At 52.0% G+C, this 56,836-nt stretch carries 54 protein-coding genes (1 of these 54 cut by a window edge); 25 read left to right on the forward strand and 29 right to left on the reverse strand.

Annotated features, from left to right (window positions below):
- Positions 1 to 73: 73 nt before the first annotated feature.
- Together mobB and mobA are read right to left on the reverse strand one after the other, a co-directional pair.
- The gene (mobB, locus tag SGR01S_RS21690) at positions 74 to 592 is read right to left on the reverse strand and encodes a molybdopterin-guanine dinucleotide biosynthesis protein MobB (protein ID WP_061808569.1); all 519 of its coding nucleotides are present in this window, start codon (positions 590 to 592) and stop codon (positions 74 to 76) included.
- Positions 585 to 1,178, reverse strand: a complete 594-nt coding sequence (mobA, locus tag SGR01S_RS21695) for a molybdenum cofactor guanylyltransferase MobA (protein WP_061808570.1) — start codon at positions 1,176 to 1,178, stop codon at positions 585 to 587. The genes mobB and mobA overlap by 8 nt, the downstream gene beginning before the upstream one ends.
- A gap of 152 nt (positions 1,179 to 1,330) precedes the next feature.
- Between mobA and SGR01S_RS21700 the strand changes: the two genes are divergently transcribed.
- The 3 genes from SGR01S_RS21700 (at position 1,331) to dsbA (ending at position 3,344) form a co-directional block, all read left to right on the forward strand.
- Positions 1,331 to 1,600: a YihD family protein gene (locus SGR01S_RS21700; RefSeq protein WP_037421852.1), complete on the forward strand. Its 270-nt coding sequence runs from the start codon at positions 1,331 to 1,333 to the stop codon at positions 1,598 to 1,600.
- A gap of 104 nt (positions 1,601 to 1,704) precedes the next feature.
- Positions 1,705 to 2,691, forward strand: a complete 987-nt coding sequence (locus SGR01S_RS21705; protein ID WP_061808571.1) for a serine/threonine protein kinase — start codon at positions 1,705 to 1,707, stop codon at positions 2,689 to 2,691.
- Between the two features lie 29 nt (positions 2,692 to 2,720).
- Positions 2,721 to 3,344: a thiol:disulfide interchange protein DsbA gene (gene dsbA, locus SGR01S_RS21710; protein WP_037421819.1), complete on the forward strand. Its 624-nt coding sequence runs from the start codon at positions 2,721 to 2,723 to the stop codon at positions 3,342 to 3,344.
- 46 nt (positions 3,345 to 3,390) lie between these two features.
- Here the strand turns inward: dsbA and yihG are convergent, their stop codons facing one another.
- A complete protein-coding gene (yihG, locus tag SGR01S_RS21715; protein ID WP_037421816.1) occupies positions 3,391 to 4,281 on the reverse strand; it encodes a 1-acylglycerol-3-phosphate O-acyltransferase, YihG family in 891 nt (296 codons plus the stop codon).
- Between the two features lie 504 nt (positions 4,282 to 4,785).
- Here yihG and polA point away from each other — a divergent pair.
- Positions 4,786 to 7,590 carry a DNA polymerase I gene (polA, locus tag SGR01S_RS21720; RefSeq protein WP_061808572.1) on the forward strand — a complete coding sequence of 935 codons (2,805 nt, stop codon included), beginning with the start codon at positions 4,786 to 4,788 and terminating at the stop codon, positions 7,588 to 7,590.
- Between the two features lie 207 nt (positions 7,591 to 7,797).
- A complete protein-coding gene (spfP, locus tag SGR01S_RS24685; RefSeq protein WP_071892919.1) occupies positions 7,798 to 7,845 on the forward strand; it encodes a small protein SpfP in 48 nt (15 codons plus the stop codon).
- A gap of 278 nt (positions 7,846 to 8,123) precedes the next feature.
- On the opposite strand, the gene yihA is transcribed toward spfP, so the two are convergent.
- Entirely contained in the window at positions 8,124 to 8,774 is a 651-nt protein-coding gene (gene yihA / locus SGR01S_RS21725) for a ribosome biogenesis GTP-binding protein YihA/YsxC (protein WP_013815052.1), read from the reverse strand.
- A gap of 748 nt (positions 8,775 to 9,522) precedes the next feature.
- On the opposite strand from yihA, the gene yihI reads away from it, so the two are divergent.
- Together yihI and hemN are read left to right on the forward strand one after the other, a co-directional pair.
- Positions 9,523 to 10,074 carry a Der GTPase-activating protein YihI gene (gene yihI, locus SGR01S_RS21735; protein WP_061808573.1) on the forward strand — a complete coding sequence of 184 codons (552 nt, stop codon included), beginning with the start codon at positions 9,523 to 9,525 and terminating at the stop codon, positions 10,072 to 10,074.
- Between the two features lie 182 nt (positions 10,075 to 10,256).
- A complete protein-coding gene (gene hemN / locus SGR01S_RS21740; protein WP_061808574.1) occupies positions 10,257 to 11,630 on the forward strand; it encodes an oxygen-independent coproporphyrinogen III oxidase in 1,374 nt (457 codons plus the stop codon).
- A gap of 47 nt (positions 11,631 to 11,677) precedes the next feature.
- On the opposite strand, the gene SGR01S_RS24285 is transcribed toward hemN, so the two are convergent.
- The 4 genes from SGR01S_RS24285 to glnA all read right to left on the reverse strand — a co-directional run bounded on the left by SGR01S_RS24285 (position 11,678) and on the right by glnA (position 16,102).
- Positions 11,678 to 11,800, reverse strand: a complete 123-nt coding sequence (locus SGR01S_RS24285) for a YshB family small membrane protein (RefSeq protein WP_147284280.1) — start codon at positions 11,798 to 11,800, stop codon at positions 11,678 to 11,680.
- Between the two features lie 113 nt (positions 11,801 to 11,913).
- Positions 11,914 to 13,326 carry a nitrogen regulation protein NR(I) gene (gene glnG / locus SGR01S_RS21745; protein ID WP_037421800.1) on the reverse strand — a complete coding sequence of 471 codons (1,413 nt, stop codon included), beginning with the start codon at positions 13,324 to 13,326 and terminating at the stop codon, positions 11,914 to 11,916.
- Positions 13,327 to 13,334: 8 nt separating this feature from the next.
- Entirely contained in the window at positions 13,335 to 14,384 is a 1,050-nt protein-coding gene (gene glnL / locus SGR01S_RS21750) for a nitrogen regulation protein NR(II) (protein ID WP_037421796.1), read from the reverse strand.
- A gap of 308 nt (positions 14,385 to 14,692) precedes the next feature.
- The gene (gene glnA / locus SGR01S_RS21755) at positions 14,693 to 16,102 is read right to left on the reverse strand and encodes a glutamate--ammonia ligase (protein WP_037421793.1); all 1,410 of its coding nucleotides are present in this window, start codon (positions 16,100 to 16,102) and stop codon (positions 14,693 to 14,695) included.
- Between the two features lie 370 nt (positions 16,103 to 16,472).
- Here glnA and typA point away from each other — a divergent pair, with 370 nt between their 5' ends.
- The 5 genes from typA (at position 16,473) to fabY (ending at position 21,396) form a co-directional block, all read left to right on the forward strand.
- Positions 16,473 to 18,296 (forward strand): ribosome-dependent GTPase TypA, encoded by a 1,824-nt coding sequence (gene typA, locus SGR01S_RS21760; protein ID WP_061808575.1) that lies wholly within the window; start codon positions 16,473 to 16,475, stop codon positions 18,294 to 18,296.
- A gap of 164 nt (positions 18,297 to 18,460) precedes the next feature.
- A complete protein-coding gene (yihX, locus tag SGR01S_RS21765) occupies positions 18,461 to 19,051 on the forward strand; it encodes a glucose-1-phosphatase (protein ID WP_061808576.1) in 591 nt (196 codons plus the stop codon).
- 49 nt (positions 19,052 to 19,100) lie between these two features.
- Positions 19,101 to 19,991, forward strand: a complete 891-nt coding sequence (locus SGR01S_RS21770; protein ID WP_037421786.1) for a virulence factor BrkB family protein — start codon at positions 19,101 to 19,103, stop codon at positions 19,989 to 19,991.
- Positions 19,988 to 20,425, forward strand: a complete 438-nt coding sequence (dtd, locus tag SGR01S_RS21775) for a D-aminoacyl-tRNA deacylase (protein WP_037421783.1) — start codon at positions 19,988 to 19,990, stop codon at positions 20,423 to 20,425. The genes SGR01S_RS21770 and dtd overlap by 4 nt, the downstream gene beginning before the upstream one ends.
- A gap of 23 nt (positions 20,426 to 20,448) precedes the next feature.
- Positions 20,449 to 21,396 carry a fatty acid biosynthesis protein FabY gene (gene fabY, locus SGR01S_RS21780; RefSeq protein ID WP_037421780.1) on the forward strand — a complete coding sequence of 316 codons (948 nt, stop codon included), beginning with the start codon at positions 20,449 to 20,451 and terminating at the stop codon, positions 21,394 to 21,396.
- A 44-nt stretch (positions 21,397 to 21,440) separates the two neighbouring features.
- Here fabY and SGR01S_RS21785 read toward each other — a convergent pair whose 3' ends face one another.
- Positions 21,441 to 23,102 (reverse strand): AsmA family protein, encoded by a 1,662-nt coding sequence (locus SGR01S_RS21785; protein ID WP_061808577.1) that lies wholly within the window; start codon positions 23,100 to 23,102, stop codon positions 21,441 to 21,443.
- A gap of 128 nt (positions 23,103 to 23,230) precedes the next feature.
- Positions 23,231 to 24,631, reverse strand: a complete 1,401-nt coding sequence (locus tag SGR01S_RS21790) for a nucleobase:cation symporter-2 family protein (RefSeq protein WP_061808578.1) — start codon at positions 24,629 to 24,631, stop codon at positions 23,231 to 23,233.
- Between the two features lie 242 nt (positions 24,632 to 24,873).
- Between SGR01S_RS21790 and gltS the strand changes: the two genes are divergently transcribed.
- Entirely contained in the window at positions 24,874 to 26,085 is a 1,212-nt protein-coding gene (gltS, locus tag SGR01S_RS21795; protein WP_037421771.1) for a sodium/glutamate symporter, read from the forward strand.
- A 58-nt stretch (positions 26,086 to 26,143) separates the two neighbouring features.
- Here gltS and recG read toward each other — a convergent pair whose 3' ends face one another.
- From recG to gmk, 5 genes are read right to left on the reverse strand one after another with little or no spacing between them, the layout of a single operon-like run.
- A complete protein-coding gene (recG, locus tag SGR01S_RS21800) occupies positions 26,144 to 28,225 on the reverse strand; it encodes an ATP-dependent DNA helicase RecG (RefSeq protein ID WP_061808579.1) in 2,082 nt (693 codons plus the stop codon).
- Positions 28,222 to 28,917: a tRNA (guanosine(18)-2'-O)-methyltransferase TrmH gene (gene trmH, locus SGR01S_RS21805; RefSeq protein ID WP_073963493.1), complete on the reverse strand. Its 696-nt coding sequence runs from the start codon at positions 28,915 to 28,917 to the stop codon at positions 28,222 to 28,224. Before trmH ends, recG begins: the two co-directional genes overlap by 4 nt.
- 5 nt (positions 28,918 to 28,922) lie before the next feature.
- Entirely contained in the window at positions 28,923 to 31,034 is a 2,112-nt protein-coding gene (gene spoT / locus SGR01S_RS21810; RefSeq protein ID WP_037421765.1) for a bifunctional GTP diphosphokinase/guanosine-3',5'-bis pyrophosphate 3'-pyrophosphohydrolase, read from the reverse strand.
- 19 nt (positions 31,035 to 31,053) lie between these two features.
- Positions 31,054 to 31,329 (reverse strand): DNA-directed RNA polymerase subunit omega, encoded by a 276-nt coding sequence (gene rpoZ / locus SGR01S_RS21815; protein WP_004953385.1) that lies wholly within the window; start codon positions 31,327 to 31,329, stop codon positions 31,054 to 31,056.
- Positions 31,330 to 31,383: 54 nt separating this feature from the next.
- On the reverse strand, positions 31,384 to 32,007 hold the full coding sequence (gmk, locus tag SGR01S_RS21820) for a guanylate kinase (RefSeq protein ID WP_037421762.1): 624 nt from the start codon (positions 32,005 to 32,007) through the stop codon (positions 31,384 to 31,386).
- 284 nt (positions 32,008 to 32,291) lie between these two features.
- Here gmk and ligB point away from each other — a divergent pair, with 284 nt between their 5' ends.
- Complete coding sequence (gene ligB, locus SGR01S_RS21825) at positions 32,292 to 33,995, forward strand: NAD-dependent DNA ligase LigB (protein ID WP_061808581.1); 1,704 nt, start codon at positions 32,292 to 32,294, stop codon at positions 33,993 to 33,995.
- Positions 33,996 to 34,002: 7 nt separating this feature from the next.
- Here ligB and SGR01S_RS21830 read toward each other — a convergent pair whose 3' ends face one another.
- On the reverse strand, positions 34,003 to 35,562 hold the full coding sequence (locus SGR01S_RS21830) for an MFS transporter (protein WP_061808582.1): 1,560 nt from the start codon (positions 35,560 to 35,562) through the stop codon (positions 34,003 to 34,005).
- A 117-nt stretch (positions 35,563 to 35,679) separates the two neighbouring features.
- Here SGR01S_RS21830 and SGR01S_RS21835 point away from each other — a divergent pair, with 117 nt between their 5' ends.
- The gene (locus tag SGR01S_RS21835; RefSeq protein ID WP_061808583.1) at positions 35,680 to 36,573 is read left to right on the forward strand and encodes a LysR family transcriptional regulator; all 894 of its coding nucleotides are present in this window, start codon (positions 35,680 to 35,682) and stop codon (positions 36,571 to 36,573) included.
- A gap of 6 nt (positions 36,574 to 36,579) precedes the next feature.
- On the opposite strand, the gene SGR01S_RS21840 is transcribed toward SGR01S_RS21835, so the two are convergent.
- Positions 36,580 to 37,197 carry a trimeric intracellular cation channel family protein gene (locus SGR01S_RS21840; RefSeq protein WP_061808584.1) on the reverse strand — a complete coding sequence of 206 codons (618 nt, stop codon included), beginning with the start codon at positions 37,195 to 37,197 and terminating at the stop codon, positions 36,580 to 36,582.
- A 287-nt stretch (positions 37,198 to 37,484) separates the two neighbouring features.
- On the opposite strand from SGR01S_RS21840, the gene SGR01S_RS21845 reads away from it, so the two are divergent.
- Positions 37,485 to 37,919, forward strand: a complete 435-nt coding sequence (locus SGR01S_RS21845; protein WP_061808619.1) for a DUF3574 domain-containing protein — start codon at positions 37,485 to 37,487, stop codon at positions 37,917 to 37,919.
- Positions 37,920 to 37,951: 32 nt separating this feature from the next.
- Here the strand turns inward: SGR01S_RS21845 and SGR01S_RS21850 are convergent, their stop codons facing one another.
- Entirely contained in the window at positions 37,952 to 39,136 is a 1,185-nt protein-coding gene (locus tag SGR01S_RS21850) for a NupC/NupG family nucleoside CNT transporter (RefSeq protein ID WP_044554880.1), read from the reverse strand.
- A 317-nt stretch (positions 39,137 to 39,453) separates the two neighbouring features.
- On the reverse strand, positions 39,454 to 40,317 hold the full coding sequence (locus SGR01S_RS21855) for a YicC/YloC family endoribonuclease (RefSeq protein ID WP_037421751.1): 864 nt from the start codon (positions 40,315 to 40,317) through the stop codon (positions 39,454 to 39,456).
- A gap of 126 nt (positions 40,318 to 40,443) precedes the next feature.
- On the opposite strand from SGR01S_RS21855, the gene rph reads away from it, so the two are divergent.
- Together rph and pyrE are read left to right on the forward strand one after the other, a co-directional pair.
- Positions 40,444 to 41,160 (forward strand): ribonuclease PH, encoded by a 717-nt coding sequence (gene rph, locus SGR01S_RS21860; RefSeq protein ID WP_061808585.1) that lies wholly within the window; start codon positions 40,444 to 40,446, stop codon positions 41,158 to 41,160.
- Positions 41,161 to 41,252: 92 nt separating this feature from the next.
- Complete coding sequence (gene pyrE, locus SGR01S_RS21865) at positions 41,253 to 41,894, forward strand: orotate phosphoribosyltransferase (RefSeq protein ID WP_037421748.1); 642 nt, start codon at positions 41,253 to 41,255, stop codon at positions 41,892 to 41,894.
- A gap of 47 nt (positions 41,895 to 41,941) precedes the next feature.
- On the opposite strand, the gene slmA is transcribed toward pyrE, so the two are convergent.
- The 3 genes from slmA to coaBC form a co-directional block, all read right to left on the reverse strand.
- Complete coding sequence (gene slmA, locus SGR01S_RS21870; RefSeq protein WP_037421744.1) at positions 41,942 to 42,538, reverse strand: nucleoid occlusion factor SlmA; 597 nt, start codon at positions 42,536 to 42,538, stop codon at positions 41,942 to 41,944.
- Positions 42,539 to 42,798: 260 nt separating this feature from the next.
- Positions 42,799 to 43,257, reverse strand: a complete 459-nt coding sequence (gene dut / locus SGR01S_RS21875; protein ID WP_037421741.1) for a dUTP diphosphatase — start codon at positions 43,255 to 43,257, stop codon at positions 42,799 to 42,801.
- Complete coding sequence (gene coaBC / locus SGR01S_RS21880; RefSeq protein ID WP_061808586.1) at positions 43,235 to 44,452, reverse strand: bifunctional phosphopantothenoylcysteine decarboxylase/phosphopantothenate--cysteine ligase CoaBC; 1,218 nt, start codon at positions 44,450 to 44,452, stop codon at positions 43,235 to 43,237. Before coaBC ends, dut begins: the two co-directional genes overlap by 23 nt.
- Before the next feature lie 179 nt (positions 44,453 to 44,631).
- On the opposite strand from coaBC, the gene radC reads away from it, so the two are divergent.
- From radC to mutM, 4 genes are all read left to right on the forward strand, one after another.
- Positions 44,632 to 45,315 carry a RadC family protein gene (radC, locus tag SGR01S_RS21885; protein ID WP_037421736.1) on the forward strand — a complete coding sequence of 228 codons (684 nt, stop codon included), beginning with the start codon at positions 44,632 to 44,634 and terminating at the stop codon, positions 45,313 to 45,315.
- 263 nt (positions 45,316 to 45,578) lie between these two features.
- Entirely contained in the window at positions 45,579 to 45,815 is a 237-nt protein-coding gene (gene rpmB / locus SGR01S_RS21890; protein ID WP_004931195.1) for a 50S ribosomal protein L28, read from the forward strand.
- An 11-nt stretch (positions 45,816 to 45,826) separates the two neighbouring features.
- Entirely contained in the window at positions 45,827 to 45,994 is a 168-nt protein-coding gene (gene rpmG / locus SGR01S_RS21895; protein WP_004392084.1) for a 50S ribosomal protein L33, read from the forward strand.
- Positions 45,995 to 46,153: 159 nt separating this feature from the next.
- Positions 46,154 to 46,963 carry a bifunctional DNA-formamidopyrimidine glycosylase/DNA-(apurinic or apyrimidinic site) lyase gene (gene mutM, locus SGR01S_RS21900; RefSeq protein ID WP_061808587.1) on the forward strand — a complete coding sequence of 270 codons (810 nt, stop codon included), beginning with the start codon at positions 46,154 to 46,156 and terminating at the stop codon, positions 46,961 to 46,963.
- Here mutM and coaD read toward each other — a convergent pair whose 3' ends face one another.
- The 3 genes from coaD to waaA are packed head-to-tail and all read right to left on the reverse strand — an operon-like array spanning position 46,964 to position 49,504.
- Positions 46,964 to 47,449 carry a pantetheine-phosphate adenylyltransferase gene (gene coaD / locus SGR01S_RS21905; RefSeq protein ID WP_037421730.1) on the reverse strand — a complete coding sequence of 162 codons (486 nt, stop codon included), beginning with the start codon at positions 47,447 to 47,449 and terminating at the stop codon, positions 46,964 to 46,966.
- Between the two features lie 3 nt (positions 47,450 to 47,452).
- Complete coding sequence (locus tag SGR01S_RS21910; protein ID WP_061808588.1) at positions 47,453 to 48,226, reverse strand: glycosyltransferase family 2 protein; 774 nt, start codon at positions 48,224 to 48,226, stop codon at positions 47,453 to 47,455.
- Positions 48,227 to 49,504, reverse strand: a complete 1,278-nt coding sequence (gene waaA, locus SGR01S_RS21915) for a lipid IV(A) 3-deoxy-D-manno-octulosonic acid transferase (RefSeq protein WP_037421725.1) — start codon at positions 49,502 to 49,504, stop codon at positions 48,227 to 48,229.
- A gap of 125 nt (positions 49,505 to 49,629) precedes the next feature.
- On the opposite strand from waaA, the gene SGR01S_RS21920 reads away from it, so the two are divergent.
- Positions 49,630 to 50,643 (forward strand): glycosyltransferase family 9 protein, encoded by a 1,014-nt coding sequence (locus SGR01S_RS21920; protein WP_061808589.1) that lies wholly within the window; start codon positions 49,630 to 49,632, stop codon positions 50,641 to 50,643.
- A gap of 32 nt (positions 50,644 to 50,675) precedes the next feature.
- Here SGR01S_RS21920 and SGR01S_RS21925 read toward each other — a convergent pair whose 3' ends face one another.
- The 3 genes from SGR01S_RS21925 to rfaQ are packed head-to-tail and all read right to left on the reverse strand — an operon-like array spanning position 50,676 to position 53,982.
- The gene (locus SGR01S_RS21925) at positions 50,676 to 51,773 is read right to left on the reverse strand and encodes a glycosyltransferase (protein ID WP_061808590.1); all 1,098 of its coding nucleotides are present in this window, start codon (positions 51,771 to 51,773) and stop codon (positions 50,676 to 50,678) included.
- A 2-nt stretch (positions 51,774 to 51,775) separates the two neighbouring features.
- Positions 51,776 to 52,903 (reverse strand): glycosyltransferase family 4 protein, encoded by a 1,128-nt coding sequence (locus SGR01S_RS21930; protein ID WP_061808591.1) that lies wholly within the window; start codon positions 52,901 to 52,903, stop codon positions 51,776 to 51,778.
- Positions 52,900 to 53,982, reverse strand: a complete 1,083-nt coding sequence (gene rfaQ, locus SGR01S_RS21935) for a putative lipopolysaccharide heptosyltransferase III (RefSeq protein ID WP_061808592.1) — start codon at positions 53,980 to 53,982, stop codon at positions 52,900 to 52,902. Before rfaQ ends, SGR01S_RS21930 begins: the two co-directional genes overlap by 4 nt.
- A gap of 333 nt (positions 53,983 to 54,315) precedes the next feature.
- Between rfaQ and SGR01S_RS21940 the strand changes: the two genes are divergently transcribed.
- Positions 54,316 to 55,272 carry a polysaccharide deacetylase family protein gene (locus SGR01S_RS21940; RefSeq protein ID WP_061808593.1) on the forward strand — a complete coding sequence of 319 codons (957 nt, stop codon included), beginning with the start codon at positions 54,316 to 54,318 and terminating at the stop codon, positions 55,270 to 55,272.
- Between the two features lies 1 nt (position 55,273).
- On the forward strand, positions 55,274 to 56,377 hold the full coding sequence (locus tag SGR01S_RS21945) for a glycosyltransferase family 9 protein (RefSeq protein WP_061808594.1): 1,104 nt from the start codon (positions 55,274 to 55,276) through the stop codon (positions 56,375 to 56,377).
- On the opposite strand, the gene SGR01S_RS21950 is transcribed toward SGR01S_RS21945, so the two are convergent.
- Positions 56,374 to 56,836 carry the 3' end of a glycosyltransferase gene (locus SGR01S_RS21950; protein ID WP_061808595.1) on the reverse strand. 521 nt of this gene lie beyond the right edge of the window, so only the last 463 of its 984 coding nucleotides appear in the window; the start codon falls outside the window, past its right edge; it ends in the stop codon at positions 56,374 to 56,376. The genes SGR01S_RS21945 and SGR01S_RS21950 overlap by 4 nt on opposite strands.

Genomic DNA, 56,836 nt, shown 5'->3' on the forward strand with positions numbered 1-56,836 from the left:
AGGCATCAATTAAGCCAAGAGGCCATCCGCAAGGATGGCCTTTTTGCTATGTGCGAAAGGAAAAACAGCGCAGCTACGCTGCGCCTTTCAACCATTCAGCAATGAAAGCAGCGATGTTTTCGGGCTGATTGAGATCTAACAACCTTATCTTCATGGTTAAAGGTTGATCGCTGGCAACGGCGATAACAAACTCATCCAACATATCCTCAAGTGGCCTACCAATATCTTCACGATAGAGAATGATTTTGCTGATAGGTTCATGTTTAAACCCCTCAACTAGAATGACATCCACCTTGGTACGATCAAAACGACTGGCCAGATACTGAAGATCCAAAGGCTGTTGTTCTGGTGTTTCGGTCATTAATGCCCAACGACGATCGCTGGCGACTAATGTTTGATCTGCACCGGCTTTGCGCAATTCATAACTGTCTTTTCCAGGCGTATCCACATCCATATCATGATGCGTATGCTTTATCAGCCCGACACGGATTTCCTGCTGCTTTAATAAAGGAATTAATTGCTTGAGCAGCGTGGTTTTACCTGTCCCGCTGTAAGCGGCAATGGCCAGTAGCGGGGGAAAAGCATTATTCATTGATAGGTCCTTTTGCTTGTAACCAACGCTGGCAGTCTTCCCGGGTATTAAGATTATGGAATGCCGTTTGCTGGCCTTCGAAGGTTATCTGTTGTGCGCCCACTGTATCCAGGAACAACATCAATTTACGTTCCCCACGAGCCAGATAGGCTGTTAATTGAGGTGCCAGACTGTTGTGCAGCAGCGCCAGGGTTGGATGTGCCCGCTCTCCATCGTGGGCGTAGGCGGCCAGTGCTTGGCCTTTTTGTTGCCAAAGCTGTTCAACCAATGTAGTAGGAAAGTCGGGGACGTCGCAGGGTACAAAAGCGATCCATTCTGTGGTGGCGTGCTTAAGCCCAGCTAACATGCCAGCGAGTGGCCCGGAAAAGTCAGCGATCAGATCACTGATTACAGGCAGGCCGCTTTCCTGATAGCGGGTCTGATTGCGATTGGCGCTAATGGCTATTTGCCCGACCTGCGATCGTAACCGAGACAGTACGTATTGATATAGCGGTACGCTGGCAACCTGAACCAGACCTTTATCTTCCCCACCCATTCGTGTTGCGCGTCCACCGGCTAAAATAATGCCGGTAATATCCTCGTGCATAATTATTATTCCGAATTTATGGCTAACGCCCTGATTGTAGCGCTAAAGCTGGTGTGGCATCAGGATTTACCTTTATTGACAAGCTGGTTCTTTCACTGTGTTGGTAAGCCTGCTACTTTGTGTGTTTATTCATTCTAATGGACGATATTGCGATGAAAACGCACCGCGTAAACGAGCTGATTGAACTGTTGCAGCCAGCCTGGCAGGAAGATCCGGATCTTAGCCTGATTCAGTTTTTGCAAAAATTGGCACAAGAGGCTGGTTTTCAGGGCAATCTGACCGAACTGAGTGATGATATCTTGATCTACCATCTGAAAATGCGTGGCAGCGCCGGTACTGAGCAGATCCCCGGTTTGAAGAAGGACTACGAAGAAGACTTTAAAACGGCATTACTGCGCGCCCGTGGCGTGATAAAGGATTAGCATTCGTGCGGTATGGTGAACCAGTTGCTCGTGAAGGCTGTCATTAATGCTACTATTTCTCATTCCCGGCACAGTGATGTCACCAAACGAAACCGAATGTTGTTATGAACAACTCAGCTTTTAATTTTCAGACCCTGTCGCCCGACCTGATAATGGACGCGCTGGAAGGGATTGGCCTGCGTGTAGATTCCGGGCTAACAGCGCTTAATAGCTATGAGAACCGCGTCTATCAGTTCATGGATGAAGATCGTAAGCGTTATGTGGTGAAGTTTTATCGCCCTGAACGCTGGAGCGCCAAGCAAATTGGTGAAGAACACCAGTTTTCACAAGATCTTGCTCTGGCGGAGATCCCAGCTGTTGCCCCTTTATGCCTGCAAGGGCAAACGTTGCATACGCACAGTGGTTTCTTCTTCACTGTCTTTCCCAGCGTTGGTGGGCGGCAGTATGAGATTGATAATCTCGCTCAGCTGGAGTGGGTAGGTCGTTTCCTTGGGCGTATTCATCAGGTGGGCAGTGAAAGCCTGTTTGTTGAGCGCCCGACAATGGGTATTGAAGAGTACCTTACTGCGCCACGTCAGGTATTGGCTAGCTGTGAACTGTTACCGAAGGCACAGCGCGAAAGCTTCCTGAAAGCGACCGATACGCTGATTGAAGCGATTAAACAGTGTTGGCATTTGAACTGGCAGCCGCGTCGTTTGCACGGTGATTGCCACCCGGGCAATATTCTGTGGCGTGATGGCCCGCTATTTGTTGATCTTGATGATGCGCGGAACGGTCCGGCAATACAGGATTTGTGGATGCTGTTGCACGGCGAACGTCGCGATCGCTTGATGCAGTTAGATGTGTTGCTGGAGGCTTACTCAGAGTTTGCCGAGTTTGATCAAAGTGAGTTGGCGTTGATCGAACCACTGCGTGCGATGCGTATGGTGTACTACCTCGCATGGGTCGCTCGCCGCTGGCAAGATCCCGCGTTCCCTAAAAGTTTTCCGTGGATGGCGGAGTCTGATTTCTGGTTATCTCAGACGGCGGCATTCACCGAGCAGGTTAAGCTGTTGCAGGAACCCCCTCTGCAGCTGATGCCAATGTATTGAAGCTTTAACACAATGGAGAGTTTAGTCTTATGAAGAAAATATGGTTGGCACTCGTTGGCATGGTAATGGCATTCAGTGCCTCGGCTGCGCAGTTTAGCGATGGTACTCAGTATGTAACCCTGGATAAGCCCGTGACCGGTGAACCTCAGGTGCTGGAGTTCTTTTCCTTCTATTGCCCACACTGCTATCAGTTTGAGCAGGTTTATCACGTTTCCGAAAATGTGAAAAAAGCGCTGCCTGCGGGCACCAAAATGACCAAATACCACGTTGAGTTCTTGGGGCCTCTGGGCAAACAGCTGACTCAGGCATGGGCCGTTGCAATGGCGCTGGGTGTGGAAGATAAAGTCAGCCCGTTAATGTTTGAAGCTGTGCAGAAAACCCAGACTGTGCAAACCCCGGATGATATCCGCAATGTGTTTGTGAAAGCGGGTGTGAGTGCAGCGGATTATGACGGGGCATTGAACAGCTTCGTGGTTAAATCCCTGGTTGTTCAACAGGAGAAAGCCGCAGAAGATCTGCAACTGCGTGGCGTTCCGGCTGTATTTGTTAACGGTAAATACATGGTTAAAAATGACGGTCTGGACACCAGTTCGATGGATGCTTACGTGAAGCAATTCGCCGACGTGGTTAAATACCTCAGCCAGCAGAAGTAACCGAGATTTAATGTTAAAAAAGCCGGCTTAGCCGGCTTTTTTTCTGCTATTGCTGCTTCAGTTTATCCAACAGTCGATCTTTGTCTTGCCACAGTGTATTCAGCCAGAGTTGGAAACGTCGCTTAAACTGCTTGTCGTTAAAGTAATCCCCATGCATGGTTTCATCGATTGGCAACAACTCAATTCTCACCACAACACGTTTCAATCGACCGCATAGCATATCCATAAACGGGCGCTCAGTATTATCCGGATAAAGCAGGGTGACGTTTAACACTTTATCGAACTGCTTACCTAATGCACTGAGTGTAAAAGCAATACCGGCGGCTTTAGGGGCCAATAAATTGCGATAGGGGGAATTGCTTTTAATTTTCTTGGCTTCAGTAAAACGTGATCCCTCCACAAAATTGACGATAGTGGTCGGACGTTTTCGAAACTTCTCGCAGGAACGGCGCGTAGTTTCGATGTCATTACCGCGCTTGTCAGGATGTTTGAGTAAATAGCCGCGCGAGTAGCGTTTCATGAATGGCATATCCAGCGCCCAACAGGCCAGGCCAACAAAGGGTACCCAGGCTAGCTGTTGTTTAAGAAAGTATTTATTCATGGGAATATGGTTACGGAACAACACGCAGAGCACCACAATATCCGACCAGCTTTCGTGATTACTGATCAGTAGATACCAGTTTTTACGTTCCAGCCCTTCGAGCCCTTCAATATCCCAACGCAGTTGCCAGTTGATCCGTAATAGCAATGCCAAACCTGCACACCAGCACCACATCATAAAATCAGCAAAAGCTGAGATACGTTTCCAAACGGCAGGAAAAGGCACCAGTAGTTTAATGATGCCAGCCAGTGTGATTGGGATCGAACACAGTACGGTCACCAAAATGGCGAGCAGGGCAGAAAGTATAAAAATAACAGGGGATAACAATCTTGGCATGGTTATGGGCTGACGGTTGGTGAGAACAGCGTTACATGCCGGTATGCATGAACAAAAAAATATTTTAACAGAAACTATAGAGGGAAAGCGCCCGCTAACAGTAACTGTTTTATGGCGGAAGAAATAGGCATTTGCTGCGTTTTCGTGCAACTTGCTCATCTTGTGCTATGGTAATTGAGGCGCCGAATTTGATTAATAGTGCGATTAAAATTGAGTGCAAGTTATATCCACAAATCGTGTAAAAGTCGATAATTACCCTCAGTGAAAATAGCGTCATTTAACGCAGTGATTTCAATAGGAATTTTATTTCCCATTATAACGATAAACGCATCGTTATAATTTATTGTCTTTTCTATACACAAAGTTATCCACAGGCAGGATCTTGAGGATCGCTTCGCAGAATCACATGATTTTCACCCTTAATGCACGCTAAGGTTCGTCTCAGGCGGCCAGCTATGGCATGCTTACCGCTATGTCCGATCACGATAAAGATAAAGTAACGCTATGGCCCAAATTGCAGAAAACCCATTAATCCTGGTTGACGGTTCCTCGTACCTCTACCGCGCTTATCATGCCTTCCCTCCGCTGACTAACTCTGCGGGTGAACCGACCGGGGCAATGTACGGCGTGCTGAATATGCTGCGCAGCCTGCTGTTACAGTATCAGCCGAGCCATGTTGCGGTGGTGTTTGATGCCAAAGGAAAAACCTTCCGTGATGAGCTCTTTGCAGAATATAAATCGCATCGGCCACCAATGCCGGACGATCTGCGCGCGCAAATTGAGCCGCTGCACAAAATGGTCAAGGCCATGGGGCTGCCGCTGCTAGTCACGCCTGGCGTAGAGGCAGACGACGTGATAGGTACGCTAGCCCAGCAAGCTGAAAAAGCGGGTCACGCGGTGCTGATCAGCACCGGTGATAAAGACATGGCGCAGCTGGTAACACCGAACGTCACCCTGATCAACACCATGAACAATACTATCCTCGGCCCGCAGGAAGTGTGCGACAAGTACGGTATTCCGCCGGAGCTGATTATCGACTTCCTGGCGCTGATGGGGGATGCCTCGGATAACATTCCTGGTGTGCCTGGTGTGGGTGAGAAAACGGCTCAGGGGCTTTTACAGGGGCTTGGTGGGTTGGATATGCTTTACGCCAATCTGGACAGCATCGCCACGCTCAGCTTCCGTGGCGCCAAGACCATGGCGGCCAAATTGGAACAGAACAAAGAGATGGCATACCTCTCTTACAAGCTGGCCACCATCAAAACCGATGTCGAACTGGATCTGACCTGCGCCGATCTTGAAGTGTCTGCGCCGGACGTCGACGTATTACAGCAGCTGTTCAAACAGTACGAATTTAAGCGATGGCTGGCAGATGTTGAAGCCGGCGTTTGGCTGGAAGGCAAGAAAAGTGCCGGTGTGAAAGCAACCAGCGCGGCGAAATCTTCTGCCAGTGCAGTAGCCGAAACCGGAAAAGCCGCGGCAGAAGCGACGTTGTCGCAAGAGGGTTATGTCACCATTCTGGATGAAGATACTTTCGCTGAGTGGTTGGAAAAACTTAAAAAAGCCGACGTATTTGCCTTTGATACTGAAACCGATGGCCTGGACACGCTGACCGCGAACCTGATCGGCTTGTCGTTTGCTATTGCCCCAGGCGAAGCCGCTTATCTGCCGGTGGCTCATGACTATCTTGATGCGCCAGTGCAGTTGGATCGCGCTCACGTGTTAGCCACCCTGAAGCCGCTGCTGGAAGACGAGAAAGCGCTGAAGGTCGGGCAAAACCTGAAGTTTGATATGGGTCTGTTGGCTCGTTATGACATCAGCTTGCGTGGCATTGCCTTTGACACCATGCTGGAATCCTATGTGTTGGACAGTGTGGGTGGCCGTCACGATATGGACAGCTTGTCTGATCGCTATCTTGGCCATAAAACCGTGACCTTCGAAGAGATTGCCGGTAAGGGTAAAAAGCAACTTACCTTCAACCAGATTGCATTGGAGCAGGCCGCGCCTTACGCCGCTGAAGATGCCGATGTCACGCTGCAATTGCATTTGGCGATGTGGCCTCAGTTGCAGGAAAGTGCCGAGCTATTGACGGTATTCAATGAGATCGAAATGCCGCTAGTGCCGGTGTTGTCGCATATAGAGCGAACTGGGGTGCTGATTGATCAGAGTATTTTGGCTACGCATTCTATCGAACTAACCAAGCGCTTGGCTGAATTGGAAATTCAAGCCCATGAACTGGCGGAAGAGCCATTCAACCTGGCGTCGACTAAACAGTTGCAGGCTATTCTGTACGAAAAACAAAAACTGCCTGTACTGAAGAAAACCCCGGGCGGTGCGCCGTCGACTAACGAAGAAGTGTTGGCGGAATTGGCGCTGGATTACCCGTTACCGAAGGTGATCCTGGAATACCGTGGGTTGGCAAAACTGAAAACGACCTATACCGATAAACTGCCGCTGATGATCAACCCGGTCAGTGGTCGGGTGCATACTTCCTATCATCAGGCGGTGACGGCTACCGGACGTCTCTCCTCCAGCGATCCTAACCTGCAGAATATTCCAGTGCGTAACGACGAAGGGCGCCGCATCCGTCAGGCATTTATTGCCCCGGAAGGCTATCGTATCGTTGCTGCCGACTATTCTCAGATTGAACTGCGTATTATGGCTCACCTGTCACAGGATGAGGGGTTGCTGAAAGCCTTTGCGGCTGGAGAGGATATCCACCGCGCCACTGCAGCCGAGGTGTTTGGCCTGCCACTCGATAAAGTAACCAATGAGCAGCGCCGCAGCGCCAAAGCGATTAACTTCGGCCTGATTTATGGCATGAGCGCATTTGGTCTGGCACGTCAGCTGGGGATCCCTCGTGGGGAAGCTCAGCGTTACATGGATCTCTATTTTGAGCGCTATCCAGGTGTGCTGGACTACATGGAGCGTACTCGCCAGCAGGCGGCCAGTCAGGGCTACGTCAGTACGCTGGATGGTCGTCGGTTGTATCTGCCAGACGTAAACTCCAGCAATGGTATGCGTCGTAAGGCGGCCGAGCGTGCGGCGATTAATGCCCCAATGCAGGGGACCGCAGCGGATATTATTAAGCGCGCGATGATCGAAGTGGATGCTTGGCTGCAAGCCCAAGAGAAACCGCTGGTGCGTATGATCATGCAGGTACACGATGAATTAGTGTTCGAGGTGCATGAGTCGGTGATTGAGGAGTCCAGCCAGCATATTCGTGAGCTGATGGAAAATAGCATGATGCTGGCAGTGCCGCTGAAAGTGGACGTCGGCGTGGGTGCTAACTGGGATGAAGCCCACTGATGATGTTGAGGTTCGCCAGCCATATCCACACTGGATGTGCTAACTGGCGATAACCTAAGCAGTTTTTGTAATTAAGCTACAAGATACGGCGATTGTTTCTCCAACCTCGCCGTTATTACGCGCTAAACTGTGTAAGTAAACTACAAAAAATTCTTTTGCACTGCGAAAAAATCATGTAAAGTTACTCGCGTAGGGTACAGAGGTAAGATGTTCTATCTTTCAGACCTTTTACTTCACGTAATCGGATTTGGCTGAATATTTAGCCGCCCCAGTCAGTATTGACTGGGGCGTTTTTTATTGTAAAAACAAAGTGCAGCCATCGTTTTATCTTATCTCTCCCACTGTATTCCTCTTCAAGAAATCTTCTGTAATTGCCCGTTGTTCATACTCTTCACATTAAATCGTTATAAGAATTTATGATGGTTTTTGGTCATAACTGTAATTAGATAACGAAAAATGCCTGAGATCGCGGTTTTTTGAGCATAAAAAAGCCGATGTGTTTCCACATCGGCCATGGTGTTACCTGGGGGACTTTATTCGCCAGCGGCGTCGTCATCTTCCGGCAGTACTTCCGGTGGGATCTCGTTAAACCAGGTATTCAATTTTTGGCTCAGTTTGTCGACGCCGATTTTTTTCGGTGAAGAGAAGGCTTCAACCTGGATATCGCCCATAAATGGCACGACTGCTTCACGTACCATATTGAGTTGTGCCTTACGCGCACCGGATGCCAATTTGTCTGCCTTGGTCAGCAGAACCAGTACCGGAGTACCCACATCGACCGCCCACTGAATCATCTGTTGATCGAGGTCTTTTAATGGGTGGCGGATATCCATCAACACCACCAGACCTTTCAGGCAGTTGCGCATTTGCAGGTATTCACCCAACGCACGCTGCCATTTGCGTTTCATTTCTTCCGGTACTTCCGCATAGCCATAACCCGGCAGATCGACGAGGCGAATGCCTTCTTCAACCTCGAACAGGTTAATCAGCTGGGTACGGCCCGGTGTTTTACTGGTTCGCGCCAGGCCTTTCTGGTTGGTCAGGGTATTTAACGCGCTGGACTTACCGGCATTAGAGCGACCGGCGAACGCAACTTCAATACCTTCATCCCCCGGAAGATGGCGAATATCGGGCGCACTGGTGACGAAATGGGTCACATGATAATTGTAATTCTTGCTGGTCAAAATTTTTCGTCTCCGTGAGGATGGCTTACTGGTTGGCGATTATAACTGCATCAGCGGTAAAAATGGTGTGTTTCTCTGTTTTTAAGCGCCAGGCTAGCAGGGCATGGCAGTAAGGCCAGCTCACGCGTGTGAGACATTCGCCATTCGAATAGTGGGTAATGTCGCTTTATTCGAAAGCTATTTTTTTTATTTTAATTAAAAAACAAAAAGTTAATTATCTGCTGCATTCTTCGATATGCCAATTACACGGCAGATACCTTGAGCGTAAACGTTGATCGCGTAGAGTAGTTTACAGCACAAGGCTGTGCAGGATTAAGGAACATCCGGGAAGGGTGATAAATCTCATGGAGTGCACGGGACGTGCTGGAGTACCAGGATGAACCCAGAAGGAATTGATCTATTTGCATCTGAATATGCGAATAGCACAAGGATGGTGAAGTTACTGCAATTGGGATGCCCGCAGGAAGCGCGCTCAGGAAGAGCGGATGCGTACGGATTGCGCCATGGACGATTTTCCTTTCAGGATGAAGGACGTAGTGTTGCAGGGAATGCGGTTATAGCAAAAGGAAAGACCAGGATGTTGAGTGTGCGCACGGAGCGCGTAGCAGGAATATCCTTCGAAAGAGGGTGCAAATAGGCGGCGGGTTTAACCTGCCGCCTTTTTTCTTTGTCCGCTTTCTGCTAGATTCCGCCGCAATCGTATAGCATCTATCTCTATACTGAATCTACATACCTAAGAGCATACGCTATGAACCAGCCATCAAAAGCACCTCGCGCCCCACGCAGCAGCGCGGCGACGTCGAAAACCAAAAAGAAAAGCCGTGTGGAGCTCGATCAGGAAGCCCGTGAACGCAAGCGTGCAAAGAAACGCCGTGGTCTTGCTTCCGGTTCTCGCACCCAGGTTGAGTCTGCCAATCAGAAAAATAAAGCAGGGGCACAGACCAAAGATCCACGTATTGGCAGCAAAGTGCCGGTAGCGCTGTTGGCTGAAGATAAGCCAAAAGCCAAACCGCAAGCCAAGCCGAAAGCTGAAGCCAAGCCTAAGCCACGTCTGACGCCGGAAGAAGAGCTGGCTAAGTTGGAAAATGATGAGCGTCTGGATGCACTGCTGGATCGCATTGATGACGGCGAGACGCTGAACGCTGAAGATCAGTCCTACGTTGATCAGACTCTGGATCGTATTGATGCCCTGATGGAGCAATTGGGTATTGAACTGGGTGATGACGACGAAGAAGAAGAAGAGAAGCGGGAAGATATTCTGAAACTGCTGAAAGGCGGTAACCCAAAAGACGTAATTTAACGCGTCATGTGGCTGATCCTGACAATAGCCCTACTCTTGATGTGTTATCTGCTGTGGTTATTCGGTAAACTATGGCGGCTGTCTAAACGTAAATCACGTTTCCGCAGCGCTTCCGCGGCCAGACAGCGTAGACAACTGCCCATTTCCCGGCCCGGTAGGAAAAAATATCGGAAGGAGTGAGCATGTCAGAGCAGGCAATTGTCTGGGATCTGGCCCTGATCCAGAAATATAACTATTCAGGGCCGCGTTATACCTCATACCCCACAGCGCTGGAGTTTAACCAGGGCTACGACGACGTGGCGTTCAAACGCGCTGCAGCGCGTTATCCCGAGCGTTCTCTGTCGCTGTATGTGCATATCCCTTTCTGCCACAAGCTCTGCTATTTCTGTGGTTGCAACAAGCTGGTGACGCGTCAGACACACAAGGCTGATGAATATCTGGCTGTATTGGCACAGGAAATCGCCCTTCGCGCTCCCCTGTTTGCCGGGCGTAAGGTCAGCCAGTTACACTGGGGCGGCGGCACACCGACCTACCTGAGTAAGTCGCAAATCAGCACGCTGGTGGCACAACTGCGGCAACACTTTGATTTTCTCCCCGATTTGGAAATGTCGATCGAAGTCGATCCGCGTGAGATTGAGCTGGATGTGCTCGATCATTTACGCAGCGAAGGCTTTAACCGCCTTAGCATGGGTGTACAGGACTTCAATAAAGACGTGCAGCGATTGGTGAATCGCGAGCAGGATGAAGACTTCATCTTCGCGTTGATTGCACGCGCCAAAGCACTAGGTTTTAATTCCACCAATATCGATCTGATCTATGGGTTGCCGAAACAGACACCAGAGAGCTTCGCTTATACCCTGCAGCGGGTAGCAGAGTTGAATCCGGATCGTCTGAGCGTATTTAACTACGCCCATATGCCGAATTTATTCGCAGCCCAGCGCAAAATCAAAGACGCGGATTTGCCGAGTGCGCAGCAGAAATTGGATATTCTGCAGCAGACCATTGCCTCCCTGACCGAGTCCGGCTATCAGTTTATCGGCATGGACCACTTTGCCCGCCCGGATGATGAACTGGCCGTGGCACAGCGCGAAGGGAAACTGCACCGCAACTTCCAGGGATACACCACTCAGGGGGACAGCGATTTGCTGGGGCTGGGGGTTTCGGCTATCAGCATGCTGGGGGACAGCTATGCCCAGAACCAGAAAGAGCTGAAGACCTATTACCGTAGCGTTGAGGCGCAGGGGAATGCCTTGTGGCGCGGCCTGGCGATGACGGAAGATGACTGCCTGCGGCGTGAGGTGATCAAAACGTTGATCTGTAACTTTAAGCTGGACTACTTGGCTATAGAGCAACAGTTTGGTATCAGCTTCGCCAGCTACTTTGCTGAAGATTTGCAGTTGCTGGCGCCGTTTGAACGCGACGGGCTGGTGGAGCGCAACGAGCAGGGTATCCGCGTTACGCCACGTGGTCGGTTACTGATCCGCAATATCTGCATGTGCTTTGATATCTACTTGCGTCAGCAGGCACGCGCACAGCAATTCTCTCGGGTTATTTGAGGGATAAAAAAACAGCCGCTAAAGCGGCTGTTTTTTCGATTAAACATTTAACTCAAGAAATTAATCAGTGCTGCGCACAGCACAGCAGCCACGGCTGCCTGTGGCGTGTGACTGGCGGCAGAGCCAAGCTCCGCGCCTTGGGAAATGAATGCGACCAATGAGTCCAGCATCGAGAGCCTCCAGAGTGTGCGCCCCGATCATACTGCCGCCAGAGCGGCTGTAAAGCCTGAAACAGTCGATTTTTTGTGCGCTTGATTGTGTTTTCTATAATCAACAACACAAACTATTCCATTCCCAACTCTTTCAACTTGCGAGTTAACGTATTACGGCCCCAACCCAGCAAGCGAGCGGCTTCCTGCTTATGCCCCTGGGTATGGCGCAACGCGGTAGTGAGCAAAGTGCGCTCCATTTCCGGTTGCGCTTCCGACAGCAAGTTTTGATGACCGGAACGTAGTGCGCGGTCGGCCCACTGTGCCAACAATGTGGCCCAGCTGTCTGGCAGACTGTGGCTGGTGGTTTCTGGCGCAGAGGTTTCAAACAACTCACTCGGCAGATCTTGAATCAGCACCTCTTGCCCGGCGGCCATCACGGTTAACCAGCGGCACGTGTTCTCCAATTGGCGCACGTTGCCTGGCCATGGCAGGCGGGTCAGAGCCGTTTCTGTCTCAGGATGCAAATTCTTCGCCTCAACACCCAGCTCTTTTGCGGCCACCTGTAGGAAGTAGCGTGCCAGACGTGGAATGTCCTCACGACGCTCACGTAATGGCGGCAGGTGTACACGTATCACATTGAGACGATGGAACAGATCCTCACGGAATTTGCCTTCCTGCACGCGTAATTCCAGGTTCTGGTGTGTCGCGGCGATAATACGCACATCTACTTTCACCGGCGCATAACCACCGACACGGTAGAATTGGCCATCTGCCAACACTCGCAGTAAACGAGTTTGAACATCCAGTGGCATATCGCCGATTTCATCCAGGAACAATGTCCCGCCATCAGCCTGCTCAAAGCGGCCCTGGCGAATCTGATTAGCCCCCGTAAAGGCGCCTTTTTCGTGGCCGAACAGTTCGGACTCGATCAGATCTTTGGGAATAGCCGCCATATTCAATGCAATAAACGGCGATTTAGCGCGCGGGCTGTGGCGATGCAGGGCATGAGCCACTAGCTCTTTACCTGTGCCTGACTCACCGTTGATCAAGACGCTGATCGATGAGCGTGAAAGACGTCCGATAATACGGAATACATCCTGCATTGCCGGGGCTTCGCCGATAATGTCTGCGACCGGATCGTTAGCTGGCTGACTGCGCGCTGGTTGTTGTTGTTCCTGATAATGACTGATAGCACGTTCTACCAGTGCGACAGCTTCATCGATATCAAAGGGTTTTGGCAGGTAATCAAAAGCCCCTTGCTGGTAGGCACTGACTGCCGCGTCCAAATCCGAATGTGCCGTCATTATGATGACCGGAAGCATAGGGTGACGCTGCTTTATTTGTTTGAGTAATGCAAGACCATCCATGCCCGGCATGCGGATGTCAGACAGCAACACGTCAGGCGTTTGTGTGGACAAGGCTTCCAAAACCTCATTGCCACTCTCGAAGGTTACGCAGCTCACACCTGCCCCAGTGAGTGCGCGTTCAAGCACCCAGCGGATGGAGCTATCGTCATCGACGATCCAGACTATCCCTCGTTGCATAGAAAACCTCACTGACGAATAGGCAGGTAAACCGAGAATTCGGTATGTCCTGGCCAACTGTTAAATTCAATTTTTCCGCAATGTTGATCAATAAGATTACGGGCGATGGATAAACCCAGGCCGGTTCCGCCTTCGCGGCCGCTGACCATTGGGTAAAACAGCGTGTCTTGTAACTGCGCCGGCACGCCGGGGCCGTCATCTTCTATATCAATACGTGCTGCCAGCCGATAACGGCTGCCATGCAGGGTGATCTGGAATGCGGTGCGGGTGCGTAACGTGATGGTGCCGCCAGCCGGTCCCAGTGCCTGCAGAGCGTTACGGGTAATGTTCAGCAGAACCTGTTCGATTTGATCCGGGTCGTGCGCCATTTCCGGTAGGCTGGGGTCATAATCACGTACCAGCGTCACGTTATCCGGTTTTTCCAGTGCCACCAGTTGGCAAACGCGTTCTGCGACCTGATGAATACTTTGGGTAATGTGCTGGCCAGGCCGTTGTGGGCCCAGCAGACGATCAACCAGATTGCGCAGGCGATCGGCCTGTTCAATGATGACCTTGGTGTATTCGGTCAGTGATGGATCTGGAAGCGCCTTGGCCAGCAATTGTGCCGCGCCCCGTAAGCCACCAAGTGGATTTTTGATTTCATGTGCCAGACCACGTACCAAATCGCGAGCGGCAACTTGTTGTGCGTGTTGTAACTGTTCCTGACTCAGGCGGCGTTGGTTATCCATCGGCGCCAGCTCGACCAAGATATAACCTTCAGGCAACGCCTGGGCGGTCAAAGAGAGGATGTGCGCACGTCCGTCAACCACCAGGGTCACTTCGTTATCGGTAAAGCCCTGACCGGCGCGCAGGCTCTCACGCATCAAATCGACGTTCAGTGAGAAGTAGCCGAGCAGATCGGGTAAAGGCGTACCGAAAAGTTTACGAGAACTCTGTGCCAGCAGTTGTTGTGCTGCCGGATTGGCGTAATGAACCGCCAGCGAATCATCTAACAGCAAAATGCTGTTAATGAGCGAATTGAGGATCTGCCCTGCGTCGGGCAGCTTGCCAGTTGCCATATATGCCCTTCATCTTTCAAGACGCAGCGTTGTTGGCTGCTCTTACTCACACCAGTCACTTGGCAGACCAAGCTCCTGTCGGTTCGCTCGGTTGCCGCCTAGCTGCACCTTGAAATTAATTGGGCATAGCAGACGACTGCACCTTTTTAGTGCATTTATCCTACTCCATCCGTCATGTACGCGGTATGGAATAGTTTTGCAGAAAATATGGTGGAGAAAAAAACCCATCCGAAGATGGGCAGAAAGTTTCCACGGCAACAAAAAAGACAACTAAATCTGGGCGCCGTCCGCAGACGGCGCGGTAAAACTTAAACGCTGTAGTACAGTTCGAATTCAACCGGGTGTGGTGTCATGCGAACGCGATCCATTTCTTCTTTACGCAGGTCGATGTAAGCGTCGATAGCGTCGTCTGTGAATACGCCGCCACGGGTCAGGAACTCGCGGTCTTCGCTTAATGCAGCCAGCGCTTCATCCAGGGAACCTGCAACTTTTGGAATTTCAGCTTCTTCTTCCGGTGGCAGGTCATACAGGTTTTTATCCATGGCATCGCCAGGGTGGATTTTATTAATCACACCGTCCAGGCCAGCCATCAGCAGCGCCGCGAAGCACAGGTATGGGTTAGCGGCTGGATCAGGGAAGCGAGCTTCGATACGACGTGCTTTCGGGCTGGCTACCACTGGAATACGGATAGAAGCAGAGCGGTTGCGGGCGGAGTAAGCCAGCATGACCGGTGCTTCGTAACCTGGGACCAGACGCTTGTAAGAGTTGGTGGTCGGGTTGGCCAGGGCATTGATGGCTTTAGCGTGCTTGATGATACCGCCGATGTAGAACAGAGCAGTTTCAGACAGGCCGCCGTATTTGTCACCAGCGAACAGGTTAGTGCCGTTCTTGGACAAAGACATGTGGCAGTGCATACCAGAACCGTTATCACCGAACATCGGCTTCGGCATGAAGGTCGCAGTTTTGCCAAATGCGTGAGCCACGTTGTGAACCACGTATTTGTAGATTTGGATTTCGTCGGCTTTTTTGGTCATGGTGTTGAAGCGGGTTGCCACTTCGTTCTGACCTGCAGTTGCCACTTCGTGATGGTGTGCTTCAACAACCAGACCCATTTCTTCCATGGTCAAACACATGGTAGAGCGAATGTCTTGTGAAGAGTCGACAGGAGGAACTGGGAAGTAGCCGCCTTTAACTGCCGGACGGTGGCCTTTGTTGCCGCCATCGTATTTGGTGCCTGAGTTCCATGCGCCTTCGATATCGTCGATAGCCACGTGGGAACCACGGATGCTGCTGCCGAAACGAATGTCATCGAACAGGAAGAATTCTGGCTCTGGCCCGAACAGGACAGTGTCCGCGATACCGGATGAACGCAGGAAGTCTTCTGCACGCTTAGAAATGGAACGCGGGTCACGGTCGTAGCCCTGCATGGTGCCTGGCTCAAGGATGTCGCAGCGAATAATCAGGGTGGATTCTTCGAAGAACGGATCCAATACTGCCGTGCTGGCGTCTGGCATCAGTACCATGTCAGATTCGTTGATACCTTTCCAACCGCCGATCGAGGAGCCGTCAAACATTTTACCTTCTTCGAAGAAGTCGGCATTCACCTGATGAGCAGGGATGGTGACGTGTTGTTCTTTACCCTTGGTGTCAGTGAAACGCAGGTCTACGAATTTCACTTCATGCTCATTCAGCATCGTCAAAACGTGTTCAGCGGACATACTTAACTCTCCCGGATTTATCATTGTCGTCGTCGTGGAACGAATCTGTGAAACTGGCTTTTTTTGCCTTGAAAAGACTAAAGCGAAAACTGTGCCAACTTTGCTAAAGCGCGATAAACGCCTTTCTGAGCGGGTTTTGCACAGAATTAGTATGCACCATTAGTGACGCATTGCACTTAAATGGTGCAATCAATGCGAGGTGGGGCACTGTAATGGTGCAAAAGTGCACCAGATGCTGCTTTTTGCACCGTGAAAGGGATCACATACTGACCTGTACACAGTTGTTTATAAGAGACTGTTGTGATCTTGTTTAGTCCCTCGCTTAATACGTGTACAATAGCGCGCTATTTCTAATGCCTGAGGCAAAGCTGTGATCGAAAATTTGCGTAACATCGCCATTATTGCCCACGTTGACCATGGTAAGACCACCCTGGTTGATAAGCTGCTGCAACAATCCGGTACTTTCGGAGAGCGTGTAGAAGCCACCGAACGCGTAATGGACTCCAACGATTTGGAGAAAGAGCGTGGGATTACCATCCTCGCAAAAAACACCGCCATTAATTGGAAAGACTACCGCATCAACATCGTGGATACCCCAGGACACGCCGACTTCGGCGGTGAGGTTGAGCGTGTGATGTCAATGGTTGACTCGGTGCTGCTGGTTGTGGACGCAATGGATGGCCCAATGCCGCAAACCCGCTTTGTGACCAAGAAAGCTTTTGCTAATGGTCTGAAGCCGATCGTGGTAATCAACAAGGTTGACCGTCCAGGCGCACGTCCTGATTGGGTTGTTGATCAGGTCTTCGACCTGTTCGTTAACCTCGACGCAACCGACGAGCAGCTCGACTTCCCAATCATCTATGCTTCTGCACTGTTGGGGATCGCGGGTACTGACCACAATGAGATGGCGGAAGACATGACCCCGCTGTATCAGGCGATCGTAGACCACGTGTCTGCACCGCAGGTTGAGCTCGAAGCACCGTTCCAGATGCAAATCTCCCAGTTGGACTACAACAACTACCTGGGCGTGATCGGTATCGGCCGTATCAAGCGCGGTAAAGTGAAGCCAAACCAGCAAGTCACTATCATCGATAGCGAAGGTAAAACTCGCAGCGGTAAAGTGGGTAAAGTGCTGGGCCACATGGGTCTGGAGCGTATCGAGTCGACCTTGGCTGAAGCGGGCGACATCATCGCTATCACCGGTCTGGGCGAGCTGAACATTTCTGATACCATCTGTGACACCTCTGCCGTTGAAGCACTGCCGGCGCTGTCTGTAGATGAACCAACCGTAACAATGTTCTTCAACGTCAACACCTCACCTTTCTGCGGTAAAGAAGGTAAGTTTGTGACTTCGCGTCAAATCCTTGAGCGTCTGAACAAGGAACTGGTGCACAACGTTGCATTGCGTGTTGAAGAAACTGAAGATGCTGACGCATTCCGTGTATCTGGCCGTGGTGAACTTCACCTGTCGGTTCTGATCGAAAACATGCGTCGTGAAGGTTTCGAACTGGCGGTATCCCGTCCGAAAGTCATCTTCCGTGAAATCGATGGCCGTAAACAAGAGCCGTTTGAAAACGTGACCTTGGACATCGAAGAACAGCACCAGGGTTCAGTCATGCAAGCCATGGGTGAGCGTAAAGCTGACCTGAAAAACATGGATCCAGACGGTAAAGGCCGTGTGCGTCTCGACTACGTGATCCCAAGCCGTGGCTTGATTGGCTTCCGTAACGAGTTCATGACCATGACTTCTGGTACCGGTCTGCTGTATTCCACCTTCAGCCATTACGACGACGTACGTCCGGGTGAAGTTGGCCAGCGCCAGAACGGTGTGCTGATCTCTAACGGCCAAGGTAAAGCGGTAGCATTCGCCCTGTTTGGTCTGCAAGATCGCGGCAAGTTGTTCCTGGGCCACGGTGCGGAAGTGTATGAAGGCCAGATCATCGGTATTCACTCACGTTCTAACGACCTGACCGTGAACTGCCTGACCGGTAAGAAACTGACCAACATGCGTGCTTCTGGTACTGACGAAGCAACTACCCTGGTTCCTGCTATCAAGATGACCCTGGAGCAAGCTCTGGAATTCATCGATGATGACGAACTGGTAGAAGTGACGCCAACCTCGATCCGTATCCGTAAGCGTCACCTGACGGAAAACGATCGTAAACGTGCAAGCCGCGGTCCTAAAGACGCTTAATCGCTGATTTAGTCTGCAACACTTAGGGCGCGTCCAGCGCCCTGAGTTTTTTCCTCTGTCTTTTCCCATTTCTGCCGCGTGCTATACGCTTTTCCTCTTGCTCTCTATTCAGCCTTCATTTTTCCCGCTACAGTAAAATCTCACCGGCCCATCAGGAGAGGACTATGCTGTATATCTTTGATTTAGGTAATGTGATCGTCGATATCGATTTCAAACGTGTACTGGGTGTATGGAGCAATTTAAGTGGTACACCGCTGGCCGTATTGTCCGAGCGTTTCACTATGGGCGAACTGTTCCAACAGCATGAGCGTGGTGAAGTCAGCGATGAAGATTTTGCTGAACGGCTGAGTGATGAAATGGGTATCGCCCTCAGTTTTGAACAATTCGCGACCGGCTGGCAGGCGGTGTTTGTCGCACTGCGCCCGGAAGTGATCGACATCATGAAGCGCCTGCGCAGTGAAGGCCATCGGGTGGTCGTCTTGTCAAATACCAACCGTCTGCATTGCAACTATTGGCCGCAGCACTACCCACAAGTTGCTGAAGCTGCCGATCATATGTACTTGTCCCAGGACATCGGTATGCGTAAACCGGATGCCAACATCTATCTGCATGTACTCAACGCAGAAAATACCACACCAGATCAGGCTATATTTTTTGATGATGTGGAGGCTAATGTGGCCGCGGCTGAAGCGCTAGGGATTAAGGTCGTACATGTGATCGATCGGGACGTGGTACCGGCTTATTTTGCCCAATGACTGCGAAGGGTTAAGCTTAAGGCGTACAAACTGACATCAAGGAGTGGCTATGTCATTTTTCCGCCGTAAGAAGCTGCCTTCTGCGATCAAGCCCAGCGTCACCTTTGGACGGCTGCTGATCAAACGTGTCGACAGTGATGGTCTTACCATGCTGGCGGGCCACTTGGCTTACGTCTCTCTGCTGTCGTTGGTCCCACTTGTGACGGTGGTGTTCGCGTTGTTTGCCGCGTTCCCGATGTTCTCTGACATTAGCGTCCAGCTGAAAAGCTTTATCTTCTCTAACTTCATGCCCGCCGCCAGCAATGTCATCCAAAGTTATTTGGAGCAATTTGTCGCCAACTCCAACAAGATGACCGCCGTCGGTACCTGCGGGCTGATTGTCACTGCATTGTTGCTGATTTCCTCGGTAGACAGCGTGCTAAACACCATATGGCGCAGCAAGAACCAGCGGCCTATTGTCTTCTCCTTTGCTGTGTATTGGATGGTATTAACTCTGGGACCCCTGCTGGTGGGCGCTAGTATGGCCATCAGTTCTTATCTGTTGTCACTCAACTGGTTAGCACAGACCGGTGTCAACAGCCTGGTGGATCAGGTGCTGCGTATTTTCCCGTTGATCCTGTCATGGATATCGTTCTGGCTGCTGTATTGCATTGTGCCGACGGTGCGCGTACCGCCTAAAGATGCGCTGATTGGTGCCTTGGTCGCCGGGCTGCTGTTTGAGCTGGGCAAAAAGGGGTTTGCTCTGTATGTCACCATGTTCCCGTCTTATCAGTTGATCTATGGCGTGCTGGCAGTGATTCCCATTTTATTCCTATGGGTCTACTGGAGCTGGTGTATCGTGTTACTTGGCGCGGAAATCACAGTGACAATAGGGGAATACCGCGACTACCGCCAACAGAAGGCGGAACAACAGGATCAGCCACCAGAAGGGCAGTTATGATTGCGTTAATTCAACGGGTGTTAAACGCCAGTGTTACGGTCGAAGGACAGACGGTAGGCAACATAGGACCCGGTTTGTTAGTGTTATTGGGCGTAGAACAAGATGACAGCGAACAAAAGGCTGTGCGCCTTTGCGAGCGTGTGTTGGGATACCGCATCTTTGGCGATGAGAACGACAAGATGAATCTCAATGTCCAACAGGCAGGAGGTAGCCTGCTGGTGGTGTCGCAGTTCACGTTGGTCGCGGACACGCAAAAAGGTATGCGTCCGAGCTTCTCACGCGGAGCAGTCCCGCAGGAAGCCGATCGGTTATACCAATATTTTGTTGGCCAGTGCCGCGAGCGCGGCATAGAAACCCAGACTGGAGAATTCGCGGCTGACATGAAAGTAGCGCTGGTGAACGATGGGCCGGTGACGTTTTGGCTTCAAGTCTAAGTATTCTGAGAGAGAAGGCGTCTATGTATCACCTACGAGTACCGGTAACAGAACAAGAACTGAAGGATTACTACCAGTTCCGCTGGGAAATGCTGCGCAAGCCGTTGCACCAACCGGTGGGATCGGAAAAGGATGCCTATGACGCCATGGCGCATCACCAAATGGTGGTGGACGAAGGCGGTAAAATTGTCGCTATCGGGCGGTTGTATATCAACGCCGATAATGAGGCTGCCATTCGTTTTCTGGCTGTCGACCCGACGGTGCAGGACAAAGGCTTGGGGACGCTGGTAGCGATGACCCTTGAGTCTGTGGCGCGTCAGGAAAGCGTGAAGCGTGTAGTCTGTAGCGCTCGTGAGGACGCGGTGGATTTCTTTGCCAAGCTTGGCTTTGTTAATCAGGGCGAGATTACCGCGCCGCAAACCACACCGATTCGCCACTTTCTGATGATTAAACCCGTGGCGACGCTGGACGATATTCTGCATCGCCCCGATTGGTGCGGTCAGTTACAGCAAGCCTGGTACGATCATATTCCGCTTAGCGAGAAGATGGGAGTGCGCATCAGCCAATATACTGGCCAGCGTTTTGTCACCACCATGCCAGAGATCGGCAACCAGAACCCGCACCATACGCTGTTTGCCGGCAGTCTGTTTTCCCTTGCTACGCTGACTGCTTGGGGTCTGATCTGGTTGTTGCTGCGTGAACGCCATCTGGGGGGCACCATTATTCTGGCTGATGCCCACATTCGTTACAGCAAGCCAATCACTGGCCGACCGCGAGCGGTGGCGGATCTCAGTTCATTGAGCGGAGATCTTGCTCGCCTGGCTCGTGGTCGGCGTGCACGCGTGCAGGCAGAGGTTCATCTGTTCGGCGACGATGACAGAGGGGCCGTGTTTGAAGGCACTTACATGGTGTTGCCTGCTGAACCAGATGTGCCTTTGGATCAGGGCGGATGTGAGGCAATAGACAGTTGATATTGTGGCCCTCTCAACTCAACGCCGAGAGGGCCAATCAACCATTAAGGCAGTTGTTGGTTAACCGTCTGACCGTCACGTGCGGTGGCCTGCAACTGGCCCTGCAATGAAGCCTTAAATGGTCCATCACTGTTCAACAAGCCCTTCAACTGTAATTGCAGATTACCATCACCTTCCAACGGAACAGACTGCCATCCCCATTGCTGCAGCGTGTTTACCGGTACTGAACGCCCATTCAGCGATAGCGTAAAGGGTTTGCCCGGCAGTTGTTCTACGGTGGCTTTGGCTTCCAGTAACCCTTGAGGCATAAAAGCACTGAGATCGGTAACGTTGATCTGCCCGTCATTGGCGTTTAGTGCCAGTGATGGGCGACGAACGTCGATCTTATTGAAAGTGGCTTCACTGCCGTTCAGGTTGAGCGTACCGGACCAGATGCCCCATTGGTGGTCGCGTGCCAGCAGCAAGTTGCTGCCGTAACCGTCCAAGGCGGTGACCTGGAATGGGAAGGCCGGGTTGATATCGATGATCAGGTTGCGATTGGTGGTCAACTTATTGACATATACCTCCGCCAACCAGTGTGGCAGCGGTTGTAACCATAACGCACGCCAGTCACTCGGTAAGGTGTACTCCAGTGCCGCGACAGCCACCTCATCGAGTTGCAGTCGGTTGTTGGCACGCAGCCAGTTGCCCGAGGTGCGCAACAGCCCGCCTTCCCAGCGGGTGGTGAACTGCTGAATAGCGATACCGGCGGGTGAGAGCCGCATATTCATGATCGGATCAATCAGGTGGAAGCCGCCGTCGATTAGATCACTGGCGTTGAAGTTGAGCGAGCCGTCTGGGCTACTCCAGTCGCCCTGTTGGAAGGTGACGTTTTGCAGTGACAGGTCGAGATCATTGAATGCCCACTCTTTTCCTTCTAGCCGTGCATCAATCAAATCAAAACGTTTAAGCGTAATTGGTGGCATGGCGGTAAAGCGCTGCCAGAACTGTTCCAGCGTGAGTGGCGTCTGCAGACGCACACCGCTCAGACGCAGTCGCTCCACCTGCCAGCTGCCGTCGGCGCTGCGGGTGGCTACACCCGTCAAATCACCTTGCGCCAAATCGGCACCGAAGTTACTTAGGAGCAACTGGTTTTGTTTAAGCTCGCCCTGTACCAGGACTTGCGAGGCGGGGATGCCGTTCAGTGTCATTGAGCCCGCACTGAACTGGAACTGGTTGTTTTCGCCCAAGGGGTGGCCGACGTTGGGTTGCCATGGTGTGATGCCAGCATTGACCTGTTGCGCGTTGAGCTGCCAGGTTTCATCGTTGGATTGCAGCGCCATATTGCTCAGTTGCAATACATCGGCCTGTATTGGCAATCCCGCGTCTTGCTTTTGGAGGTTAAGCGTACCGTCGCGCAATGTTACGCTATGGAAATAACGCGGCTCGGTAATTTGGCGCAGGCTGAGACCCAGGTCCAGACGTTTGGCGACCAGTGATGGCGGCTGATTTTTTTTAGCCAACTGGACATCTTCCAGACTGATTTGGCCGGGTTGATCCCATGAGTGAGAGAGTTTCGCCACCGACATGCGATATTCGCTGTGATCGCTGACCCAGCGGCTTAACCAGCCCGCAGCCCAACGGGTTTGCCCGATGACGTACAACAATGCAATGGCCAGCACTACCAGCAGTAGCAACGTCAGCAACAGTTTCCCGATAAATTTCATCGTCTACATCCGCGTCGGTCAAAAAAGATACCCTGTTTATGCCGTAATTAGCTGGGCATCTCAAGTGCAATGGTCTGATAGGCAATAAAAAACGGCCGCAAGCGGCCGTTTGACAAGCTGTGTGACAGTTATTGTTTTTCGTGTTCGTGCGGGAATATCAGGTTCAGCACGATAGCGGTGATGCCACCGGCAGCAATGCCAGAAGAGAGCAGGGTTTTCAGCCAGTCCGGCGCGAACTGTAAGATCAGTGGTTGCTGAGAGACACCCATGCCAACGGCCAGTGAGAGCGCCATGATCATGATCGCGCGGCGGTTCAGTCGTTCACGTGACACGATGCGTACACCCGACGCGGCAATGGTGCCGAACATCACAAGGGTCGCACCGCCCAAGACCGGTTCAGGAATGTGCTGGACGAAACCGGCTACTGCCGGGAACAAGCCCAACACGATCAGCATCAACGCCACTACGAACCCCACATAGCGACTGGCAACACCTGTCAGTTGGATCACACCATTGTTCTGACCGAAGCATGAGTTGGGGAAAGTATTGAACACTGCGGACAGCATAGAGTTCAGGCCGTTGGCGAGCACGCCGCCCTTCAGGCGTTTCATGTACAGCGGGCCGCTGACCGGTTGTTCCGATACGTCAGAGGTCGCGGTGATATCCCCAATGGTTTCCAATGACGTGACCATAAAGATCAGCATCAGCGGTAGCAGCAGGTTCCAGTCAAAGCCCAAACCGTAATACAGCGGTGTTGGGATGATAATCGCCGCTGTTTCGGTGGCAGGCTGGGTTTCTGGCAACATCCCCATTGCCCATGCCAGAAGGTAACCAACCGCCATGGCGATCACCAACGAGGCGACGCGAAGGTACGGGTTACGCTGGCGATTAAGCAGAATAATGACCAAGAGTACGGCGCCGGCCAACATCAGGTTTTTTGGCGCGCCGAAGCTGTGATCATTCATCGCGGCATAGCCGCCACCGATGGAGGTCAGTCCGACCTGGATCAGCGACAAACCGATAATCATCACCACAATGCCAGATACCAGCGGGGTGATGATGCGGCGCGCCAGATGCAGCACACGCGATAACAGGATTTCGGTGCAGGAGGCGACCATCAATGTGCCAAACAGTGCTGCCATCATGGTAGGGACATCGGCGCCACCGTTTTTCAGTGCCAGTCCACCCATAATCAGCGGTGAAACGAAGTTAAAGCTGGTGCCTTGAATCGATAGCAGGCCAGAACCGACCGGTCCCCAGGTTTTAATTTGCAAAATAGAGGCCAAACCGGAAGCAAATAACGACATGCTGATGATGTGCTGGGTGTCTTGTGCCGGTAGACCTAATGCCTGACAGATCAACAGAGCTGGGGTGATCACCGCAACAAACATCGCCAGCAGGTGCTGACCGGCGGCAAACAGAGTTTGCGGCAGTGGTGGTCGGTCTTCCAGACGATAAATGAGTTCGCTATTGCGAGGCGTTGAGGATGCTTTTTGCACTGCATCGAGCTCGGCGGATGGCATGGTCATGATGTGGCATTTCCGGAAACGGCAAAGCAGGCATTTTAATGATTTGCCCCATAAAAGCAAACGGTTGCGCGTTAATATTCTGTTAGCAGAATCGACGGTTATGTCGCATTTTCATTCATTTTTTCTTGTATTATCAGCGTTTTTTACTTCTAATCCTGCACTCATCAAGTTTTAAAAACTAAGCGGTTTTCTATAACTTATTATTTATTAATTGGATCTTTCCCCTTACATGGAGTACCTGGATGTTTCATCTTGATACTTATGGCACGTTAGTCGCGGCAACACTGGTTTTGCTCCTTGGGGGCAAATGCGTCACCAGTATTCCTTTGTTAAGAAAATACACCATTCCCGCACCTGTCGCCGGTGGCTTGCTGGTGGCTATTCTGTTATTAGCGCTGAAAAAGCTCGCAAACTGGGAAATCAGCTTCGATATGTCGTTGAAAGACCCGTTGATGCTGGCCTTCTTTGCCACTATTGGTCTCAATGCCAACCTGGCGCGGTTGCGCGCGGGCGGCAAGGCATTGATGGTATTTCTGTTTGTGGTGCTGGGTTTGCTGCTGGTGCAGAACGCTATCGGCATCGGCATGGCGAAAATGCTTGGTCTGGATCCGTTGATGGGTCTGATCGCCGGTTCCATAACCCTTTCCGGTGGCCACGGTACCGGGGCGGCCTGGAGTAAGTTGTTCATTGAGCGTTACGGCTTTGAAAATGCCACGGAAGTTGCGATGGCCTGCGCCACCTTTGGGTTGGTATTGGGCGGCCTGATCGGCGGTCCGGTGGCGCGTTACCTGGTGAAGCATTCTTCTACACCAGAAGGCTCTCCGGATGACAGCGTTCAGCCAAGCGGTTTTGAAAAACCGGAAAGTGGCCGTTTAATTACCTCGCTGGTCATGATTGAAACCATAGCGATGATTGCCATCTGTTTGAGCCTGGGTCAGCTGATCTCTGGCTTACTGAATGGCACGGTGTTTGAACTGCCAAACTTTGTCTGTGTGCTGTTTGTTGGTGTGATCCTCAGTAACACACTGGCCTTCACGGGTTTCTATACCGTGTTTGAGCGAGCCGTGTCGGTACTGGGCAACGTTAGCCTGTCGTTGTTCCTGGCGATGGCGTTGATGAGCCTGCGGTTGTGGGAACTGGCTTCCCTGGCATTGCCGATGTTAGCGATTTTGGCGGTGCAGACGCTGGTGATGGCGTTGTACGCGATTTTTGTCACCTATCGTGTGATGGGCAAAAATTACGATGCTGCGGTATTAGCTGCAGGCCACTGCGGCTTCGGTATGGGCGCCACGCCTACGGCGATCGCCAATATGCAGGCGATTACCGATCGTTTCGGCCCATCGCATCTCGCGTTTCTGGTGGTCCCTATGGTGGGGGCGTTCTTTATTGATATCGCCAACGCGATTGTGATTAAGCTGTATCTGCTGCTGCCGGTATTTCCAGCGATTGGCTGAGTTGCTGTTGTCATAAACGAAAAGGGCGCCAATTGGCGCCCTTTTTTATAGCAGGAGGTTAGGCATTGGAATAACGTGCCTTTTCCGGCAACCAGCGTTCAACCAGCGCACGGGCATGTTCCGGGTACTGTTGATGTATATGACGGGCGACGCGTTGTACTTCCGGGATCATCGCCTGGTCGCGTAGTAAATCAGCCACTTTGAATTCAGCACTGCCGGTTTGGCGTGTACCCAAGAGTTCGCCTGGCCCGCGAATTTCCAGATCGCGCTGGGCAATAACAAAGCCGTCATTGCTGTCCCGCAGTACTTGCAGGCGCTTCTGTGCGGTTTTGCTCAACGGCGTTTTGTACAACAGAACGCAGTGTGAAGCCACGGCGCCACGGCCTACGCGGCCGCGTAACTGATGCAATTGTGCCAGTCCCAACCGTTCTGGGTTTTCGATGATCATCAGGCTGGCATTGGGCACATCGACACCAACTTCAATCACTGTCGTTGCCACCAGTAGTTGCAATTCACCCTGTTTAAAAGCCTGCATCACCGCCTGTTTTTCTTGCGCCTTCATGCGACCATGCACCAGCGCAACGTTCAGATCGGGTAGCGCGGTTTTCAGCTCTTCCCACGTGGCTTCTGCCGCTTGGGCTTCCAACAGCTCAGATTCTTCTATCAGCGTACACACCCAGTACGCTTGCCGGCCTTCTTCCATGCAGGCGCTTTTTACCCGCTGGATAATATCGGCACGTCGTGTGTCGGGAATGGCGACGGTAGTGACTGGCGTTCTGCCCGGTGGCAGTTCATCTATCACTGACGTGTCGAGATCGGCATAGGCAGTCATCGCCAGTGTGCGTGGGATTGGCGTGGCGGTCATGATCAACTGATGGGCATGGAAGCCTTGCTCTTCACCTTTTTCCCACAGCGCTAGGCGCTGGTGTACGCCAAACCGGTGCTGTTCATCAATGATCACTAACGCCAGACCTGAAAATTGTACTTGTTCCTGGAAAATGGCGTGCGTACCAACCACCATCGACACCTGCCCGCTGGCAATCGCTTCTTGCTGCGCGATACGCGCCTTGCCTTTTTGCTTGCCAGCCAGCCAGCCGACCTCCAACCCCAGCGGTTCAAACCACTGACGAAAATTGTTGGCGTGTTGTTCGGCCAACAATTCGGTGGGCGCCATTAATGCCACCTGCTTACCGTGGGCGATGGCGCGCAGTGCCGCCAGTGCCGCTACCAGCGTTTTGCCGGAGCCAACGTCGCCTTGCACCAGACGCATCATTGGGAAGCCTTTTTGCATATCGGCTTCGATGTCGGCCGCCACGCGTTCTTGTGCACCAGTAGGTGCAAAGGGCAACTGAGTGAGGAATTGTTTTTTAAGCCGATCGTCCGGCATCAGGGGGAGCGCCTGATAACTTTGTGCACCGGCGCGCACCGCCAGCATGCTGAGGTTATGTGCCAGTAATTCTTCCATGATCAGACGTTTTTGCGCTGGGTGTTTACCCAGCTCCAAATCTGCCAATTGGATATCCGGCGGTGGGCGATGCAGAGTATGTAATGCCTCTGGCAGGCTCATTAAGCCACCGCTCAACTCCGATGGCAGTAGCTCGGTAATCGCACAGGTATCCAGCAACTCCAGTGCTTGATCGGTGAGTTTGCGAAGCGTGGCCTGTCGTATGCCTTCGGTGGTTGGGTAGACCGGCGTCAATGATTCTTGCAGCTCTACCTCGCTGCTTTCTCCCTGAATACGGTATTCAGGATGAATAATCTCTGCGCCATGATTACCGCGTTTAACTTCGCCATAGGCGGTTACGCGACGACCTGTTGCCAGGCTATTTTTCATCGCCGCATTGAAGTTAAAGAAACGCATGGTGAGCAGGCCCGTGCCGTCACTGATCTGGCAAGTTAGCATGCGCCGCCGACCAAAACTGATGTCAGTACGCAGAACTTCGCCTTCTACCGTGGCAAAGATACCTGGTTGTAGGTCGTTTATTGGATAAAGCCGGGTGCGGTCTTCATAGCGTAACGGCAGGTGGAGCAGCAGATCTTGAATGGTTTCCAGGCCAATTTTGGCCAGTTTCCCCGCCTGGCTGGCGCCAACCCCGGAAAGTGTGGTCAGTGGGACAGCATCCAGCAGGCGGCCTTTCATTTGCGTACCGTGGCTTGCATGGTTGCCCACCATTCGGCATCGGCGATCACTTGACCTTGTTCGTCAATGTGCGGACGTGGCAGCTTTTTACGTTTTGCCACGTTGGCTAGCACCGGGTAACCGCCTTCGAACAACAGACGCTGCTGTTCTTCTTCATCGAGCATGCTGCGCTCGCGGCGATACAGGCCGGCATTTTGTCGCTGACGTTGTGCTTCATACAGGATCAGTGCTGAGGCGACGGAGACGTTGAGTGATTGCACCATACCGATCATTGGAATAACGATGTCTTGATCGGCAAGCCGCAGAGCTTCTTCGGTAATACCGGTTTTTTCCTGACCCAGCAAAATGCAGGTAGGGCGGGTGTAATCCACTTCGCGGAAATCCACTGCGCGATCTGAAAGGTTAGTTGCCAGAATTTGCATACCCTGACTTTTCAGGTGGGTCACTGCGTCGGTGATGGTGCGGTGGGTTTTTACATTGACCCAGCTATTGCTGCCTGCTGCGGAGGATACCAGGGTTCGCATGCGCGTGGTTGGCCATACTGCATGTACCTGATGCACGCCGACGGCGTCGGCGGTACGGATAATGGCGGAGACGTTATGCGGTTTGTGCACCTGTTCCAGGCAGACCGTCAGATCCGGCTGCCGGGTTGCCAGCATTTCACAAATCCGCGCATAGCGTTCAGGGCTCATAGGCGCTAATTTCGGTTACGGTTAACTTTAATAACATCCGGCATGATACGGATTTTACGCATAATATTTGCCAGATGGATGCGATTACGGGTGGTTAAGCGGATAAAGGCGCTGTAAACCCGACCGTCTTTCTCTTCGGTATTCAGGCTTTGAATATTGGACTCAGCCGCATTGATTGCCGCCGTCAGGTTGGCCAGTGCTCCCTGATGGTTAAACATGTCCACTTTGATCTCGGCGATGAATTCCTGCTCGATGTCTTTGTCCCACTCTACCGCCATGAATTTTTCAGGCTCTTTCTGGTAGCCGCGGATATTCCGGCAGGATTCATGGTGGATTACCAAGCCTTTACCTGGGCTGACGTGGGCGATAATCGGGTCACCTGGAATTGGTCGGCAGCATTTGGCAAATGTAATCAGTACGCCATCGGCGCCCTTGATTGCCAGGTTACGAACCCCGGAGGACGTACCCAGATTGGATTGGTCGCCTTGCAGGTTTTTCGCTACCACTACGCTCATGGCGTTACCCAGACCAATTTCTGCCAGCAGATCGTCCAGCGTCGCCAGTTTCATGCGATCCAACTCGTGTTGGATATTTTCTTGTGGGATCTCTGCCAGTTTGCGGCTGCCGCCCAATGCATGATTCAACAAACGACGGCCAAGGCCGACTGAGTCGTCACGCTTGAGATTTTTCAACATCTGGCGAATTTTGGCTCGTGCTTTTGAGCTGACAACAAAGTTGAGCCAGGCTGCGTTTGGTCGCGCACCCGGAGCCGTGATGATTTCAACCGTTTGGCCGCTGGTCAGTGACTGGGACAGCGGATACGGCTGGCGATCAACTCGCGCACCGACACAGGCATGGCCAATATCAGTGTGTACCGCATAGGCGAAGTCGACCGGCGTGGCTCCAGCAGGCAATTCAACGATGCGGCCTTCTGGGGTGAAAACGTAAATCTCATCTGGGAACAGATCGGATTTTACGCTCTCGATAAATTCAAACGAGCTGCCGGCGCTTTGTTGTAGTTCCAGCAAGCTTTGCATCCAGCGCTGGGCACGGATTTGTGCAGTCGTGCCGGTTTCGCCCTGTTCTTTTTCCTTATAAGCCCAGTGCGCAGCAACCCCCATTTCGGCCATCTGATCCATATCTTCAGTACGGATCTGCACCTCTACCGGCACACCATGCGGGCCGATCAATGAAGTATGCAGCGATTGATAACCGTTGGCTTTGGGAATGGCGATATAATCTTTTACCCGACCCGGGCGTGGTTTATACAGGCTGTGAGCCTGGCCCAATACGCGGTAACAGGTATCGACTTCCTTCACGATCACACGGAACGCGTAAATATCCATAATCGAATGGAAACGCTGTTCTTTCAGGTGCATCTTGAGGTAGATGGAATACAGGTGTTTTTCCCGACCGCTGACGCGGCAAGGAATACCGGCTTCGGTCAGTCGCCCTTCGATCTCGGCGAGAATCTTCTGGATCATCTCTTTACGGTTACCGCGCGCGGCTTTCACCACTTCTTTGATGACGCGGTAGCGATTTGGGTACAACGCCTCAAAGCCCAGCTCTTCCAGCTCGGTTTTAAGGTGGTGAATACCCAGACGATGGGCCAGAGGGCTGTATATTTCCAGGGTTTCACGCGCAATACGCCGCCGTTTGTCAGGGCGTAGCGAACCGAGGGTGCGCATATTGTGCGTACGGTCGGCCAGCTTGATCAACACGACGCGGATATCTTGCACCATCGCCATGATCATCTTGCGGAAGTTTTCCGCTTGAGCTTCTTTTTTATCCTGGAATTTCAGTTTGTCGAGCTTGGATACGCCTTCAACCAATTCGGCGACACTTTTGCCGAATAGCTGTTCCATATCCTGATAGGTAGCCGGGGTGTCTTCGATGACGTCGTGCAGCAGGGCTGCCATCAGCGTCTCATGATCGAGACGCATTTCCGCCAGAATACAGGCCACGGCGACCGGGTGAGTAATGTAGGGCTCACCGCTGGAGCGTGTCTGTCCCTCGTGAGCATCACGTGCAACGAGGTATGCCTGTTTGAGGCGCTTAATCTGCTCCTCAGGCAAGTAACGTTGAATCAGCAGATTCAGGCTTTCAAACAGGTACAAAGGCAGACTCGCAGTCTAATTAACGACGACCTTCAGCAATCGCGGTAACCGCTTGAATTTCTGCGGCTTCTTGCTCTTGCTGCTCCTGACGATCACGAACATCGAGGATCTGGCTGGTGATCAGGCCTTCTTCGATTTCGCGCAGTGCGATAACGGTGTACTTGTCGTTTTCTTCTGGAACAAGTGCATCTTTACCGCCAGTCTGGATTTGACGTGCCCGACGAGCAGCGACCAACACCAGGTCAAAACGGTTACCAATTTTCTCTACAGCGTCTTGAACAGTTACGCGTGCCATATTTGTGCTACTCCACAGGTGACGAAAAGACTGGGCATAATACTGAAACTGTCTTCAGTCTGCCAATAGTTTGCTGATTAAAGCGTCATGCCGCAGTAATTGGCGGCCTAAACGCAGGCGTTCGGCGCGAATAATGGTCTTCAGATCGGACAAGGCCAGATCGAAATCATCGTTCACGATTAAATAATCATACTCTGCGTAGTGTGTCATTTCTGCCACAGCTTGCGCCATGCGCTTGGCGATCACTTCATCAGAGTCTTGCCCGCGACCACGCAGGCGACGGCCAAGTTCTTCCTTCGACGGCGGCAAAATAAAGATACTGCGCGCTTGCGGCATTTTGGCGCGGATTTGCTGTGCGCCTTGCCAGTCGATGTCCAGAAAAACGTCTACGCCGGTCGACAGCACCTGCTCAATAGCCGCACGTGACGTACCGTAATAGTTACCGAACACTTCGGCGTGCTCAAGAAACGCATCCTGCTCAATCATTCGGCAGAACTCATCCCTTGAAACAAAGAAGTAATGTTCGCCGTGCTGTTCACCTGGGCGGCTATTGCGCGTGGTGTGCGAAACCGAAACCTGCGTGTCGTACAGCGGTTGCGTCTTTAACAAAGCCTGAATCAGACTTGATTTCCCTGCGCCACTAGGGGCAGAGACAATATAAAGCGTGCCTTGAGCCATGATGATGTTCGTTGATAGCGGTTGATATGCCAATAACAGCGGATGTGTATTTTCTCCGCATAGTATACACGGCTAACGCGTCGGGTGCAGCGTTAGCTCGCATTTTGCCCGTCGCTTTGTGCTGAAAAAACCTCAAACTGGCAGGTTTGCGCAGCGTATCGCTAAATATCTTCAGTTTTCTGCAATGTGCCAAACCTTTCTCGAACTGCGTTATGGAACGGCTGATTGGCGATTGTCGCCTCCTGACTTTCTGGTTTTACTGCCGGTTATCAGGGAGGTGCACAATGTACAAAGGTGCCATGCGTAGCGGAATGATCCTGTTATGCGGATTAATGTTCAGCGGGGCTCTGTGGGCGGAAAGTTGTCCCATGTGGCGGCCAGAGCGACTACAACTGGAGATTAGTACGCTAAAAAATCAGCTTGAGCGTTGGGATGTGGCGTATCACCAGCAGGGCAACAGTTTAGTTGAGGATGAGGTGTATGACGGCTTGCAGAAAAAACTGCAGATGTGGCAACGGTGTGCTGGGGCAGTGCCAGAAGATGAGTTCACCCCGCTTTTACCTCAAGGCAAGGTCCCACATCCCGTTGCGCATACCGGGTTGCGCAAACTGCCGGATTCTGTGGCTGTGGCCCAATGGTTAAACGGTCGTCGTGATCTCTGGATCCAGCCAAAGGTGGATGGCGTAGCAATTACGCTGGTTTATCGTGACGGCGCCCTGGTTTCTGCTATCAGCAGAGGGAATGGGCTGAAGGGGGAGAACTGGCTGGATAAAGTGCGTGCAATTCCGGTGGTGCCGACCAACGTTAATGGCGCACCGCAGACGTTGACGCTACAGGGGGAGTTGTTCCTGAAGGTGAACGGTCATCAACAAAAAATTCATGGTGGCATCAACGCGCGTTCCAAAGTGGCCGGGGCCCTGATGAAAAATACGCTGTCGCCAGTACTGCAGCAGATTGGTCTGTTTGTCTGGGCGTGGCCGGATGGCCCACAGGATATGGCACAGCGTTTGCGGCAACTTGCTGGAATGGGCTTTCCCCTTGCTTTGGCGTATTCGCAACCGGTGACATCATTGGCAGAAGTACAGCAATGGCGAGAGCATTGGCATCAAGTCGCTTTGCCTTTTGTCACTGATGGGGTGGTGATCCATCAAGCACGCTCACTGCAGGGCCGGTACTGGCAAGCGAGGCCTGCTGATTGGGCTGTTGCCTGGAAATATCCCCCGGCGCAGCAGATCGCACGGGTCAAGGGCATCGATTTCAACGTGGGACGTACCGGCAAGGTTGCTGTGATGCTGAGGCTTGATCCCATCAGGTTGGATGATAAATGGGTTGCACGGGTTAACCTTGGTTCACTGATGCGTTGGCGGCAGTGGGAAGTTGTACCGGGTGATCAGGTGGCGATTAGCCTGATGGGACACGGCATTCCTCATCTGAGTAAGGTGGTCTGGCGGGTAAAAGAAAGGTCGGTGCCCATTGCGCCGTCCGCAGAGCATTATCATCCGTTGAGTTGTTTTAGTTGGCAGCCAGATTGCCGTCAGCAATTTCTTGCCCGGCTGGTGTGGCTAAGTGGCCGACAGGGGTTAAATCTGCACGGTGTCAGTGAATCCACCTGGCAGGCATTAATCGATCAAGGATTGGTACGGCATCTGTTGGATTGGTTGGCGCTGACGCCGGAACAGTTGATGTCTGCCCCTGATATTGGTAATAAGCGGGGGCAGAGTATTTACCGGCAATTTCAGTTGGCGCGGCAGCAGCCATTTTCCCGCTGGTTAATTGCTTTAGGTGCGCCACTGTCCGCACAGCAGGCAGTGACGTTGAAAAGTTGGCATCAGGTTCAGCAATTGTCTGCCGGGGCGTGGCGGACAATGGCCGGTATTGGTGCAAAAAGGGCGCGGCAGGTTGCCGATTTTCTTCAGCACCCACCACTGTTGGCATTGGTCAATATGCTGGAGTCTGAGGACATCACCGGCTTTGCCGTCACTCAGTAAGGCGGTGTTACTCCACCGGTTTATCACTGAGGGCATTAATGTCCGTCATCAGCGTTTTTGCGAACTGAGGAGACGATGCATGGCGCAGGAAAATAAAAACGATACCTGCTGAAATCGCCGTCATTAGCGCCAGAATATACAACAGACCATGAAATGCGGCTTCGTAACTCTGTTTCAATACGGTGGCATCAACCTTCAGTAGTGCAGTTGCTTGCTGCAAGTCACCCATTGCCAGCCGGTGGGCGCCAGCGACCGTGTCGGCCAGAGGGGCCGTCGGCAGATACAGTTCGACTAAGGCGGCCAGTAATGCGCCTACTACCGCGAGTGCGATGCCTTCGCCGGCCACACGGATAGTACTAAAAATGCCGGTAGCCATGCCTGCGCGATCCTTTGGTACTACGCTAACCGCCAGCCCATCCATTAATCCCCAAGGCAGGCTGATACCACAACCAATGGTCAACAGTGGCAGGATCAACAACAGGAATGGCTGTCCCGGCGCATATTGCGCCAGCCATAGCAGGCCTATAGCGCAGACCAGCAGACCCAGGCTGGAAATGATACCGGCGGAAAATCGATGCGCCAGCATGCCAGCTAACATTGGCAATACCAACATGGGCGCTGAGAGTGCAAACATAATCATGCCAGCATCCAGTGCACTGTAACCTTCGATGCCAATAAAGCGTAGCGGGAGTAAAACCAAGAGTACGACATAGGAATAGGCCGGGGCAGCAGCGAGAAACTGTACGCCGACAAAACGCGGATAACGGAATAAGGACAGATCAAGCATTGGCCTACGCGTATGATTCTCGATCAGGATAAAAGTCACCAGCGAAAGCAATGCGCCAGCGAACAGACCAATGACCTCGTGGCTGCGCCAGCCGCTGTCGGGAGCCAACAAGACGGCATAGGTCAGCAAAGTCAGAGCTAACGTAAAAGAGGCTGCGCCTGGCCAGTCGAGTTTGGCTGCTTCGGGATCACGCGATTCGTGCATGTGGCGCATACCGGTGAAGAGGGCGATGGCGCTCAGCAGCGACACGCTGATAAAAATCGAGTGCCAACCAAAATGCTGTACCAGAAACCCGGCTAACACCGGGCCAAATGCCAGCCCGATACCAAAGGCGGTGCCCAGCAGGCTGAAGGCTTTATTGCGTTCTGCACCATCGAACACCTGAGCCAGGCCCGCCGTTCCTCCGGCAAGCGCGGCTGCAGCGGCGATGCCCTGTAGCGCACGGATCACATCAAAAGACGTGATATCTCGCACCATCAGCATGACCAGCGAACTTAGTGTCATTACCCACAAGCCGCTAACGAACACGCGCTTTCGGCCAAAACGATCGGCAAGTACGCCGGCAATCATCAGGCTACAGCCAAAGGTCAGCATAAAGGCGTTGGTGACCCAATTAAGGGCGACTGTGCTGCCGCCGAGGCTAGCGGCGATAGTGGGTAAAGAGACCGCTGGGCCGGTAAAGTTAATCGGCATAATCAGCCCGGCCAGGCAGACGGAGAACAGGGTAATCCAGCGCTGTGGGTAAACAGGTGATTTTGGAAGAGGGCGATGATGGCTCATGGGGAACTCCAGAGAAAGAATTGTCGGCTGAACTGGATGATAAAGTGGATTTAATTGGCCAGAAATGGGGCTATATTCCACTCTTTAAGGACAATAACGCTCTAATTGGAGATCCCTATGGAGAGCCTCAGCGGCTTATTGGCGTTTGTACGGGCTGCCGAACTACGCAGTTTTGTTGCCGCAGGTGAGCGGTTGGGGGTGTCGGCTTCCGCGATCGGGAAAAGTGTGGCCAGACTGGAGGAATCATTGGGTGTCAGGTTGTTTAATCGCAGTACACGGCGGATCAATCTCACCGATGAGGGCGCGCTATTTTTCGAACGTTGTCAGCGTATTGTCAGCGAAATTGAAAATGCCGAAGCCGAAATGGCAAGGATCTCCGACGCACCCCGTGGCAAGTTGCGTGTGAGTATGCCGGCTATTGGCTATCGCATGCTGGTGCCGTTGCTTGCTGATTTCATGGCGCTTTATCCCGAGATTGAGCTGGATGTGGACTTTAATGACCGGATGGTGGATCTAATCGCCGAGGGGATTGATGTGGCGGTGCGTAGCGGTGAACTGGCTGATTCCCGGTTGATGGCTCGGCGATTGGGGCCGTTCCGATTAATATTGGCGGGGGCGCCGGAGTATTTCCAGCGCCGGAGTGTGCCGCAGGTGCCGGAGGACTTACTCCGTCATGCCTGCCTGCGCTACCGCTACCCAGGGGGCCAGCAGCTGCAGGAGTGGAAGTTGTTGGCTAATAGCGAGCCTATTTTCCTTCGAATACCGGTAACGTTGAATTTCAACAGTATTGAAGCGCTGATCCACGCGACTCAGGAAGGCTTGGGTATCGCCTACCTGCCGGATTTTACGCTTTGCCAATCTGTGGGTTCCGGACGGTTGGTGCCGGTGTTGGATCAATATACGAAGGAACGGGGTTTTTTCTCTGCCTTGTGGCCGTCAAACCGGCATATGCTGCCAAAGGTGAGGGTCTTTGTAGACTACCTGGCGCAGCATATGTTGCCCTTGCGATGAGCTGTCCTAGTGATCCGGGTGCTGGTAATTAAATACCGGCAGCCCCAAACGAAAACGCAGGGCGAGCAAGCGGGCGCTGAGGCCGACGACCAGCGTGATGATCACCACCAGATTATGTGGCAGGTTAAAGTGCTGCAGGCCGATGTACAGCCAGGCGGCGCCAAAGGAAATACCGGCGTAGATTTCTTTCTGGAATACCAGTGGAATGCGATTACAGAGCATATCGCGGAGTACACCACCGAACACGCCGGTGATCACGGCGGCAATCGCAGCGATGATAGCGCCGTGGCCCATATCCAGAGCAACTTGTGCACCGATGATTGAGAACACAATCAGGCCAATGGCATCCAGCACCAGGAACAGACGACGCAGGTGCCGCATTAGCGGTGCCAACCAGGTGGTCACAATCGCCGCAATCGCAACGATAACAATATATTCAGGATGTTTCACCCATCCCAGTGGGAAATGACCGAGCAGCATATCGCGTACTGAACCGCCGCCGATTGCGGTGGCCGAAGCGATAATGATTACGCCAAACATATCCATTTGTCGGCGGCCAGCAGCCAATGCGCCGGTCATGGCTTCGGCAGTGATGCCGATGATATAAAGAATGCTCAATAACATAAGGTATTCACAGAATGGGCGGGAATGAGTGTCATGGTGAAAGGGTAATCGCCGGTGGTGTATGCCGCTACTGAGTTTTTCTAACCGATGACATTTCGGATTACTTTAATTAATCCTTTTGTGGTTTGCTTTACTTGTTCAACGCCTTTCAACACCTTTATTTATTCGTGGAAGCATTAGGTATTTCGCGTTAGTTTCTGTTGCTAACTATGCTTCTTACATTCGTTCTACGCGCTGGCGATAGATTTCTGATAATGATGACATTCAATGAGGAACATAAAGATAAAATGAAAAAAACGCCCCTGCTGATGATGATCGTAACTGCGCTCTTCATGTTGAACGGCTGTGTTGCTCCAGCTAAGAACAATACGCAGCAAACAATGGCAACCTGCCGTGTTGGCGATCCCATGACGCAGACTACGCTTTATTTTGGCCTGAATCGTCCGACAGGGCCGGTGATTAGCGCTACAGAGTGGCAGAGTTTTGTTGATCTGCAGGTGACGCCACGCTTTAAAGACGGGTTGTCGGTATTTGACGCCAAAGGGCAATGGTTAGGTAATGACGGTAAGTTGGCCCGTGAGAACAGTAAAGCGCTGATGCTGATTCATGCGCAGGGTAAGGAAAGTGAAACCAATATTGAGGCGCTGCGGAGCAGCTATAAGCAACAGTTTGCGCAGGATTCCGTGATGCGAGTGGATGCGCCAGTATGTGTTGCATTCTGATTAAACCCCGGCCCGCAGGCCGGGATATTTGTTTACAGGACCAGCCCGGCGATTGCTGCTGAAAGCAGGCTGACGAGCGTTGAACCGTAAACCAGCTTCAGACCAAAACGAGATACTACGTTGCCTTGCCGCTCGTTAAGCCCTTTGATTGCACCTGCGACAATGCCGATAGAAGCAAAGTTGGCGAAGGACACCAGGAATACCGACAGGATGCCCAGGCCGCGTGGTGTTAGTTCTGTTGCAATTTTCTTCAGTTCAATCATTGCCACAAATTCATTGGCTACCAGCTTGGTCGCCATGATGCTGCCTGCCCGCAGCGCATCCGGCGCCGGGATGCCGATTAGCCAGGCTAGCGGATAGAATACATAACCCAGGATCTGCTGGAAGCTGATGCCAAATACGGCAGAGAAAAGGGCATTGACCGCAGAAATCAGCGCAATAAAACCGATCAGCATGGCAGCGATAATCATCGCGATTTTGAAGCCCGCCAAGATGTACTCGCCCAGCATTTCAAAGAAGCTCTGATCCTCATGCAGCTTGCTCAGTTTCAGTTCGGGTTCATCGTCCAACTGATAAGGGTTGATGATCGACAAGATGATAAAGGTGCTGAACATATTAAGTATCAACGCAGCTACCACGTATTGTGCATCGATCATCGACATGTAGGCACCCACGATGGACATAGATACCGTCGACATGGCGGTTGCTGCCATGGTGTACATGCGGCGAGGCGAAATATCGCCGATGATGCCTTTGTAGGCGATAAAGTTTTCCGACTGCCCAAGCACCAATGTGCTGACGGCGTTGAACGATTCTAGCTTGCCCATGCCGTTAACCTTGGACAGCAGGGTACCGACCAGACGGATAATCAGCGGTAGAATGCGGAAGTGCTGCAAAATACCTATTAGCGCAGAAATAAAGATAATCGGGCATAAAACACCCAGGAAGATAAACGCCAGTCCGTCCTTGCTCATGCCACCAAACACAAAATCGGAGCCCTGTGCAGCGTAGGTCAGTAGTGTTTCAAAGAAACCGGCAACGTGTTTGATGACGCTAAGGCCGCTTTCTGAATGCAGGAAGAAATAGGCGAGTGCGCCTTCAATGACCAAAAGCTGAATAATATAACGTAGTCGAATTTTCTTACGGTCATTACTGACCAGTAGTGCCAGGGCGATGATCACTACCAGGGCAAAAATAAATTGCAGAATTTGCGGCATAAAGAGTCCGTACGGCTAAACGGGCGGGAAAAATCACATTTAGCCACAGCTTGGCCCTCCTTTCATTACCTTAGGTGATAATTGGAATAAAATACTTTCTGCTAGCGAGATAAGCTGCCAATCGCCTCCGGAGCCCTCTTTGTCACAGTTTTTCATAAACAAAGCCAATCCCCACGCCGGATACGGCGGTTTTTTCTTCGTGGTTCGCGATGTTTACTGACTTAACGACGGTTGTATAAACGATGGGAATTCGTGATACCCAGAATATAGGCATAAAAAAGCCCGCTGACGCGGGCTTTAGCGAATGAATAAATCTATCACTCGATGTTCTGAATCTGTTCGCGCATCTGTTCGATCAACACTTTCAGCTCGATAGCTGAAGTGGTCACTTCGGCATTGATGGACTTGGATGCCAGCGTGTTGGATTCGCGGTTGAACTCCTGCATCATAAAGTCGAGGCGACGGCCCACGGCTTCTTTCTTCTTCAGGATGTTGTGCGTTTCTTTTACGTGGGCTTCCAGGCGATCCAGCTCTTCGGCGACGTCAATACGTTGCGCCATCAACACCAGTTCTTGTTCCAGACGGGTGTTTTCCAGTTGAACCTGAGCTTCTTCCAGCTTGCTAACCAGACGTTCACGCTGCCACTGCAGAATGTTTGGCATCTGTGCGCGTACCTTGACCACTTCGGCGCTGACGCCGTCCAAACGCTGTTCGATCAACGCTTTCAGTGCAGTACCTTCGCTTTCACGAGCAACGATGAAGTCATCCAGTGCGCCTTCCAGCGCTTGCATCAGTTGTGCACTGATGGCGTCCAGGTCCTGCTCTTGGGCGGACATAACGCCAGGCCAACGCAGTACGTCGATAGGGTCAATTTCCCCTTCGTCGCTCTGCATTTTTACCCAGTTGGCAGCTTCAACCAGTTGCTTAGCCAGTTTTTCGTTCAGGATCATTGAGCTTTGTGCGCTCGGATCCAGTTCGAAACGCAGGTTGCACTCCACCTTGCCACGGGTCAGGCGACCACGGATACGTTCGCGGATCACCGGCTCCAGACTGCGGAATTGTTCCGGCAGGCGGATGTAGGTTTCTAGATAGCGTTGGTTCACGGAACGCAGCTCCCAAGCTGCGCTGCCCCATTCACCCTTGATTTCACGCCGGGCGTAGGCGGTCATGCTGCGGATCATTGATGCGTACCCGTAATAGGAAAAGATGAACCGATTATAGCGTTGGACCTGCGGGCAGGATAGGCATTACGTCACGAAGCCCGTATAATGCGCAGCCAAACGTTGATTAGAAGCCGGAGAGAGCCCATGCGTCCTGCAGGCAGAGCACCACAACAAGTTCGCCCACTGACACTGACCCGTCACTATACCAAACACGCTGAAGGCTCAGTGCTGGTTGAGTTTGGCGATACCAAAGTTTTGTGCACCGCCACAGTAGAAGAGGGCGTTCCGCGCTTCCTGAAAGGTCAGGGTCAAGGCTGGATCACCGCTGAGTACGGTATGTTACCGCGCTCCACCCACAGCCGTAATGCCCGCGAAGCTGCCAAAGGCAAGCAAGGCGGCCGCACGCTGGAAATTCAGCGTTTGATCGCCCGTTCGCTGCGTGCGTCGGTTGATCTGAAGAAGCTCGGTGAGTTCACCATTACTCTTGACTGCGATGTCTTGCAGGCTGACGGCGGTACCCGTACTGCGTCTATTTCTGGTGCATGCGTTGCACTGGCAGACGCATTAAACGCGCTGGTGGCCAACGGCAAGCTGAAAGCTAACCCGATGAAAGGGCTGGTTGCTGCGGTCTCCGTTGGTATCGTTAACGGCGAAGCGCTGTGCGATTTGGAGTACGTCGAGGACTCCGCAGCAGAAACAGATATGAATGTAGTGATGATGGAAGATGGCCGCATGATCGAGGTGCAGGGCACCGCCGAGGGCGAGCCGTTCAGCCACGATGAGCTATTGGCGCTGTTGGCGCTGGCCCGAGGGGGCATCGATACCATCTTCCAGGCGCAGAAAGCGGCGCTGGCAGATTAATTATTAAGGCGACTCAAGGGTCGCCTTTTTTACGCCCGGCGATCGGGCGGCAGTATTAACAGATCTAACCGACCAGACGAGGAGAAGCAGTAATGAAAGCCTATCAGCGCCAGTTTATCGAGTTCGCGCTTAACAAGCAGGTATTGAAATTCGGCGAGTTCACCCTGAAATCCGGCCGCACCAGCCCGTATTTCTTTAATGCCGGCCTGTTTAATACCGGGCGTGATCTTGCGCTGTTAGGGCGCTTCTATGCCGAAGCATTGATTGATTCTGGCATCGAGTTCGATTTACTGTTTGGTCCGGCCTACAAAGGCATTCCTATTGCCACGACCACGGCGGTTGCGCTGGCGGAACACCATGACCGTGATGTGCCTTACTGTTTTAACCGTAAAGAGGCCAAAACTCACGGTGAAGGTGGGACGCTGGTGGGCAGCCCGCTGCAGGGCCGTGTCATGCTGGTGGACGATGTGATCACTGCCGGCACGGCGATCCGCGAATCGATGGAAATCATTGGTGCAGGTGGCGCAACATTGGCCGGGGTACTGATCTCGCTTGACCGTCAGGAACGCGGCCGTGCGGATATCTCCGCTATTCAGGAAGTTGAGCGCGACTATCACTGCAAAGTGATTTCCATCGTGACGCTAAAGGATTTGATTGTTTATCTGGAAGAAAAACCGGAAATGGCAGATCACCTGGCGGCGGTGCGTGCCTATCGCGAGCAGTACGGGGTTTAAGCAAGTATCATTCAGCCGGGCGCGCCAAAACGCGCCCGGTTTGAATTTTATTGCAGCTGTGCCGCCAGTAGCGGCCAGCGTCCTTCGAACTCTTGTGTTGGGCGATAGCGGAATTCGGAGCGCACATAGCGTGACAGCATGCCTTCACAGAATGCCAGTAACTGGCTGGCCAACAGCGTTTCATCTACGATAAAACCTTTACCTTCCCGTAGTTTGCGTTCTTTCAGTACCTGACGCAGTTGTGCCTCAATGCGTTCAAACAGCTGGTTGATTCGCCCCTGCAGTCGATCCTGCTCAAACATAAGTGCGTGACCTGTCATGATACGCGTCAGGCCAGGGTTGCGTTCGGCGAATCCCAGTACCAGCAACAGAATCAGACGCAGGCGGTTAAAAGTCTCTTTTTCATCCTGCAGGATCAGGTTGATGCGCGTTATCAGGCTGTCTTCAATAAATTCGATCAGACTGTCGAACATCCGTGTCTTGCTTGGAAAGTGCCGGTAGAGCGCAGCTTCGGAGACTCCGACGTTAGCGGCAAGTTTAGCGGTGGTAATACGCTGGTTGCCGTCGCTGGATTCCAGCATCTGGGCTAATGCCTGCAGTATTTCCTCGCGCCGGTTCCTTTTGGTATTTTCTTTTTCTGCCATGTCTGATTAGACCCTTGCTAAAACTGCTTAGACTTTCGGAAACCCGGGCACCGGCCGTTACAGAGAGTTCTCTGTAGGGCTTATGTGATAGCTTTTTTACGATGCTGGGGTCAGCGGCCTTAACGACCTGTATTCTCCGTGCGCCCTGGTATGCGCTGTAATCGTTGTCGGCCAAACCTTGCCGTAGAGATGTCCTTCTCTCCGAGGTGGCAAGGTTTCAGGCGACGTTTCCTTGTCGGCACTTAGGTATCGGGCAGTGCTTATTGGCGACCGGAATGGCCAAAGCCACCTTCACCACGTTCACTGCTGTCGAACTCTTCAACCAGATTGAATTCGGCTTGTACAACAGGCACAAACACCATCTGTGCGATGCGTTCACCGGGTTCAATCGTGAAGGATTTTTGGCCACGGTTCCAGACAGAAACCATCAATTGGCCCTGGTAATCAGAGTCGATCAGGCCGACCAGATTGCCCAGTACCACACCGTGCTTATGACCTAAACCGGAACGCGGCAGGATCACCGCAGCCAGACCCGTGTCGGCGATGTGGATAGCCAAACCGGTAGGTAGCAACTTGGTTTCACCCGGAGCCAGTTCTTCGGCGTTGTCCAGGCAGGCACGCAGATCGAGGCCTGCGGAGCCTGGGGTTGCGTAGGTCGGCAAAGGGAAATCCTTTCCGATACGCGGGTCGAGGATTTTAACGTCGATTTTTTTCATCATAACGGCTGACTATCTCGTCTATTAAACGTTGGCCAAGGAGTGCTTTGTCGCTCAGCGCCAGGCGCTTTTCTCCATCCTGCCAAAAAAGGTGCAAGGCATTGGTGTCGCTGTTAAACCCATGCTCTGCAAGCGATACATCATTAGCGCAAATTAAATCCAGTTTCTTACGCGCCAGTTTTTGTCGCGCGTATTCTTCCACATTCTGGGTTTCGGCGGCAAACCCCACGACAAAGGGACGTTTTTTCGTCATCGCTGCGACGCCTGCAACGATATCGGGGTTTTTTACCATTTTGAGGATGATTTCATCACCCTGTTTTTTTATTTTTTCATCGGAAATCTGTTCGGCACGGTAATCGGCCACGGCCGCACAGGAAATAAAAATATCCTGTTGGGCGGCGCGTTGCTGCACAGCTTGTTCCATTTCCAACGCGCTGATGACATCTACCCGAGTGACATGTGGTGGCGTCGGTTGGTTAACCGGTCCGGCAATCAACGTGACTTGCGCGCCACGTGCTGCGGCGGCACGTGCGATGGCAAAACCCATTTTACCGGAGCTGTGGTTGCTGATAAAACGTACCGGGTCCAGCGCTTCACGTGTTGGACCGGCGGTGAGCATAATCTTCAAATGTTGCAGATCTTGCGGTGCGGAGAAATGATTGTTTGCCAGTTCAACGATATCCAGCGGATCAATCATGCGGCCCGGGCCGACGTCGCCACAGGCTTGGCTACCGCTATCCGGCCCCCACAACAGCATACCGCGTGCCTGCAGCGTTTGCAGATTGGCCTGGGTGGCGACGGCGCGGTACATCTGTTGGTTCATGGCAGGCGCAGCGGCGATCGGCGCTGCGGTGGCCAGGCAAACCGTCGTCAGCAGATCGTTGGCCATGCCAGCGGCGACACGCGCCAGCAGGTCGGCGGTGGCCGGGGCCAGTATAACCAGGTCCGCCCATTTACCGAGCTCGATATGGCCCATCGCGGCTTCGGCTGCGGGATCCAGCAGATCATCTGAGACCGGGTAACCGGATACGGCCTGCAGCGTCAGCGGCGTAATAAAGGCTTTCGCTGCATTGGTCATTATCACACGCACTTCCGCGCCTCTGTCACGCAGGCGGCGTACCAGTTCTGGGCATTTGTAAGCGGCGATACCGCCACTGATACCCAGTACAATATGTTTGCCGGAGAGTCCCGTCATCATGATTGTCCGATTGAATCCGAAAGATGTGCCATTTTAGCATAACCGCCAGACGGGTGATCGATTCCGCTGTATCTGCACCCCGTTACATCATGCATTGCGCAGCACTTCGCAATGTTATCAATCACCTGTCGTCGACCCCTTTGTCACATGGCATGCTGTGGCGTTTTCGGGAGACGATGATGAGCAGTCAGGTAATCACCTTGTGGCCAGATACGCTGGCGCCACGGGAAAAATTGTTGCGCTACGGTGCGTCGGCATTGTCCGATGCGGAGTTGTTGGCCATTTTTTTACGTACGGGTTTTCCTGGCGTGCATGTCATGCAGTTGGCGGAAGAGCTACTGGTGCAGTTTGGCTCGCTTTATCATCTGATGTCAGCGGATCATTCGGTTTTTTGTAGTTACAAGGGGTTGGGTAATGCCAGCTATGCCCAACTGCAGGCCATTTCCGAGTTGGCGTTCCGCTTCTTTTCCAGCCATCTGGCAAAGGAAAATGCCATGCTGAATCCCAAAATGACCCAGCATTATTTGCAAAGTCTGCTGGCCCACCATGAGCGAGAAGTGTTTTTGGTATTGTTTTTAGACAATCAGCACCGTGTTATTCGCCATCAGGAGATGTTTGCTGGTACCATCAGCAGCGTTGTCGTATACCCGAGAGAAATTGTGCGCGAAGCGTTGAAGGCTAATGCGGCCGCCATTATTCTGGCGCATAATCATCCCTCGGGTAAGGCTGAACCCAGTCATGCCGACCGTCTAATAACAGAGCAAGTGATTAATGCCTGCCTGTTATTGGAGATCCGAGTGCTCGATCATTTGGTGATAGGTCGGGGTGAATGCGTCTCTTTTGCCGAGCGCGGATGGCTTTAAGCGATTTTTTCGCGATCCTTGTGGGATCTTTAGCTGTTCGGGACTTGAGCACTTACGCTTCAGAGCGTATACTACGCCACCTTTGAGAATCTTGGGTTTGGCGTAAGAGCCTATCTCAGCAGGTTTCTAACCTGATGTGTGGTTTCTGACCTGATGACGAGAGTCTCCTCAGTATGAAGTTTGCTGAGATGGGCTCTAAAAGCCTGACGAGGCGGCCATACCCTATACGAAGCTCGAGCTGATTTGATTTTTGGAGAATAGACATGTCCCGAGTCTGCCAAGTTACTGGCAAGCGCCCGGTGAGCGGTAACAACCGTTCCCACGCAATGAACGCGACCAAACGCCGTTTTCTGCCGAACCTGCACTCACACCGTTTTTGGGTTGAGGCTGAGAAGCGCTTTGTAACGCTGCGTGTATCTGCTAAAGGTATGCGTGTTATCGATAAGAAGGGTATTGAGACGGTCTTGGCCGATCTGCGTGCCCGTGGTGAGAAGTATTAAGGAACTGCATCATGGCTAAAGGTGTTCGCGAGAAGATCAAGCTGGTTTCTTCTGCTGGTACTGGTCACTTCTATACCACCACGAAGAACAAGCGTACTAAGCCGGAAAAATTGGAACTGAAGAAATTCGATCCAGTTGTCCGCCAGCACGTGATCTACAAAGAAGCTAAAATTAAATAATTTTAGTGGATTAATAAAAACCCGGCCTTGGCCGGGTTTTTTGCGTTATAAGGGGTACCCATCGCCTGTTACTCACATGAATGCACTACAGGGGATGTAAAGATGCATAGGCTTTGCAGCTTGGAATCATAGGGTAGAGAAAGCAAAGGGGAGCGTGGAATGCCTGAATTACCAGAAGTTGAAACCAGCCGTCGCGGTATTGAACCTTATCTTGTCGGTCATAGCATTCAATATGCCGTGGTGCGCAATGCACGTCTGCGCTGGCCCGTGTCCGAGCAAATTCTGACGCTGAGCGACCAGCCAGTACTGAGCGTGCAGCGTCGCGCCAAGTATCTTCTGATTGAACTGGCGAGCGGCTGGATTATCGTTCATCTGGGAATGTCTGGCAGTCTGCGCATGTTGGCCGAAGAGACAGAGGCCGGTAAACACGACCACGTTGATCTGGTTATCAGCAATGGTATGACGCTGCGTTATACCGATCCGCGCCGCTTTGGCGCCTGGTTATGGTGTGACGATCTGGCGACAAGCAACGTGCTGGCCCATCTTGGACCGGAACCTTTGAGTGAAGCTTTTAATGGCGTCTACCTGTTCGAGAAATCTCGCAACAAGCGTACGCTAATCAAACCCTGGCTAATGGATAATAAGCTGGTGGTGGGGGTTGGCAATATCTACGCCAGTGAATCGCTGTTTACCGCCAGGATCCTCCCAGACCGCCCCGCAGGCTCGTTGAGCAAAGTGGAGGCTGACGTGCTGGTGGAAACCATTAAGGCTGTTTTACTGCGTTCTATCGAGCAGGGGGGCACGACACTACGTGATTTTCTGCAATCAGACGGCAAGCCAGGTTATTTCGCGCAGGAATTGCAGGTATATGGTCGGGCTGGTGAACCTTGCCGTGTATGCGGTACCCCAATTAAGTCAGCCAAGCACGGGCAACGCAGTACTTTCTTCTGCCCACGCTGCCAGCGTTGATTATTGTTTGGCGAGTTTTTCGAATAATGCCTGAGTGACCACGTCTGGTAGGAAAGGGGCGATATCACCGCCGTGACGCGCCACTTCTTTTACCAGAGAAGAAGAGATAAACGACCACTCTTCGGAAGGCATCAGGAATACACTTTCCAGTGTTGGCATCAAATGGCGGTTCATATTTGCCAACTGCAACTCATATTCAAAGTCAGAGACTGCACGCAGGCCGCGAACCAGAATATTGGCATTCTGATGAGCGGCGAAATGCGCCATCAATTCACTGAACCCCAATACTTCCACATTATCCAGATGTGATGTCACTTGAGTGGCTAAGTCTACGCGCTCTTCCAGCGTGAACAGCGGCTTTTTACTCGGACTGGCAGCAATTGCCAGGATGACGTGATCAAATATTTTTGACGCACGCGTCACCAAATCCAGGTGGCCGTTGGTCATGGGATCGAAAGTACCGGGGTAGATGGCTTTACGGGTCATGATTCACTTCTCTGAATAGTTGTGGCCCAATGCCCAGAGTGCGGCATATTTGTTGAAAGTATATTGCGCGTTGACCACCGCTAACAGCAACCCCTGTTTTCCGTCCAGGAAACCAGCCCGCAGTAGCCATGTTTTGCAAAACGCACCCAGAGTGTGGGTTATTATCGAAAGATAGCTGCATCGCTTGCCGGCCTGATAGCGCTGATTGGCCCATTCTTCGGCATAACGCAGTTGTTTACGTTGAAAGGCAAAGAAATCACGGCAGGTCAGGTGCAGTAGATCACCGCTCAGCGGCACTACTTTCGCCCCGTTGATATTAAGTGATTCGTGTACCAGATCGTCGTTATAGCGATAGCGTTGGTTGGCATACAGACGATTGACACGATCGGGGTACCAGCCGCTGTGGCGCATAAAACGGCCGAGAAACAGGTTACGGCGCGCGCAACTGTAGACCTGATTATCGTCCGGTGCAGCGAGTGTTTGTTCAATGGAGTGGCGAAGTTCGGGTGTGACACGCTCATCAGCGTCGATCATCAGAATATAGTCGTTGCTGGCGTAACTCTGTGCCAGCTGGCGTTGTTTACCGAAACCTTGCCAGTCGGCATGAGTGAACACTTTGGCACCCAAATCTTCGGCAACGGCGACACTGTTATCTTCGCTACCTGAGTCGAGCAGGATGATTTCATCCGCCCAGGCTACGGAGCTAAGACAATCTGGCAGCAGCCCGGCTTCGTTCTTGGCGATAATTACCACCGACAGGCTTTTGCGGTTGCTCATTTAATGGCTCCGTGGCGGCAGGTGCGGTTCCAACAGTTGCAGCAGGCGCTGCAGCGCTCCCTGATTTTGATACAGCACTTCTACCGCGTGACGGCCGTAATAGCGACGATAGTCTTCGTCGGTAAGTAGCGTAGTCACTTCTTTGACCAGCGATTCTTCGTCGGTCACGGTGATTAATCCACCGGCTTGCGACAGTTTGGCGCAGATATCTTTGAAATTGAATGTGTGAGGACCCATCAGCACAGGGATGGCGTGTGCTGCGGCTTCCAGTGGGTTATGCCCACCGCGTTCCACCAGGCTGCCTCCAACAAAGGCCAGATCGGCAATGCCGTACAGCAGCATCAGTTCGCCCATGGTATCGCCAATCACCACTTGGGTGCCGCCGGAAGGGATCTCACCGCTGCTGCGCAGGGTGTAACTGAAACCGGCTTTTTGTACCAGTTCTTTGGCTGTCGAGAAGCGTTCTGGATGACGGGGTACCAGAATGAGCAGCAAGTCAGGATGTTTTTCCAGCAGTTTACGGTGCGCAGCCAGCAGAATACTTTCTTCACCATCATGGGTGCTTGTGGCGATCCACACTGGACGACGCGGTGCCCATTGACGGCGCAACGTGACGGCTCGTGCTGCCAGCTCTGGAGTAACGGAAATATCGAACTTCAGGCTACCTGTCACGGTAAGTTGTGAGCGCTTAAGGCCAAGTTCAACAAAGCGTTCACCGTCTTCTTGGTTTTGTGCGGCTATCAGTGTAATGCGGCGCAGCATATCTCGGACAAAACCGCCGATTTTTTTATAACCGGTGGCAGAACGGGCGGAAAGACGAGCATTGGCGATCACCAAAGGAATTTGACGCTGATGTAGTGCGTTAATCAGATTGGGCCACAACTCGGTTTCCATAATGATGACCAGTTTTGGATTCACTTGATCCAAGAAGCGGCGCATAGAACCGGGCAGATCGTAAGGCAGATAAACATGATGAACGTCTTTACCAAAGGCTGATTGCACGCGTTCTGAACCTGTCGGCGTCATCGTGGTCACAGTAATCGGTAAATAAGGGTAGCGGTGGCGGAGCGCGCGGACCAATGGAATAGCGGCCAGCGTTTCACCCACGGAGACGGAATGTAGCATGATGCCACCCGGAACGACCTTCCCGGCGCAGAAGCCATAGCGTTCTGCCCAGCGTTTACGGTAGGCTGGAGCTTTGCGGCTGCGCAACAGTAAGCGAAGCCAGATCAGGGGTTGGATGAGGTAGAGTAGTACCTGATATAAACGCAGCAACATTCTATCAATTTCATTTATATGGGTTATTCAGAATAGTACCATAACTGGAAGGGAAAGGCGCTAATTTGGTAACCTTTGGTGTCAGTTTCAGACAACAGGCGAGAGATTTCGCTGATAGGCTTGGAATGAAGAATATTTTAATTATTCGCCGTGACAATATTGGCGATCTTGTTTGTACTACCCCGCTAATCGAAGGGGTGAAAATTGCCTATCCGGACGTCAAACTTTATCTGTTAATCAATAAAGTCAGCCAGGATGTTGTTAAAAATAACCCGCATCTTGAAAAAGTATTCGTCTATAAAAAGGCAAAGCACAAGGCGAAAAATGAAACCACATTAGGGGTTTATTTTGAGCGACTGATGATTTTTCTTAAACTGCGCAAGATAAAATTCGATGCGGCGATCTTGGCCAACCCTGTCCCCTGCAAGTACAGCCTGCGATTGGCAAAAATGGCAGGTGTCAGTAATATTATTGGTGCAGACTTGGGTACACCTGATATTCATCATCCTTTCCGCAAAGAAAATTTTAGTGGTAAGCACCAGGTAGAACACACCTACAGCTACCTCTCGGCCATTACTGAGCGACATATTCCTATTCCCCCAGTACGGGTGTTTTTGACCCCGGAAGAGCGCCAACAGGCAGCACAGCGTTTGCAAGAATATCTGCCATCGGTCGAGCGAGTTTGCGCTGTTCATATCAGCAGTCGTAGCCCTAAGCGACGTTGGCCTATAGAGCGCTATGCCGAAATTATCAACCGCTTACTCACTGATAAGAACACGGGCGTCTTGATTTTCTGGTCCCCACAAGGGACATTGACGCCGGATGATATTGGCGATCAAAAACGCGCAGAGCAGCTGTTGGCACTATGTCAAAATGAGCGTGTGGCACTGTATCCAACCGCGTCAGTACGTGAATTACTGGCTGGCTTCGATTTATGCGACAGAGTGCTATGCAGCGACGGCGGACAAATGCATCTGGCTGCCGCGCTGAATAAAGACATGGTAGTGTTCTTTGGCGATACGGATAAAGAATCTTGGCACCCATGGTCTGGACGCTATCATATTCTACAAACTGAATCGGGCGACTGTATTGATGTACCCGTTGATGATGTCTGGGATAAAATACAGGCATTCAATTAATTAAAAATAAGGCAGGGTTTCCCCTGCCTTATTTATTTTTTTAGGCCAAGGTACTGTTGGCAAATAGGGATTAGCCCATAGCTCAATAGCTGGTCATGATTGATTTTTGGCGGTTTAGCGTAAATTTCCGCCATTTTTTCCGCCAATGATTTTTCATTGAGTTCCGCCAGTGCGTTATCCATTCCCGCTTTTTCCAGAATTTCCGTAGGCCCACCTGGACAGCGAGTGCTGACTACCGGTGTCCCACACAGCAGTGCTTCGACCAATACGTTGCCAAAGCCTTCACTGTCAGAGCTGAGCACTAGCAATGATGCCTGGCGAATAAACGGGTAGGGGTTAGCCTGGAAACCGAGGAAGAGCACGCGATCTGTGATGCCTAGTTGGCTCGCCAGCTGTTTCGTTTCCGCTATGATGGCTTCGCTACCGGTCCCAATCAGGGCCAGAGGTGCCTGTATTCCCGATAGCGCATAGGCTTTCAACAAGCGGTCGTGTCGCTTGTGTGGGTGAAAGCGTCCGACGTGCACCAGATAATCTTTGCCCGCCAGTTCACAAGGTTCTGCAGCCTGTTGTTCGATGGCGGCAATATCAAACGGATTATTGATCACTGCTAACTGGCTTGGGCGGATCGGCAGGTTTTGCTGTAAATCGTTCCCCACTGCCTGTGAGACGGCGACAATATTTCTGCCGTGATAAACCGCGGCGATTTTCCGCTGTTTCAACCAACGATCCAGTCCCTTGCGGTGGCCTAAATAGGACGTCGACAGGATGCCATGAATGCAGAACCACAGGCGGTTCGATGATAGAAGTTTGCTGCGGCTGACGATACGATCGGTTTTATGCAGGTTGGAGAACACCAAATCATAGGCCCCCTGTTGGTGCTCATTATCGGTGATCGCCCGATCCAGAGCGGCAGCGCGGCGTGACAGTTCAGTCAGTTTGCGCCACGGCGAGCGACTGTGATCGGCGGCGACCTGATAGTGAATACCGGAAGGGATCGGATAGTTACAGACATCACGCAATGAAATCAGGCTAACGTCATGGCCCATTTGCTGCATGCCCTGGCACAGTGTTAGCACCACTTTTTCCGCGCCGCCACCAGGCAGGCCGTCGATAATCATCAGAATACGCATAGTTAATCCAGCAGCCGGTTATAAAGGGATATCAGCTGTTCCGACAGGTGAGCCGGTGTGGCCGACATAATACGCAATCTTGCGGCTTCACCCATGGCGGAGCCTAAAGCCTGACGCGGTAACGCCGTGATCGCCTCGATCAGCGCGGGGACGTCAAGAGCATCGGTGACAAAGCCATTCTGTCCTTGGGTGATAAACTCAGCACCACCGCAGGTGGTACTGGTAATGACTGGTAAGCCGCAGGACATGGCTTCCAGAATCACGTTGGGGAACGGATCATACAGCGTGGGTAGCAACAACGCATCGGCAGCTTGATAGAACGGCAGTGTCTGTTTCTGTACGCCCATAAACCGTACGCGATCGCTGCAACCGAGTGACTGTGCCAGCGCTTGATAGCGTTTTTCTGCCTTGTCTTTACCGACTACCAGGAGATAGCTGTCGGTGGCTGCAACAGCACGGATGGCGGCGGCTAAGCCTTTTCGCTCAAAACCGGAGCCGACAAAAATCAGGCAATGTGCTTGTTGTGGGATCTGGTATTGCTGACGTAGTTGGCGGCGCAGTTCGGCATTGGCGGGCTGGAACTTTTGATTATCAATAGCGTTGTAGATCACCGTGATTTTATCGGCAGGTACGCCAAAATCATCGATGATTTCCTGTTTAATCATTTCGGCGTTGCAGATAACGGCTTTCAATTCTGGCGCGGCGTACATCGCGCGCTCTGCGCACATTACGTAACGGTGATAACGGTTTGAGAACAGCCATTTACGGCGCCATACTGGCAGCAAGCGGGCCCGTTGTAATAACCAGCGGCGGTGTACGCCATCGCCGGCGCGGTAAATATCACAGCCGGGAATGCGTTCATGACTCTGCACCAGATCGAATTTTTCTTTTTGCCATAGTGATCTGGCTGCTTCGGCAAAGCCGCGCTCACGGCTAATACGGCCGAATTTCAGTGGATTGCACAGGTGGATGTGCCAATTTGGATTGGCGTCTCCCTGCCATTCACGAGTGATAACGTTCAGGTCGAGGTCTTGTTGTTCTAGTGCCTCGAGGGCGCGCGAGACGAAACGCTCAGCTCCACCGTCCGGGCGGTACTTTTGGCGAACGATCGCCAAACGAAATGCTTTCATACCAACGTGCTCCGCGCGGCTGCAATCACCGCGTCTGTAGGAATAAGGTCCAGATAACGTTCATCGGTGCCGGTATTGATGGCGTCCGGATCGGGCAAGGTGCCATAGTCTCCGGCCCATATCACGCTGCCAATGACCTGCCACGGACGCCAGAACACCAGCTTGGAAGGGCCAAACAGCGCGATGCAGGGAGTCTGCAGCGCGGCGGCCATGTGCATAGGCACTGAATCTACGCCGATAAACAATTTGGCGTGATCGATCAGGGCGGCCAGTTGCCGCAATGTCAGTTGGCCGGCCAGTGAAATTACGCCCTGCGGCGGACAGAGCGCCAGAATACGCGCCACCATTTCTCGTTCTTTTGCGTCCGGCCCGGAGGTGATCACCAACTGATGGCCGTCAGCCTGTAATGCACTGATCGTGGCAGCCATTTTTTCTTCACTCCAGCATTTGAAAAACCAGCGTGATGTCGGTTGTACCACGATAAAATCGCCGGTAATGCCCTGTTGTTGTAACAGTTGCTCGCAGGTTTTCCAGTCCTCGGGCGGGTAACTCATGGTCACCTGCTGGCTGAGGGTTGGCAGGCCTAACGGTTGTAACAACGACAGGTTTTGTTCAACGGTATGCAGGCGAGCATGATCATTAACCGACACCAAATGTGTATGGCAATGGCGCCATAAAAAGCCCTGCCGTTTGGGAAAATCGAACCCCAACCGGATGCGTGCCCCGGTCAGTCGGGTGAGAAGGGCACTGCGCCACTGATCGGCCAGATTGACCACCAGATCGTAACGTTGATCCTTGAGCTGCCGGATCAGAGTAAACTCATGGCTCAGATGCGCTTTAGTACCCTGTTTTTTCCACTGCCGATCGATAACGAAAACATGCGACAGCGCGGGGTTGCTGGCCAACATATCCTGGGTTTCTTTATACAGCAGTACGTCGATCTGCGCCTGCGGGTAGTTTTGCCGCAGAGTATTGATGACCGGAGTTGTCAGCAACATGTCGCCGTGATGGCGAAGTTTAACGATCAAAATACGCTGTATCGAGGTATCAGGAGCTAGGGCTGGCGCGTCGTTCATCATGAGTCGCTTTCAGGGAAACCAATGTTTGATTCTAAATGACCCGATCGCATGTGGCTACTGTTGCACAGTTTTCTTGCTGTGAAGTGAAAAAATAACGCGAGAGGGAGACAAAAGGCCTTCAACGTTGTCCAAACCAGGCAGTAAAGTCGTTTGCCCTGGCGAAACGCCCTGCGTAACATGCATACCCTATGTATTTCAAGTTGCAGCCAGGCGGTCAGTGCACTTATTTTTGGTGCTGGCAGGCGTAAAAGGCTGGGGTGCATGCTGTTAGTCACGCTACAACTTGAAAGGCGACGGGTATAATGCATTTTGTTGATATCAGGTTCTCTATTTATGACTAAACCGGCGTTTCTCATCACCATTGATACCGAAGGCGATAATCTGTGGCAAAACCACGATCGCATTTCGACCGAAAACACGCGATTTTTGCCTCGCTTCCAGGCGTTGTGTGAGAAATATGGCTTTAAACCGGTGTACCTCACTAATTATGAAATGGCGGTAGATGCAGAATATGTCGAGTTTGCTCGCGATGTAATTGCACGTGGCTGTGGAGAAGTGGGTATGCATCTGCATGCCTGGAATAGTCCGCCGTTAACACCATTGACCGACGACGACTGGCGCCATAAACCCTATCTGATCGAGTATCCGGCCGATCAAGTCCGTGCGAAAGTCGATCATATGACCAAGCTGTTGGAAGATAGCTTCCAGACCAAGATGCTCAGCCATCGTGCCGGCCGTTGGGCGTTTAATGAATATTATGCTGCCTTGCTATTGGAATATGGCTATCAGGTAGATTGTTCGGTTACACCGCGTGTTAACTGGCAATATTCGCCGGGTAACCCGCAAGGCAATGGCGGCACTGACTACCGTCATTTTCCGTCACAGGCCTATTTTATCGATCCTGACAATATTGCCAGGGCGGGTTCTTCATCACTGCTGGAAGTACCGATGAGCATCCAGTATAAGCATTCGGCACTGATGAATACGCTAAAACAGGGCTACGATAGCCTGCGTGGCAAGCGGCGCTCGCCGTCTGTGAATTGGTTGCGGCCAAGTGGTGGCAATCTGGAGAAAATGAAGTCGGTGGCTGAGCGCTGTCTGGCTCAGGGGAATGACTACGTTGAATTTATGCTTCATTCTTCCGAGTTTATGCCAGGAGGGAGCCCGACCTTTAAAACGCAGCAGGCTATTGAAGTGTTGTACCGTGATTTGGAGCAGCTGTTTGCCTGGCTGCAGCAACGTACGGTGGGCATGACGCTAGCCGAGTATTATCAACTTAAAGTGAACTGACATGTCGAAAAAATGGAAAATTAAGGTCGCAGATTGGTTTTTGCGACGCTATACCGCAAAGTCCAACCGCTTCCAGGACAAGGCAACTTTCGACAGTCAGCTGCAGTTTGACAACATCGTCATCTATTCCACTACGGCGCTGGGGGACTTTATGTTCAACACGCCTGCGCTGCGTGCGATGCGGGAACGCTACCCTGATGCGCATATTACTTTGGTGGTGCATAAAAAGAATCAGGAGTTGGTGGAGAACGGTCGCTACTATGATCGTGTGGTGTATTGGGACAGTAAAATTAAAACCATGCGCCCGCTGTTGAAGTCATTACGTGAACATCAACCAGATTTAGCGCTTATTCTGCATTCACATCTGCCGTATGACATTATCAGTGCCGTCTTATCCGGGGCCAAATACATTATCAGGGATAATTACAGTTCCGGTATTTGCGGGCTTGAACCTTGGTTAACCAATTATATCTTCCATTACTACGGCCATTTTATTCGTCGTAAACTGGAGCTGATTTCTATCCTGGGTTGTCGCAGCGATGATCCTACTATGGAAATTCCAGCGCCTTACCAGCCGGGTGTAAAAAGCAGTGAGTACTGTACGATTGGGTTTCAGTTGGGAGCCTCTACAGAGTCACGATGCTGGCCAGTCTCACATTTTGTTCAGCTTGCCGACGAGCTGGTGGCTAAGCAAGCCAATGTGCGTATTGTTTTGATTGGTGGGCCTTTTGATGAGGGGAAAGCACAGCAATTCCTGAATCAAGTCAATCCTGAAACCCGAGCTTGCGTGGACAATCGGATAGGGAAAACGGGATTGCAGGCGTTGTTGACGTTGATTGACAGTTTCCACGTTCTGATCACCGGCGATACTGGACCACTGCATCTGGCGGTCGCGTTGAAGGTAAAAACCATCAGCCTGTTTGTTACTGCCGACTCACGTTCTACTGGGCCTATTCAGGATCTGGAACTTCATCGAATTATTCAGGTATCTCGCACTGGCTATACCATGCCACTTGAGGCGGAAAGCCCAATGGGGGTGATCCAGCCGCAACGTATTTACGCCGAAGTGGTGGATCATCTGTCGTTAGATAAAGCGCGCGTTTAGCGCTTTTTCAATCGCCAGCGGATTTTTGACAGCCAGCTATCTATTGGTGCGAATTGCATTTGGCGGATTTTTTTACGTGGTACATCACTATTGTGGCATACGTCAGCAAGGCGTCGAAAACTATGCAACGCCTCAGGCTGGTAATAGTAGTAGCCGTACAATATTTTCGACATGCTTTTCACCTCAGAGAAACAGTTGGCAAGCATTAGCGCCGCCAACTGCCGCAACGGTTCATCCCCCGGATGCTGATCAATAAAAAGCAGCATCTTGTCGATAGCAAACAGCATATCTTCAATGTCTTTGGCTTTGACATTACGGGTGATCCCGTGGCTGTTGTCCCGATAAAAATAAAGCACGTGATCGAGATGAGCAATTTTCTGGGTTTTGAAATACTGGAAAGGAGTGAATATCACGTCTTCATAACGCCTACCGTTTTCAAATGACTCTCCCTCAAGCAGG

Origin of the sequence: Serratia grimesii NBRC 13537 (assembly GCF_001590905.1) — a bacterium.
In the GTDB taxonomy this organism is placed as follows: Bacteria; Pseudomonadota; Gammaproteobacteria; order Enterobacterales; family Enterobacteriaceae; genus Serratia; species Serratia grimesii.

Excerpts from the sequence above, each read along its gene's own strand:
- gltS (WP_037421771.1), top strand. The coding sequence starts at position 24,874 with ATGTTTCATCTTGATACTTATGGCACGTTAGTCGCGGCAACACTGGTT.
- mobB (WP_061808569.1), bottom strand. The coding sequence starts at position 592 with ATGAATAATGCTTTTCCCCCGCTACTGGCCATTGCCGCTTACAGCGGG.
- SGR01S_RS21785 (WP_061808577.1), bottom strand. The coding sequence starts at position 23,102 with ATGAAATTTATCGGGAAACTGTTGCTGACGTTGCTACTGCTGGTAGTG.
- recG (WP_061808579.1), bottom strand. The coding sequence starts at position 28,225 with ATGAAAGGCCGCCTGCTGGATGCTGTCCCACTGACCACACTTTCCGGG.
- SGR01S_RS21845 (WP_061808619.1), top strand. The coding sequence starts at position 37,485 with ATGAAAAAAACGCCCCTGCTGATGATGATCGTAACTGCGCTCTTCATG.
- rfaQ (WP_061808592.1), bottom strand. The coding sequence starts at position 53,982 with ATGATGAACGACGCGCCAGCCCTAGCTCCTGATACCTCGATACAGCGT.
- fabY (WP_037421780.1), top strand. The coding sequence starts at position 20,449 with ATGTATCACCTACGAGTACCGGTAACAGAACAAGAACTGAAGGATTAC.
- waaA (WP_037421725.1), bottom strand. The coding sequence starts at position 49,504 with ATGTTGCTGCGTTTATATCAGGTACTACTCTACCTCATCCAACCCCTG.
- slmA (WP_037421744.1), bottom strand. The coding sequence starts at position 42,538 with ATGGCAGAAAAAGAAAATACCAAAAGGAACCGGCGCGAGGAAATACTG.
- rpmB (WP_004931195.1), top strand. The coding sequence starts at position 45,579 with ATGTCCCGAGTCTGCCAAGTTACTGGCAAGCGCCCGGTGAGCGGTAAC.
- rpoZ (WP_004953385.1), bottom strand. The coding sequence starts at position 31,329 with ATGGCACGCGTAACTGTTCAAGACGCTGTAGAGAAAATTGGTAACCGT.
- SGR01S_RS21790 (WP_061808578.1), bottom strand. The coding sequence starts at position 24,631 with ATGACCATGCCATCCGCCGAGCTCGATGCAGTGCAAAAAGCATCCTCA.
- SGR01S_RS21770 (WP_037421786.1), top strand. The coding sequence starts at position 19,101 with ATGTCATTTTTCCGCCGTAAGAAGCTGCCTTCTGCGATCAAGCCCAGC.
- SGR01S_RS21855 (WP_037421751.1), bottom strand. The coding sequence starts at position 40,317 with ATGATCCGCAGCATGACCGCCTACGCCCGGCGTGAAATCAAGGGTGAA.
- ligB (WP_061808581.1), top strand. The coding sequence starts at position 32,292 with ATGTACAAAGGTGCCATGCGTAGCGGAATGATCCTGTTATGCGGATTA.
- yihG (WP_037421816.1), bottom strand. The coding sequence starts at position 4,281 with ATGCCAAGATTGTTATCCCCTGTTATTTTTATACTTTCTGCCCTGCTC.
- gmk (WP_037421762.1), bottom strand. The coding sequence starts at position 32,007 with ATGGCTCAAGGCACGCTTTATATTGTCTCTGCCCCTAGTGGCGCAGGG.
- mobA (WP_061808570.1), bottom strand. The coding sequence starts at position 1,178 with ATGCACGAGGATATTACCGGCATTATTTTAGCCGGTGGACGCGCAACA.
- glnA (WP_037421793.1), bottom strand. The coding sequence starts at position 16,102 with ATGTCCGCTGAACACGTTTTGACGATGCTGAATGAGCATGAAGTGAAA.
- radC (WP_037421736.1), top strand. The coding sequence starts at position 44,632 with ATGAGCAGTCAGGTAATCACCTTGTGGCCAGATACGCTGGCGCCACGG.
- rpmG (WP_004392084.1), top strand. The coding sequence starts at position 45,827 with ATGGCTAAAGGTGTTCGCGAGAAGATCAAGCTGGTTTCTTCTGCTGGT.
- glnL (WP_037421796.1), bottom strand. The coding sequence starts at position 14,384 with ATGGCAACTGGCAAGCTGCCCGACGCAGGGCAGATCCTCAATTCGCTC.
- trmH (WP_073963493.1), bottom strand. The coding sequence starts at position 28,917 with ATGAGCCCTGAACGCTATGCGCGGATTTGTGAAATGCTGGCAACCCGG.
- SGR01S_RS21835 (WP_061808583.1), top strand. The coding sequence starts at position 35,680 with ATGGAGAGCCTCAGCGGCTTATTGGCGTTTGTACGGGCTGCCGAACTA.
- mutM (WP_061808587.1), top strand. The coding sequence starts at position 46,154 with ATGCCTGAATTACCAGAAGTTGAAACCAGCCGTCGCGGTATTGAACCT.
- SGR01S_RS21945 (WP_061808594.1), top strand. The coding sequence starts at position 55,274 with ATGTCGAAAAAATGGAAAATTAAGGTCGCAGATTGGTTTTTGCGACGC.
- polA (WP_061808572.1), top strand. The coding sequence starts at position 4,786 with ATGGCCCAAATTGCAGAAAACCCATTAATCCTGGTTGACGGTTCCTCG.
- SGR01S_RS21705 (WP_061808571.1), top strand. The coding sequence starts at position 1,705 with ATGAACAACTCAGCTTTTAATTTTCAGACCCTGTCGCCCGACCTGATA.
- SGR01S_RS21830 (WP_061808582.1), bottom strand. The coding sequence starts at position 35,562 with ATGAGCCATCATCGCCCTCTTCCAAAATCACCTGTTTACCCACAGCGC.
- dsbA (WP_037421819.1), top strand. The coding sequence starts at position 2,721 with ATGAAGAAAATATGGTTGGCACTCGTTGGCATGGTAATGGCATTCAGT.
- glnG (WP_037421800.1), bottom strand. The coding sequence starts at position 13,326 with ATGCAACGAGGGATAGTCTGGATCGTCGATGACGATAGCTCCATCCGC.
- SGR01S_RS21925 (WP_061808590.1), bottom strand. The coding sequence starts at position 51,773 with ATGCGTATTCTGATGATTATCGACGGCCTGCCTGGTGGCGGCGCGGAA.
- SGR01S_RS21910 (WP_061808588.1), bottom strand. The coding sequence starts at position 48,226 with ATGAGCAACCGCAAAAGCCTGTCGGTGGTAATTATCGCCAAGAACGAA.
- yihX (WP_061808576.1), top strand. The coding sequence starts at position 18,461 with ATGCTGTATATCTTTGATTTAGGTAATGTGATCGTCGATATCGATTTC.
- coaBC (WP_061808586.1), bottom strand. The coding sequence starts at position 44,452 with ATGATGACGGGACTCTCCGGCAAACATATTGTACTGGGTATCAGTGGC.
- SGR01S_RS21850 (WP_044554880.1), bottom strand. The coding sequence starts at position 39,136 with ATGCCGCAAATTCTGCAATTTATTTTTGCCCTGGTAGTGATCATCGCC.
- SGR01S_RS24285 (WP_147284280.1), bottom strand. The coding sequence starts at position 11,800 with ATGCTGGACTCATTGGTCGCATTCATTTCCCAAGGCGCGGAGCTTGGC.
- SGR01S_RS21700 (WP_037421852.1), top strand. The coding sequence starts at position 1,331 with ATGAAAACGCACCGCGTAAACGAGCTGATTGAACTGTTGCAGCCAGCC.
- dut (WP_037421741.1), bottom strand. The coding sequence starts at position 43,257 with ATGATGAAAAAAATCGACGTTAAAATCCTCGACCCGCGTATCGGAAAG.
- coaD (WP_037421730.1), bottom strand. The coding sequence starts at position 47,449 with ATGACCCGTAAAGCCATCTACCCCGGTACTTTCGATCCCATGACCAAC.
- SGR01S_RS21840 (WP_061808584.1), bottom strand. The coding sequence starts at position 37,197 with ATGTTATTGAGCATTCTTTATATCATCGGCATCACTGCCGAAGCCATG.
- SGR01S_RS21930 (WP_061808591.1), bottom strand. The coding sequence starts at position 52,903 with ATGAAAGCATTTCGTTTGGCGATCGTTCGCCAAAAGTACCGCCCGGAC.
- dtd (WP_037421783.1), top strand. The coding sequence starts at position 19,988 with ATGATTGCGTTAATTCAACGGGTGTTAAACGCCAGTGTTACGGTCGAA.
- SGR01S_RS21940 (WP_061808593.1), top strand. The coding sequence starts at position 54,316 with ATGACTAAACCGGCGTTTCTCATCACCATTGATACCGAAGGCGATAAT.
- hemN (WP_061808574.1), top strand. The coding sequence starts at position 10,257 with ATGTCAGAGCAGGCAATTGTCTGGGATCTGGCCCTGATCCAGAAATAT.
- yihI (WP_061808573.1), top strand. The coding sequence starts at position 9,523 with ATGAACCAGCCATCAAAAGCACCTCGCGCCCCACGCAGCAGCGCGGCG.
- SGR01S_RS21920 (WP_061808589.1), top strand. The coding sequence starts at position 49,630 with ATGAAGAATATTTTAATTATTCGCCGTGACAATATTGGCGATCTTGTT.
- pyrE (WP_037421748.1), top strand. The coding sequence starts at position 41,253 with ATGAAAGCCTATCAGCGCCAGTTTATCGAGTTCGCGCTTAACAAGCAG.
- rph (WP_061808585.1), top strand. The coding sequence starts at position 40,444 with ATGCGTCCTGCAGGCAGAGCACCACAACAAGTTCGCCCACTGACACTG.